We start from the raw sequence: 57671 nt of genomic DNA, 5'->3' as shown, positions 1-57671 counted from the left end.
ATTTATTATATTCTTGTTATCAGGTTCATTCCGGGCAAAGCCGCATCAGAAAAATTTATGAATATTTAACATGGGATGAATGTGCGGATATTAAGGTGACGGATATCTTTTCTTTCGGACCGGATCCAATCGAAGATGCAGATGATTTTATGAAAGAATGGAAGGATTTTCTGATGCATACCCCGGGAAATCGTGCGGCGAAACTGCTTATAGACGCCTGTATTTATCTTGGTGGAGAGGGAGAATTACTTCAAACAGCAGAAGAAAATTGTGAAACACATCCGTTGTTGTACCTGGAATGCTGCGAGAGAAAATATCAAAATTATAATTATGAGGGATGTATCACTGCCGCGGAAAAAGCATTAAAACAAATCGACAGGGAGAAAAGGATCAGGGGAGATATTGCGGATATTGCTGTGAAAGCAATCGAAAATATAAAAGATGAAAGACTGTTGAGTTACTTTTACAGAGAAGCTTTTTTTTCAGATCCTACCAGCAGGCATCTGCTGGCTTTGTTTCGATTGAATGATCATAAAATTACAGACTGGGCGCTGCAGAGAGTTCGCGGTTTAAAGATTGATTCAGATACCTGGAGACGTTATTCTAATTGGTCAGCTCCTGCTGATGAGCAGAAAGAGGCTTCCATAAATAATCAAGAGAAAAAAATAATTTATCGTTTTATGTTGGGAGATTATCGAAGTATTATAGAGAAATGCATGAACGATTCTGTCTATTTAGGCTGGACATCGGACATCAAAGGAGCAATCGTCCCTCTGTTATTACTCTATTTGAAAAAAGATGAAGAGACAAAAACGATTGCGGAACAAAGTGTGCTCAGCGATATGAAGTATAGAATGGGGTTTGCAGGTTCTGAAGGTGAAACGTTTTCTGATTATATTCGTGCATGGCGAATGTCTGAAAATATACCGGAGGAAGAAAAAGAAAAGTATATTCAATGGCTGAAAAAAGAGATAGACAGGCGGACAGAGCACGTTGTTGGCGGTGGATACCGCAAAAGTTATTTTAAAGCAGCAAAGCTGGTCGTTTTGCTGGGAGAGATTCTGGAAGAACGAGGCGAGGCGGACGGAATGAGAAAATTGATTGAATATTATAAGAAAAAGCATACCAGAAAGCGTGCATTCAAGAGTGAAATAGAGGAATTAGCGCAAAGAGGAATTTCCAGTGAGTCATGTTGACACAAGAATCATCCTGAAAGATTGTTATCATTTTCTGTTCATATCTGATAGTTTTTTCATATATTAGTACGCTATAATGATAACTGGAAAACAAAAATCAGGAAGGGGAATTATGATGTTAGCGGATTATCATGTACATACAGAATTTAGTGATGATTCTGTTTATCCAATGGAAGATGTCATTGAGGATGCCATTAAAATGGGACTGGACGAGATTTGCTTCACAGATCATGTGGATTATGGAATCAAACTGGACTGGAATTGTGGAAAAGAGATTCCGTATCGGGATGGAGAGCCTTTTGCCAATGTAGATTATCCGAAATATATGGAGAAAATCGACCGGATGAAGCAGCAGTATGGAGACAGAATCAAGATACGTACAGGACTGGAGTTTGGAATCCAGACCCATACGATTCCGGAATTTCAGGCGCTGTATGATCGTTATACCTATGATTTTATTATCTTATCCATTCATCAGGTGGAAGACAAAGAATTCTGGACCAAGGATTTTCAGAGAGGACGGACACAAAAAGAATACAATGAAAGATACTATGCGGAAATGCTGGAAGTTATCAAGAAATATAAAGATTACAGTGTCCTTGGGCACATGGATCTGATTGCACGTTATGACGAAGCCGGTGTGTATCCATTTGAAAAGATTAAGCCGATGGTGGAAGAAATATTAAAACAGGTCATTGCGGACGGCAAAGGAATCGAAGTGAATACTTCATCTCACCGGTACGGTCTGACTGATACCATGCCGTCAAAACATATTTTGAAGTTATATAGAGAATTGGGCGGTGAAATCATAACCATTGGCAGCGACAGCCATAAACCGGAACATCTGGGAGCCTACATAGAAGAAACAAAAGAAATGCTGAAGGAGCTGGGATATCAGAAATTCTGTACATTCGAAAATATGAAACCGGTATTTCATAAATTATAGTTGACCTCATTCCAGTAAACCAAAGGGGATGAAATATGGACATTCTGGAAGCGAAAGCATTTTTTAAAGAATACAATGGTCTGGAATTTCATATGTGTCATGACGACACCAGAAAGTATCAGGAATATCGGTCACTTCATATTACAGAAATTTCGAAAAATCGCTGGCGCCGTGAGATAATCAAAGAAATCTTTGTGCAGTTGGAGAAAGAGAGCGATCAGACAGAATACGGGGTTTTGATTGGAAATCTGATTGAGGTTCTGCAGAAGATCAGAGATCCGATCGAAGATGATAGTATACATATGATTTCTTGCCTGCAGGGAGCCAGTCATTTGGATGAAAAAAATAAAATCCAGATTTTAGAGCATATGGCCGGGCATGGTCAGGGAACAAACGATGGTGGAATTTATTTGGTGTGTACAAGGAGCAGAAAGGAAGAAGAACTGCGGCAGCTGCTGGAGCCAATGGGCCGGTTTGCGTGTTCTTCGGGAAATCAGGAAAGATATCACCGGGCACTGCAGAAAATAAAAAAGGCTTTTCAGGATGGCAGGCAGAAGAGAACAGATATTTGAAATTCTCCTTTATAATGTTTTCGTTTCGTTGTATAATCTTATCAGACACGGCTTAACTGCGGTGTAAATATAACAATAGGAGTATGTAAAATGAAGATAGCAGTAGCATATGATAATGGAAATATTTTTCAGCATTTTGGAAGAACAGAATCTTTTAAATTGTATGAAATTGAAGATAACACAGTGATTTCCAGTAAAGTGATCGGATCTAACGGTATTGGCCATGGAGCCTTAGCCGGACTTCTGGCAGAACAGGATGTTGATGTACTGATCTGCGGCGGTATTGGTGAGGGCGCTCAGTCTGCTTTGACCAAAGCAGGGGTTGAACTGTGTTCCGGAGCAGAAGGAAATGCAGATGAAGCAGTGGAAGCTTATTTAAAAGGTGAACTGATTTCCACAGGAGCAAATTGTGATCATCATCACGAAGAAGGACACAGCTGCGGAGATCACGGTGAAGGCCATTCCTGCGGCGGCAGCTGCGGAGGCGGATGCGGAGCCCATCAGCCTGCGTTTACCGGACGTAATGTAGGAAAAACCTGCAGGACCCATTACAAAGGTACATTTAATGACGGAACTCAGTTTGATTCTTCTTATGACCGCGGAGAACCATTGGAATTTATCTGCGGAGCAGGACAGATGATTCAGGGATTTGACAAAGCAGTAGCAGATCTGGAAGTGGGACAGGTAGTGAATGTTCATCTGATGCCGGAAGAAGCTTATGGTATGCCGGATCCAAACGCGATCATTCCAATGAAGATCGAACAGCTTCCGGGATCTGAAGATCTGGAAGTGGGACAGCAGGTTTATCTGTATAATCAGTTAGGACAGCCGGTTCCTGTGAAAGTCATCGAAAAGGATGAAACCAATATTACATTTGATGCAAATCATGAGATGGCAGGAAAAGAACTGAACTTCCAGATCGAGCTTGTTGAGGTGAAATAAGCCGGTATGGGATGTGTATATTTTGTTCGTCACGGACAGACCGTGTGGAACGTTGAAAATAAAATCTGCGGCGCCACAGATATTGAGCTGACAGAATATGGTCATCAGCAGGCAGTAGAAACGGGAAAGAAGATCCTTGAAGCAGGAATTCAGGCGGATGAAATCCTGTATTCTCCGCTGGTGCGCGCGGCAGAAACAGCCCGGCATATCTCTGAGATTACCGGAATTCCGGCCCGGGTGGAGCCTCGTCTGAAAGAACAAAACTTCGGAAAATGGGAATCTACCGCCAGAGATGGTGAGGAATTTAAGAAAGCAAAAGAAGACTTCTGCAGCCGGTATGAAGGCGGAGAGTCCATGCTCCATCTTGCCCAGAGAATTTATAATCTGCTGGATGAGATCAAGGAAGAATCTGGGGAGAAAACCTATATTCTGGTTGCTCACAATGGGATTGCCAGAGTGGTGCAATCTTATTTTTACGAGATGACCAATGCGGAATTTGCGGCATTTGGCGTAAAAAACTGCGAAGTTCTTAAATATGAATTTGAATCATGAAACAAAAAGTCAGTGAAGAATTACAGTGGGGAAGATACTGTGCCTTCGCTGGCTTTTCCTATGACACGACATGATATTCCAAATTAACGGAGTATCCATAAAAATGAAAAGTAAAACGATAACATATGAGAAAAGGAGAGATTTCCGTGCAAAATGACATATACACAGCGGAGCTGATGGAGAAAAATTCTATCAGGAAGCTGATTTTCAGGCTGGGGATTCCGGCCATGTTTGGCCAGTTTTTCAATTTGCTTTACAGTATTGTTGACCGGATTTTTGTAGGACAGATTCCGGGGACGGGAGAAACGGCCCTTGCAAGTATTGGAATATGTGCCCCGGCACTGACTGCGGTTACGGCATTCGCGTATATGGTGGGAATTGGCGGTGCGTCCTGCATGAGTATCAGTCTGGGACAGAAAAACCAGGAACGGGCAAAACAAACGCTTGGCAGCGCAGTGACTTTGCTTTTAGGTATATCTGTTCTGCTTACGGTGATTTTGCTGCTGATTAGAAAGCCGCTGCTTTATACTATGGGGTGCAGTGATGCAATGTATCCATATGCCGAAACTTATTTTACAATTTATATTCTGGGTACGATCGCTTCCCTGCTGGGAGTGGGACTGAACCAGTTTCTTTTGGCACAAGGATTTTCAAAACAGGGAATGGTGTCTGTGATGATTGGGGCACTGGTTAATGTGATTCTGGATCCGATCCTGATTTTCGGATGCGGCATGGGAATTGCAGGAGCTGCCGCGGCAACTGTTTTCTCTCAGTGCTGTATGGCAGTGTATGTAATCTGGCAGCTTTGCGGCGATAAGATACCGGTACGCTTGAACTTTGATAACATAAATTTAAAACTCTGGAGGCAGATTATATCTATCGGATCCATGTCCTTTTTAATCACGATTCTGGACAATCTGATTATTATTCTGCTGAATATGGCGCTCCGAAGGTACGGAGGCCCTGTCAGGGGAGATCAGCTGATTACCTGTGCAACCATCATACAAAGCTTTATGACCATTGTATTCTGCCCGGCGCAGGGGATTGCGTCCGGATGCGGTACAATCTTTAGTTATCATTATGGAGCCAGACATTATGAAAAAATTCTGCACGGATTGATTGGTGTATTTCTGCTCTGCGGCGTGTATATCGGACTGCTGCAGATTGCGGTGCAGGCATTTCCGGAAGTGTTTGTCAGAATGTTTCTGAAGAATGACAGTCTGTGCCAGCTGGCGTCTTCCAGCATCCGGATGTATACTATGGCACTTTTGGGAGTTGCGGTACAGTATGCATTGGTAGATGGTTTAACCGCCATGGGAAAGATCCGGTTCGCATTTCCGATGTCTGTTTTCAGGAAAATTGTTTATATTATCTGTATTTTTGCTTTGCCGTATATTGCAGATATCCGTTTTATTTTTTATGCGGGAACCATATCAGATGCGATTGGTGCTCTGTTTAGTATTGTTTCCTTTATTTGCATAGCGAACCCGGGATTAAAAAAGGAACTGAAAGGTTCCGGATGGAAGAAGAGCAGGGAAGATGAGGTTTTGGGTTAATAAAAGACAAGATATAAAAGAATATGGCAGCAGGCGGGAATAAAATTGGGATTTTAGGAACAGCGAAATTTTTAAAGAAGTGCAGCTCATACAACAGTGTTTGTATGGGCTGCAAATGTTTAGATTAGAATTAAATTCAATGGTTTGAGGCCTGCTCTTCTCCTGATAATCTGCGATGGAGAGTAAACGCCATAAATACAGTTACAATAGCAGAAAGGACGTCAGCAGCCGGCTGAGCATATAAGATCCCATTTAATCCGAAAATCCCAGGCAGGAGCAGGATCACAGGAACGAAACAGATTCCCTGGCGGCAGGCGCCGAGAACAAAACCAGCGGTTCCTTTTCCCAAAGCTAAAAACAGAGAAGAATAAACGGTATAAAAACCAAACAGAAAAAATGAAAAACCATTGGCTGCAAGAGACTTCTGACCGAATAAAATCATTTCTTTATTCCCATTGGCAAATTGTGCAATAATCTGAGCAGAAAATATAATCATGAACAAGCCCGCGATGATACAAAAAGCGGTGGACCATAGAATTGATATCTTGGCAGACTGCCGCAGCCTTTGGAAATTTTCTGCGCCGTAACTAAAGCCCGCAATAGGCTGAAAACCTTTTAAAAAGCCAAAAACGATTAAGGTTCCCATGGAGGTGATTCTTGTTACGGCTCCCATTCCGGCGATAATAGAATCTCCATAAGCGGATGAAGCACGATTAATAAGTGCAATCGAGAGGCTGGTGAGAAGCTGAAACACTAAAGTCGGAATCCCTATTTTTAAAACTTCTATATAAATCTGTCCGGATGGAGAGAAGTTTTTTATGGCAAATGTGAAAGCACTCTTCTTTTTCAGAATATATGACAGGTAAATGGCTGTGGAAATAAACTGCGAAATTGCAGTGGCGATTGCCGCACCGGCTACTCCCATGTGAAAAGCATAGATAAAAAGAGGGTCTAAGCCTATGTTGATGACGGCACCTGAAAGCAGTGCAAACATGGTTGTTTTAGCTGCGCCTTCACTTGCTGCAATATTGTTCATTGTGACATTGAATACATTAAAAATGCAGGAAAGTATGTAAATACGGGCATAAACCAGCGCATATGGCATGATGGTTTCCGTAGCGCCCAGCAAGGTTAAAATGGGTTTGAGGAAAATGGCTGCAATCATAATGAAAACTGCTCCAATAAAAACGCTGCTGTAAAGCGCTGTACTGGCTGCTATATCGGCAGCTTTTTTATTTCCACAGCCCAGTAAACGGGAAAGATAGGAAGCTGCTCCATTTCCAAACATTAATCCCAGGCCAACGACTGCCTGTCCAATAGGAAAAACAATAGAGATTGCTCCCATTTGCTGTTCGCCTAAGCCGCCGACAAAATATGCGTCTGCCAGATTATAGAAGGCATTGATCAGCATACCGATCATAATCGGTATACCAAGAGAAACAAGTGCTTTAGAAACAGGTGCGTTCCCAAGCAGTTCTAATTTTGAGTTTTGTTCATTCATTGCATTATGACTCCTTTCATAAATAAAGTAATTTATAGTAGTATAAAATATAGTGAATTGCTCTGAGAATAGTACTATAAAATATAGTATATGTCAAGAGGAGAAGGATATTTCTTGACAGAAAATAGAAAATAAAATACTATAAATTATAATAATTAAGATTTCTTAAATGCTATAATTTATAGCAGTTAAAACTTATGAAGTACGGAAAGGCAGGAAAAATGGCAACGATTGATTTGATTGTGTTAGGGATGCTGAAAAAGGAGCCCATGAGTGCATATGATATTCAAAAATTAGTGGAATATCGGAATATATCAAAGTGGGTGAAAATCAGTACACCTTCAATTTATAAAAAAACAATACAGCTGGAAAAAAAAGGACTGATTCAGGGAACTACTGTGAAAGCAGGGAATATGCCCGAAAAAACAATTTATTCTTTAACGGATGAAGGAAAGCAGGAATTTGAAAATCTTATGATGGAAATATCTGCAAAACCGATTCATATTTTTTTGGACTTTAATGCGGTTGTTGTCAATTTGGACAGCCTGCCTCTGGAAAAGCAGAAAAGGTGTATCTCTTTAATAGAAGAAAATATAAAAGAATTGAAAGGTTATCTGGAACAGAATCTGCGGGAAAAGGAAAATGCTGCCGAAATTCCTGAAACAGGCATGGCTGTTTTACGGCAGCAGTATGTTCTGGCAGAAACGATTGAAAAATGGATTGATTCGGTCAAAAATGGATTTTTGGATTGAAATTTGAAGAGAAAGAAAATGAGAGAGATAAGGAGAAGTGTTAACATGATAAAAATACTATTCATCTGCCACGGCAATATCTCGAAAAGTCCTGAAAAAGCCTGTAAAATCAGTGGTTCTTTGGAGCAGAAGGGCGCTTACTACACCACTACTACACCATTTTTGAAAGAACCTTGATGTGACAAGTTTCGATATATAAGAACGCAAGCGGCGATATTCCAGAATAGGAGTATCGCCGCTTGCTACATGTAGGTAAGTATGTTCCTTGAGCAAATGCTCATGTGCCATAAAGTAACACAAAAAAACAACAGACAGCCGCCACAATTCCGTAATGATTGATGCTTGACAGTCTCCTGAAAGATCGCTATAATAATAGACGTAAAATTTGAGTGGACTTTTCCGGATTCGGTCATCTTTTTGCCACACAACTGTCTTATGATAGTTGTGTGGCTTTTTTGTTGCCTGCATCTCGGAAATGTTGACAGAATGGAGGATGATTTTTTATGGAAAACAACTTCTTATCTCTGATCAAGACGCGCCGTAGTGTACGGGCTTACAAACCGCAACCTGTCCCTTCCGAGGCGTTGGACGCTGTACTGGAAGCCGGGACTTATGCACCTACCGGCGGAGGACGTCAATCCCCTACCATCATTGCAATCACAGACCCCAAATACCGGCAGGAAATCGCCAGGTTAAACGCAGAAGTGATGGGGAACAATACAGACCCTTATTATGGCGCGCCTGTCGTGATTTTGGTTCTGGCAGATGGCTCCGCAAACACCTTTGTAGAGGATGGAAGCTGCGTCCTTGAAAATATGATGCTCGCCGCCCATGCTCTTGGGCTGGGAACCGTATGGGTACATCGGGAACGTGAGATTTTCGACAGTGAAAGCGGTAAGGCTCTCCTGCGGGAGTGGAAGCTGCCGGAAACCTTGCATGGCGTCGGAGCGATTGCATTGGGTTATCCAGCTAAGGAAGCCGGTCAGCCCGCAGCACGCAAACAAAACTATATTGTTCGGATTTAATAACCTGCTGTCCGGCGCAATTTTTTTGCGCCGGACACTTTGTGGAGAGGAGGGAAAGTATGCAGACCAATAATAAAATGGCGGTCGCCCCTGTTGGAAAGCTCATCTGGCAAATGTCGATACCGCCGCTTATTTCCATGTTCCTGCAATATTCCTATAACCTGATAGACAGCGCGTTTGTGGCGCGGCTGAGTGAGAATGCGCTGACCGCTGTTTCTCTGTCATTCCCGATTACAACACTGATGAATGCGGCGTCTATCTGGATCGGTGTGGGCGTGAATGTACTGATTGCAGGGTATCTTGGGCAGAAAAAGCAGGACGAGGCAAATACCACCGTCACGCATGGATTGTTACTGGCCTTTGGAATTGGTGCTTTGCTCAATCTTCTGTCCTTGCTGATTATGAAACCCTATTTTCGGACGTTTACCAATAATGAAGAAATTTATCAGCTGAGCATCGCCTATATGAGTGTGTGTTCGTTCATGCAAATTCCCAATATGGTGCATATCGCCATCCAGAAGATGATACAGGCCACCGGGAACATGATTGCTCCCATGTGGTTTCAGATTGCGGGCGTGGTGGTCAATTTTGTATTCGATCCCATCCTGATTTTTGGTATTGGCATTTTCCCGGCTATGGGAATCCGCGGCGCTGCGGTAGCTACCGTTGCGGGCTATCTGCTGTCCATGATTTTGGCGTTTGCTTTGCTGCTGGGCAAAAAGCAGAAGGTGCAGGTAAAAATCAAAGGCTTTCATTTGCAAAAGCAGATGATCCGCCGTATTTTTGCCTTTGGCCTGCCATCTTTTATTATGAACGCCCTCAGTTCGTTTATGGTGACCTTCGTCAATCTGTTTCTGGTGGCGTATTCCGATACGGCGATCGCTTTCTTCGGTGCATATTTTAAGGTGCAGCAGCTGATCGTTATGACGGTAAACGGCTTGATCCAGGGTTGTTTACCAGTTATGCGGTTTAACTACGGTGCGGGGAACCGCGAAAGGCTGCATTCCGCTTTCCGGTACGGAACCGCTTTGGTCACTGGCATGATGATACTGGGAACGTTGGCTGTCATCCTCTTTCCGGCGCAGATTTTGGGATTGTTCACGGCGTCGGAAGCCATGCGCTCCTTTGGAATCTCCGCTATGCGGATTATGGCGGCAAGCTATCTGTTCTGCGGCCTCTCTACCATGATTTCCACCTATTTTCAGGCCACAGAAAAAGTTGGCTCCAGCATGGCAATCCAATTATGCAGACAGATGTTTTTCCTTGTTCCATCCCTATGGTGTCTGGACAAATTGTTCCATCTGAACGGGATCTGGCTTGCATTTCCGGTTGCTGAAACTGCCACTTTGCTCGTTGCTCTTGTGATAATGGCATGGCATCGCTCAAAAATATCTCATAACATGTTCCAGGGAGGAAAATAATGAACGACACTTTCATGAAAGAGAAACCGATATTACCGCTGATTTTATCCATGTCATTGCCTATGGTATTATCCATGCTGGTTAATTCCCTCTACAATATTGTAGACAGTTTTTTCGTCGCGCAGATCAGCGAGGAAGCGATGACGGCATTATCATTGGTTTACCCGATTCAAAATTTTATCAATGCTGCCGGAATTGGATTTGGCGTTGGGATCAATGCAGTGATCGCTTTCTATCTGGGCGCGGGGGATCATGAAAAAACGGATCAGGCCGCCACGCAGGGACTTGTGCTTGCCGTGATTCATGGCGTTGTTATGACAGTCTGCTGTATCGCCATCATGCCGGTTTTCCTGCGGATGTTCACTTCATCCGAAGCGGTCATTGAACTTGGCGTCCGCTATTCTATCGTTGCGTTCGCCTTTACGCTCATTGTTACCGTCAGCATGGCGTTTGAGAAATTGTTCCAGGCAGTAGGAAACATGAAGACAACCATGATCAGCCTGATGTGCGGGTGCATCACAAACATCGTCTTAGACCCCGTTCTGATTTTTGGCTATGGCCCATTCCCGGAAATGGGAATTGAAGGCGCTGCGCTGGCAACCGGCATCGGACAGGCTCTGACACTGGCGATTTACCTTGTAGTCTATCTTTTGCGGCCAATTCGCGTGCATATCCGCAGGCAGTACATTTTGCCCAGCAAAAAGATGGTCATCAAGCTGTATTCTATCGGCATTCCCGCAACCCTGAATCTTGCACTTCCGTCTCTTTTGATTTCGGCGCTCAATGCGATTTTAGCGGCCTATTCCGAAGTGTATATTCTGGTTTTGGGGATCTATTACAAATTGCAGACCTTCATCTATCTTCCGGCGAATGGCATTGTGCAGGGGATGCGCCCCCTGATCGGCTATAACTACGGTGCAGGGGAGCACAAACGAGTCAGCCAGATTTATCAGATTGTTTTGTGCATGAGCGGTATCATTATGGTGCTTGGAACCGCGATATGTCTGCTGATCCCCGGCCAGCTGATAGGGCTGTTTACCCACACGGAAGCGACGATCCAGGCCGGGGAAACTGCCTTGCGCATCATCGGGGCCGGATTTATCGTCTCGGCGGTTTCTGTTACTTCTTCCGGCGCATTGGAGGGGCTGGGGAAAGGCACGCCCTCCTTACTGATTTCTCTTTGCCGGTATGTACTGGTAATCATCCCGGCTGCGTTTTTACTCAGCAGGTTTCTCGGAGCGGTTGGCGTCTGGAATGCGTTTTGGATCACGGAAGTGATTACTGCGATCATATCCATTTACGTTTACCGCAAGGTAATAGCAAAGCCAGCCGAGCCAGTCAACGGTCAAGATGAACGACGCATACGCGCCGCCGTTGACAGCCCCGCCCGCCTTTGCAGATAGGCAATCAAGGGGCGACAGCAAGGAGTGCTGCCGCCCCACACTATTATTCAGAGAGGGGGAATTTCCATGACCGACTTTGAAGCCTATCAGGAGTACATCCAGCGCAAGCACAACGCCTTTTGTAAGGCAGTAATCCGCTATGCTGCCCGCGATAAGATTTTGCAGCTTCGCCGGAAATGGGAGCGGCAAATTTCCCTTGACTATCTGATGGACGAGAAGTTTGTCCAGTTTGCCGGGCCGGAGCCGGACGAGGAATACCCCTTTACCGTCTGCGGCCAGACCGTCCTGCTCTGTAACGCCGCTCTTGCCGCCGCGCTCTCCGCCCAGCCAAAGCAGACACAGGAAGTGATTTTGCGCTACTACTTCCTGCGCCAGCCGCAGCGAGTGATCGGCGCACATATCGGCCGGACGCGCAGCACAGCGGGGCGGCATATCCAGCTTGCCTTGCGGCGGCTGCGCGAGGAAATGGAGGCGTGCCGGTATGAGTAAGTTGCTCCCTTATGAAACAATCGTCAAAGCCCATGAGGGCGACCCGGAAGCCGTGAACGCCGTCCTGCGCCACTACGCCGGATATATCCGCTATTTCTCCAAAGTGAACGGACAGGTCAATGCCGAGGTGGAGGACTATGTGAAACAGCGACTAATTGACTGCCAATTCAAGTTCCGGTTTGACTATCCGCCGGACGAGCCATAAAAACTGAATACCTGCCGCCTACTGGCGGCCAGCGAAAGCAGTAAGTCTTGAAAAAGATTTGCTGCTTTTTTTGTTTGACCGGTTCTGTTTTCGGCCATTTTGACCCTTTCAAGTTGGAGTAGTAAGTGAGGGAGAAATTTTTGCCCCGGCGTTTGGCATTCTTGATTATTGTCCGTGGTAGAGGGCAAAGAGAAATTTTGAAAAATCCCCGTCCAGCGGGTAGCTGGCAGCCTTTCAAAAGTATCTTTGGCGAAAGGAAAAAAGACCGTCCGCAGCGGGCCGGAAGCCCCGCCCTGTCCGTTCTATGTGCGAAAGAACCAGACAGGGGCAGTCTGCGGCAGTTACAGAGCAAGTTTCTACCACGGTGCCAAAATCCGCAATTCTGCGGTTTTGCCCCTCGCGGGAAACTTGTTGGGGAGTGCCTTCCCCAAACCCTGCTATGGCGGCTTACGCCGCAAAAATATTTCCGCAACAGCTACCAAGTTTTTGGGGAAATTTGTCCGTTGTAAAGTGAGAGGATGTTTAGAGCCAGCCCGCCCACACAGAAAAAATTTCAAGCGTTCCCGGACAAACGCCGAGAAAATGTCCGTTGTAAAGTGAAGGGAGATTTACAGCCTATGACAAAGCGATATAACACGCCCCATCGCATCCGCGTTGTGAAAACCCGGCTGTCCGAAGATGAATACGCCGACTTCACAGCGCGGCTTGCGCCCTATGGTATCAGCCAGTCCGAATTTCTCCGGCAGGCGATACGGCGCACCACCATACGCCCCATTATCCATGTGTCGGCGGTCAATGACGAGCTGCTTTCCGCTGTCGGGAAACTCACAGCCGAGTATGGCAGGATCGGCGGCAACCTCAACCAGATAGCCCGGTATCTGAACGAGTACGGCGCACCCTACAATGCGTTGTCCGGCGAGGTACGCGCCGCCATAGCCGACCTTGCCGCCCTCAAGTATGAAGTCCTGGGGAAAGTAGGTGATGCGGTTGGCAACACTCAAGCATATCAACTCTAAAAATGCCGACTACGGAGCCGCCGAACAATACTTACTCTTTGAGCATGACGAGTTTACCATGAAGCCCGTCCTTGATGAAACCGGCAGGCTTATCCCCCGCGAGGACTACCGGCTGTCCACGCTGAACTGCGGCGGGGAGGATTTTGCCGTTGCGTGTATGCGGGCAAATCTCCGCTACGGGAAAAACCAGCGGCGGGAAGATGTGAAAAGCCACCACTATATCATCAGCTTTGACCCACGGGCCGGGCCGGACAACGGCTTGACCGTAGACCGGGCGCAGGAATTGGGGGAGCAATTCTGTAAAGAGCATTTCCCCGGCCACCAGGCCCTTGTATGCACTCACCCGGACGGCCATAACCACAGCGGCAATATCCATGTGCATATCGTTATCAATTCACTGCGGATAGAGGAAGTGCCGTTCCTGCCCTACATGGACAGGCCAGCCGACACGAAAGCCGGCTGCAAGCACCGCTGTACCGATGCGGCCTTGCGCTACTTCAAGTCCGAAGTCATGGAGATGTGCCACCGGGAGGGGCTTTACCAAATCGACCTCCTGAACGGCAGTAAGAACCGCGTGACCGACCGGGAGTATTGGGCGCAGAAAAAAGGACAGGCCGCGCTGGACAGGCAGAACGCCCCCATGATTGCAGGCGGTATCACGCCCCGGCAGACCAAGTTTGAAACGAACAAGGAAAAACTGCGGCAGACCATACGGAAAGCCCTTGCCACCGCCACCGGCTTTGACGAGTTTTCCTCTCTGCTGCTGCGGGAGGGCGTGGCCGTCAAGGAGAGCCGTGGTCGGCTGTCCTACCTCACGCCGGACAGGACAAAGCCCATTACCGCCCGGAAACTGGGCGACGATTTTGACCGCGCCGCTGTCCTTGCCGTTTTGGAGCGGAACGCCGCCAGAGCCACAGAAAAGGCCGCAGCCATACCCGAATATCCCCGGCATGGGAAAACCGGCATACAGCCCACAAAAGCCCCACAAACCGCCCCGAAACAGGACGGTGTGCAGCGGCTTGTGGACATTGAGCAGAAAAAGGCCGAGGGCAAGGGCAAAGGCTACGAGCATTGGGCGAAGATACACAACATCAAGCAGATGGCCAAGACGCTGAATGTGTACCAGCAGTACGGCTTCACTTCCCCGGAGCAGTTGGAAGCTGCTTTTGATACCGCCTATGAGGAAATGCGCCAGACCAGCGGCGAACTGAAAACGCTGGAAACGAAGCTGCAAGGGAAAAAGGAGTTGCAGCGACAGGTACTTGCCTACGCCAAGACCAAGCCCGCCCGCGACGGCCTGAAAGCGCAGAAATCCCCCAAAGCCCGCGAAGCATACCGGCAGGCGCATGAGAGCGATTTTATCATAGCCGATGCAGCCGCCCGGTATTTCAAGGCACATGGCATTACCAGGCTGCCCGCCCGGAAAGCGTTGCAGGACGAGATCGAGCAGCTTGTTTCCAAGAAATCCGGCCTGTATAACACCTACCACGAACAGAAACAGCGGTACACGGAGTTGCAGACCGTCAAGCGGAATATCGACCAGATTTTACGCCGGGAGGAACCCCGCCGCAGAAAGGAGCAGAGCCATGAGCGATAAGCTGCCCCGCATGGACTACCGCCAGCACCGGCGGGCGCGGCGGCTGGTGCATGAGTGCTGTAACTATGACGAGGGAAACTGCCTGCTGTTGGACGACGGGGAGCCTTGCGTGTGCGTCCAGAGCATTTCCCTTTCCCTCATGTGCCGCTGGTTCCGTGTGGCTGTCCTGCCCTTTGACGGGGAGCTGGCCGCAGCCCTCCTGTACCGGGGGAGCCAGAAACGGTGCGCCGTCTGCGGCGCGGCCTTTGTCCCCAAATCCAACCGGGGAAAATACTGCCCCGACTGCGCCGGACGCATGAAGAAAATCAAAGCCGCCGAGAGAAAGCGGAAACAAAGGCATAAATGTCACGCTTTAGAGCCTTTCAAACCCGCATAAATCAAGGCTTTTTTCGTGGGTGTCAAAGGGTGCGCGATACATTTATCCTTTTCCCCCGGAAACGCCGTCCTAATGCGTGACAAACTGCCAAAATCAACCCGAACACAGGGAGGTGATACTATCGCTGATTATATCATGACAGACACGCCGCTGCCTCTCTTTCTGCCTTATCCTCGTTTCCTGCTGAAAATGGAGATTTCCCAGACCGCCAAGCTGCTGTATTCGCTGCTGTTAGACCGCTCCACCCTCTCCCAGAAGAACAAGTGGCAGGACGACAAGGGCAGGATTTATATTATCTATCCCATCGCGGAGATAGCCGAAATACTGGATAAAGGCAGCACCACTATAAAGGGGGCGCTGAATGAACTGGACATGGCGGGGCTTTTGGAACGGGAACGGGGCGGCTTCTCCGCACCGAACCGGCTATATGTGAAAGTGCCGCGTGTGCCACAGGTACAGTTTTCCGACCAACTGATGGCCGGAAAACCGACCCTCATAGAGCCGGAAAACCGACCTACTGATGGTCAGAAAACCGACCTTATGATGGTCGGAAAACCGTCCCCTAACCAAACTACTATAAACAACCTTACAGAGAACCAAACAAAGGGAGTGAGTGGGGAGCCGCCCGCACCCTATGGCCGATATGGAAATATTTTTCTGTCACAGGCCGAATACGACGAGTTGCAGGCAGAGTACCCCGACCGGCTGGAACGGTTCATCGAGGAAATGAGCCGCTACCTTGCCGCCAGCGGGAAAAGCTACCAGAATTATGCCGCCGCCCTGCGAATATGGGCGGGGAACGACAAAAAGGGCGCCCCGAAAAAGGGCATCCCTGACTACTCATGCAAGGAGGGCGAGAGTTTATGAAGAACGAAATCAACGCTGTTTTGGAGAATATGACGGCTGCCACCCCGGAGCCGGAGGACTACACCGGCGAGGACGGTTTACTCTACTGCGGCAAGTGCCGCAAGCCGAAAGAAGCCTATTTTGCGCCGGACAAGGCCGCTATCTTTGGGCGCGACCGCCACCCGGCAGAGTGCGACTGCCAGAGAGCCGCCCGCGAGGAACGGGAGACCGCCGAGAAGCGGCGCAGGCACCTTGACACCGTAGAGGAACTGAAACGCCGGGGCTTTACCGACCCCACCATGCGGGACTGGACTTTTGAGAACGACAACGGCAGGAACCCGCAGACAGGGATTGCCCGCCGGTATGTGGAACACTGGGAGGATATGCGAACCGACAATATCGGCTGCCTGTTCTGGGGCGGCGTGGGAACCGGGAAAAGCTACCTTGCGGGCTGTATCGCAAACGCCCTCATGGAGAAAGAAATCCCCGTCCGCATGACAAACTTTGCCCTTATCCTCAATGACCTTGCCGCCAGCTTTGAGGGGCGCAACGAATACATTTCCCGCCTTTGCCGCTATCCGCTGCTTATCCTTGACGACTTCGGCATGGAGCGCGGCACCGAGTACGGTTTGGAGCAGGTTTTCAATGTGATTGACAGCCGTTACCGCAGCGGCAAGCCGCTGATCGTCACGACCAACCTCACGCTGGACGACCTGCGAAACCCGGAGGACACCGCCCATTCCCGGATTTATGACCGCCTGCTTTCCATGTGCGTCCCGGTGCGCTTCACCGGCGAGAATTTCCGGCAGGAAACCGCGCAGCGGAAAATGAAGAGCATGAAGAAACTGATTGCTGACTGAAAGGAGTATTGCCTATGAAGGAAGTCCCGATTTGGGAAAAGAGTAATTTGACCTTAGAAGAAGCGGCTGCGTATTCAGGAATTGGTATCAACAAGCTGCGCGACCTTACCAGTGAACAGAATTGCCAATTTGTTTTGTGGGTGGGGAGCAAGCGCCTGATAAAACGCCGTCTATTTGATAAATTCATTGAGCAGGAGTATTCCATTTGAAATTTGTGATGTGAAAGCAGAACTTGATATGATACAATAGTTATGTCATATCAAGGCTCTTTCCATCACGGAAAGGAGTTTGACAATGTCCGAGAAACGCAAAGACCATAAAGGAAGAATCCTGCGGACAGGAGAGAGCCAGAGAAAAGACCTGATTTATCAGTACCGCTATACAGACGTTCAAGGCAAACGGCAGACCATCTATTCCTCTGATTTGAAGGAATTGCGGGAAAAGGAAAAAGAAATCCAGAAGCAGCTTGACGAAGGGATTGACTATGCCGCTGGAAAAGCAACCGTGATTGCCCTTGTGGAACGCTATATCAGCTTGAAACAGGGTGTGCGCTACAATACCAAAATCGGGTACAATTTTGTTCTGAACCTGATTAAAAAAGAAGATTTTGGCTACCGGAAGATAAGGGATATTAAGGTATCAGACGCGCAACAGTGGATTATGAAGCTCCATAGCGACGGGAAAGGGTACAGCACCATCACCAGTGTCAGGGGCGTTGTGAAACCCGCTTTTCAGATGGCATACAACGAGGATATTATCCGCCGCAATCCTTTTGACTTCAAATTAGTGGACGTGGTTCCCAATGACTCACAGAAGCGGATTGCCATGACGGAGGAACAGCAGGAGATTTGGATGGGCTTTATCCGGGAGGACAAAACCTACACCAAGTATTATGATGAATTTGTCGTGCTGCTGGGAACGGGTATGCGTGTCAGTGAATTTTGCGGCCTTACAAAAAGTGATTTGGATTTTGAAAACCGGCGAATCCGGGTAGACCACCAGCTTGTCCGGGAACGGGGCGGAAAGTATTATGTCGAGAAAACCAAGACGGAGTGCGGCTGCCGCTTTATTCCCATGACAGAGGAAGTCTATCAAAGTCTGAAGAATATTCTTGAACGCCGCAGGAAGATAAAGACGGAAATCATTGTAGACGGATACAGCGGATTTCTGCTGCTGGATAAGGACGACAAACCCAAGGTGGCGTTGCATATTGAAAATGAAATGCGCTGGGCGATGAAAAAGTATAAGAAGCTGTACCCGGACAAGCCGCTGCCGCATATCACACCCCATGTGTTCCGCCATACTTTCTGTACCAATATGGCAAACGCCGGTATGGATATAAAGACCTTGCAGTATGTGATGGGACACTCTGACGTTGGAGTAACGCTGAATGTCTACACCCACGCCAGCTATGACCGGGCAGCAGAGCAGATGGCAAAAATTATAGATTTCAAGGGAACTGTCATGCCGGAAAAGCAGAGAAAATCAGGTTGAAAATGCACCAAGTTACTACACCAATTACTACACCATTTGCCCGTGAATTTGCGTAGATTTACAAAGAAGAGCGTGAATTTAAGGCAAAACACAAAAATTGAAAAGAGCGCCGGAAAGCCCGTAATATCAAGGTTTGAAGGCTTTTGAAGGGATATAAGAGATATGATAAAAATACTATTCGTGTGCCACGGCAATATTTAAAGTATGGCGAGAAAGCCTTGATTTTGTAGGATTTCTGAGATGGAGACGAACAATTTACACCTTATTTATACCTTTGGAAGATCGAATCGGTAATTAAAATGTAGGGAACTACAAAAGATATGTTTTGAAAATTAGAAAATGTTAAATGCAAGCATAATTTCAAAAAAATAGGAAGTTGCTGATTTTTTACAAAAGAAATCTTGACAGCAACATCGGAAATTGTATAATAATATTAACAGAAACCACCACGCCTCTGATTTTTCATGCGCAACCCGGTGGGATTTTTTTATTTATGGGGTGTTTTATGTATCAGTATCCAAAACAAATATTAACAATAGAACAACAAGTGCAATCTTATGCAGATGCAGGAATGGAGATTACATCTCGTGAAGATGTAGAGAAAGTATTAAAAACAATTGGGGTTTATCGTTTGAGAGGCTACTCGTTTCATCTATATGATAATACTGATAAGAAGTATTCAGATGTTAGAGTGTATTATGAGTAAGGATATTAAGACCGCTCTTGAATGTTATAAAATGTGGACGAGCGTATCAATGGGAAACATACTTGATGTTTTGAGAGATTGTGAGACATGGCAATCTATTGCACTATTGTGAAATTAGAAGATGGGATAGACACTATTGAAAACTAAAAGATATTGGAAAATAAGAAAGATACTATTAAATTGGATTTTTAAACTTAAAAAGATACGCTTTACTTTGGAAAGTCGAAGACAGTCATCTAAGGAATATTGGTCGTTTAACAGACTTCTTTTGGAGAGATTTGTTTCTGGTGTTATTAAGGGAATAATATTAGCAACAATTCTTGGTTTGTTGGATAAGCTGTTACTTAGCATTGGCGTGATACTGGTTATAAATAGTAATATTTTGTCAGATGTACTTATTGGAGAATTAGGCGTTGCAGGTGTTATTTTAGGATTGTATTGCTCTAATATTTCAAGTATATATTCTACAAGATATGCTAATGCTCCAGAAAAAATAGCTATTGCCTTTCAATATGATAGGTTGACGGTAAAGTGTTTAAATGCCATTAGTAGTTGTATAATATATGGAACAATTATACTTGTTGAATTATTAATGGGATATGACGTTGGTTGGGTATCTGCCGGTACATTAATTATATGGTCAATAGTGGTCGTTATTTCTTTTGGAATAACTGGAAATAGAACATACCAGTTGTCAGATGTATTTAGAGTATCAGATGATGCTTATATTGCATTAGGAAGAGTGATTACCAAAAGTCTTAATCGAGAACTGTATGCATCAGATGCAAATTATCAAAATCACTTTTGTAAGATTGCATCAGATAGAATTGAATTACTAAAAGTTATTCAAAAATATGGATGTAATCCTGATTCGGCAGATAGCTCATCTATTCTTAATTTTATGTGTACGAATCTAGACCTTATTGAACAGTATTGGCTTATTAAGAGGCATATTTCGAGAGATTCATTGTGGTTTAGGAGAAAAGGAGTATATCAGAAGTGGCATTTTGCTAATGACACGGAAACCTCAATGGCGTTAAGAACAGGAACCTCATTAAGACCAAAGGAAAAACCTGATTTTTATTGGTTCGAAGATGAATTAATGTCAATAAATCATGCATGTGTAAATTATTTGATTAAAAGGAATGACTGGGGGACTTTATATAGTTATTTTTCAGTCTTTGAGTCAGTTTGTAAATCCGCAATAGAACAAAAAGAGGCAAATTACTATGTAGGACAAATTGATTGGCTAAAAAGTGTTATTCAAAGTTTTGTAGATAACACTAAAATAGAAGAAAATGTTGCCTTTGCAGGAATTGTCGAACATATTTCTCTTTTATATTTGGATATAATATTGGAGTCAAGTAAGTATTTTAGTAATCTTGATATTAATGCAATAAGTAAATCGGTTATAAAAGGAATTGACACCGGAAAGAGATACAACTCTATAAAGGCAATTAGGGGAAGAAATTATATAGAAATATATAAGAAGATGATAACTGAGGTTTATGCAGAAGGACATCGGATCACTCCTGATTGGTTAATTAAGCAGTATGTGGCAAAAGAGGAGTTTGTTTATGTAAATACCTTATTTGATATGGTTAAAGAAGGGGTCGAACAGGCATATTCATTGAGTAGTTTTTTTGTTGAAAAAAATATGTATTATGAAGCGTGCATTATGCTTACGAGATTCTATGAATATGAGTCTAAGTTGTCAAATTTCTTTAAGTTTGCAAATCAGGTAGAAAAGAATTTAAATAAATATCATTTGGATTCTGCAGATAAATGGGATGACAGTAGATTAGCAGGAGTAGAAGAAAAATTTTTGGAATGTAAAATAGAACTTCCAGAAATGTTGCTAAAATGTTCAAGTGCTTTTGCAATTAAAAATTGGGATAGAAGAGAAGAATATCCTGACTTTTTAGGTGAGTGCTATAACCATATTGCAGAAGATACGGTTGAGGCTATTGTCAACTCAGATAAAAAGCAATTTGAAAAAGATTTTGAGATTTTAACAAAGATAATGCTTTTATATCAGGAGTATATCAGAACGGATTTTATAAAGAACAAAGATTTATATAGAGTAGAATATGCATATTATATGTTTACGTCTCCGATTGTTGAATGGGCACAAATTGGTGGACTTGGAATATTGTGGGGCGAATTTTTTAAAGATGTAGAATGGTGTAGTATCGTAAAAGAAGCTTCAAAAATTGTACTTAATGTAAAAGAGGATGAGGAGAAGTCAACAGAGCTTGCAGCTCAATTAATCGAATTTGCATCACGGAGAAATAAATTCCTTTTTGGTATAGGGGCAAGAGATATCCTTGAAACAAAGTGGAATCAATTTGTCGCAAATGCAATAAGAGAGTCTGCTACTATTGAAACGGAATATGTTATGTTCAGACAAGAGATAAAGACTGATAGTAAAATTATTAAAGCATTTTGCTCAAATTTTTTAGATATGGGATTTACGACAGATCCATCCGAAGTATTTTGGGTTATATGTATTAATCCGCTACTCCCTAAGGAAAAGAGATTTCACACTAGATTTTCGTGGGAGGATGATTTGAATGAATAATATATTAAGAATAAAAAGGAAGATGGAAAAAGTATATAAACGTCCCATTGATAACATTTATTCGCATAGTTTTTACAGTGAGTTGTTTTCAGGTTATGAGTATTCGTTAAGCGAAGAAAAAATTAATAGAAGAGATTTCTATATAATCATTCCAGATGATAAAGAGATTGTAGAATTATTTGGAAACGGTAGGCATTATGATTTTTCATATGAGTTTAGTCAATCTATTGATAGAGTCCTTTATAGCATGGCTGTTTATGGAAAGGCATATATTTTCGTAAAGCCAGATTATATTAACGAATCTGATGCGAATGGAAAAGAAATTAAAAAACTAAGCGCTATTCATATAGGAGAAGTAAAAGGAATTCCAAAGAAAGGTAAGTTTTACTCAAAGACTTATTCAAATGGAATCTCTGAATTCAATATTGAAGAAGGTAAATTAATTATTTTTGACTTAAAGGAATTTGGATATAAAAGAAATTACTTTAAAAACCTTGTAAAACATTTGGGAAAATATGATATTACATCTAATTCTCTAGAATTAATAAACACTGAGCCTGCATATGATTTTAGCGTACATGCAGATAAAAACAGAAAAAGGTTCTTAAAAAAGGTGAGAAACATTGGTTGGAGTTTTGGAACGGATGGTTTGTCGGATAGTTATATTTTGTATAAGGAAATCCAAATGAAGTTATTTAAAATGCAGATGCTTCAAAATGTTCTTATGAAAATTAATCAAGTGATAGCAACAGAATATATTCCTAATAAAGAATTTGAAATAAAAGCGTTAACCAGTAATGTTGACTATGTAGGAGCGTGGACTAAATTCCAATCTGGAGAATTAACAGTTTCGGAATTGAATAATATAGTATGGAAAGGACTTACTGATTAAGTGAATATGTTTACTGTAGAATGCAGGCTCCTCTTGCGGAAGTATCCTAATTGCAAATCTTACCTCACTAAAACAGGGCCTTCCATTAATGACTTTAGGTACAAGCTAAAATGAGAAATTCCAAATGCACATAAGCATGATGTGAGAGAATTTGCCATAAGTTTCCTTGGTTACCTTACAGCGAACCACTCTGGAAATGTCAATGTCTGGAACGACTTAACATTTCTAGAGTGGTTCGTTTCTTTTATATATTTAGGCAAGTGATAGTATGAAAATGATGAGAAAAATGTTGATAATATTCGCGGGTGAGATTATAATAAAGAAGATTTGATATATAAGGAGATTATACTTATGGATTATTTGTCTATACAAGATGTTTCAAATAAATGGAATATTAGTAAACGAAGAGTGCAAATCTTGTGCCATGAAGGAAGGATTAATGGCGCAAAAATGATAGGAAATATGTGGGTGGTTCCTGAAAATGCTGTAAGACCAGCGGATGCACGAAAAAAGAACCCAATAATGGAGAAAAAAAAGTCATACTCACTTGTGAGAACTGATTTAAAAAAAGTATTAAAATGCATGTATAAAAAGGCAGAGCAATATGAATTTATAGAATCTGATAAAAAGATATATGTTTTGTCAATTCTTTCAGGTGTTCTATGTTCAACTTATATCGGAACAAATGAAAGTGAATTAGAGATTATCAATCAAATTTTTTTTGATATTTCAGGTAAGGTTAATCCATATGAGATTGACAAAGAAATTCTAGATATGGCAGTTGAATTTATCAAATTATATAAAAATAACAAGGAAGTGGAGAGTGTTGTTTCGTGGGCTTATCAATATTCAAATAGAATTATTGATAATAGTGATTATAGTAATACACAGTTTTTTACAGAAAAATATATGATAGATTTTATTGTTCACCATATAGAAGAATTGTCTTTAGCAAAAAAAATACTTGATCCGTGTTTGGGCGGAGGCAATTTTCTTGTTGAATGTTTAGAATTTTTGTGTGCTGGATGTACAGAAGTTGATGTTGAGAATACAGTCATATCTCAAGCAAAAAAGCTATATGGGTATGATATTGATGATATTATTGCCAAAATTGCTGTGGTGAATATTAGAATAAAAGCACTTTCTATAATTCGAGAGAAAGGTGGTAAAGCATCTTTTGATGTATGGAAAAAGATAATTCCTAATATTTTTTGTGCAATGGAAAAAGATGTCACTGTTGGTTCTTTGGCAAAAGATAATAGGATAGTGTGTAATATTTTGAGTGGAGATATTGTGGAACATGATAAAGCATTAGGTAACGCTAAAGTAATAGTAACAAATCCTCCATTTGCGTCAATAAAAGGTATGTCTAAGGAACAAAAGAATTTTTTGAAGATGAATTATCCCTTAGCAAATTGTGATACTTGTGTTGCGTTTATGGAAGCCATAGGTAATCTTTTATGTGCGGATGGTGTTTGCGGAATTGTATCACAAAATGCATGGATGTATTTGAAATCATTTTCAGAAGCTAGAGAAAAATATGTGAGTGAATATTATTTTCGATATATTGCGAATTTGGGTTCAGGCGCATTTATAGATTTAAGTGGAGAAAAATCAAATGTCTCTTTGATTGTATTTGAAAAGAAAAATCAAAAAAGAGTTCCATGTGTTAAAATTATAAATCTTTCTGTGGAGTCATTGTCGGATAAGATAAAAAAATTAATAACAAAAGAAGGTTTATTTGAAATTAATCAAGACAAATTAAATGGGGTGAATGGTTTTGTCCTTTCTGATAACAATGCATTAGATATGAATTATAAGGATAAGGAACAATATAGTTCTTCAGCGGTTCCAATGCAAGGGACATCGACCGGAAATGCTAAAGAATTAGTAGGGTATTTTTGGGAACATTTTGGTGAAAAAGAATGGATTCCAGTAAGTAAGGGGGGAGGATATTGTCGCTGGGAAGGATTAAATAACAGCGTTGTAAAGTGGGGAGAAAATGGAGAATATATCAAGAAACAGAAAGGGTCTGCATTAAGAAATATAAAATATTTTGGAAAAACGCAGTTAGTGTTTAGTGATACAGGAACTGCAGGATTAAATGTAAGATTATTGCTAAACAATCAAATTTTTATTGCTTCAGGACCAGGAATAAGAATACTACAAGGTAATGAATATGCACATATGGCATTTCTTAATTCAAGGTTAGCTGCCAATTATGTAAGGACTATATCTCCTAAATTAACCATTGCAGCAGGGTATATAGGACGCATTCCTGTAGAGCCGACTCTTTTGTGCTCGACAGTATTAGAAAGGAAGGCAAGGTTGTGTGTGGATTTGAAATGTAAACACTTACAATCTAGACCAAATAACCTTGAATATATTGATGTTACACAGGTGGGAAATGAAATTGATTTGAATCAACAAGCATGGGAGTTATTTAAAAGTGATATACTGAATGAATTACTTAAATTGGAAGTAGAAAGTCAATGTGATGAAATAATTTTGTCTGAGTTTTCTTTGAATAAAGTTGAAAGAAATGCTTTGTCTAAAGCAGTTGGAGAATGCGCTTTTAGAATAAAGACAGTTCAGGAGGTTGATATTACTAAATTTGATAAATATCTTGCAAAACTTCTTGATGATGCCTGCATGTTAAAACGATCACGAACATCAAAAGCTTCTTTGGGGTGTGATGGTATGCTAGAATATGTGGCTAAAGATTTGAAAATAAGTCCAACAAGTTTGGTAGAACAAATATGTCAATCTTTTTTTATGATGCAACATACATTGGAAAAATATAAAGATTTAATTATTCATAACTACTTATTGCATGAAATGGGATATTCAGTGACAACAGGTGTTGTTAAAGAGAAGATAAACAGCGATGAACTGATTGAATCGTTTGAAAGTGTTTATGGAAAACAACTAGATATTGATCAGTGGTTAAAAAGTAAGTTCAATTTGATTCATTGTGGTGTTTTTAAGGATAAACCGTTTATTATTTACGAGGATGGTGAATTAAAGAAGTATGGTAAATCAGTTTAGACAAGTAGTGTCTGCATATATTAATCAGAACAGTGAAGAAAAAAACTGGGAAGAAATAAGAGAGTTGTTTACGGTATATTCATATGTGGCATTTCTTTTAGTGGCGATAAAGAATACAACTGGAAAAGTTGATAGGGTAAAAGAACGAGCGATAAGTTTAGGATTGGAATCAAAAGATAATTTGAATTTACTTTTTAGTTATCCTGCAACCGAAAATATCGCTGAAGAAATTGCAAGGATTATAGATGATGAAACTCAAATTGATATTAATGCGGTATATCAAGCATATTTATCGGTTGATTATCGTATGTGTAATAATCTTGTTGAATTTTCAGGAGGAAAGAATAGTAGAGATACGTTGGGCTCTTATTATACACAGGAAGAATTTGCTTATGAAATTACTAAAAAAGCTATAGATGAATACTTGGTGAATTGTATAACTAATCCGAATATTATTAGCGTAGCAGATTTCTCTTGTGGCGGAGGAGCATTTTTGATTGCAGCATATAAAGTATGTAAAGATTATGGTATTAAAGTGAAACTGGTTGGAGTGGATGTTGATCCGATTGCAATTATGATTACAAGGTCTAGGTTAATAGAAGAACATGTAGGAAATAATGCGCAACATATTATTTTAGGAAATCCATTGCTAACTGTGAGTAATTCCCAGAAATCTACGAAAGCGTTTTCTATGGCTTTAAGTGGAAGGTATTATAACTCTGATTTAGCTATTGATATTAGTGAGTCGTATGACGTTGTAATTGGTAATCCACCTTGGGAAAAAATTCGCTTTGAAGAAAAAAAATTCCTTTCTCACTACATGGATATACATTTGATAGCTTCTAAGAAAAATCGAGAGAATGTTGTAAATAATGCTCTTGAGACAAATCAAAAATTTTATCGGTCAATTCTAGAAGACTATAAGATTGCAAAGGAAGATATAAAAAAGCAGGAGGTATTTATTGATACAAGGGTGGGTGAACTTAATACATACGCTTTGTTTACAGAGTATGCATTAAAACATATATCAAAAAAAGGTATTGTAGGAATGATTGTAAAAAGCTCATTATTGAAAATGCCGGTCTATAGTGAATTTATGAAACATAGTATGGCTTCTAAAAAAATCTATGAAATTTATATGTTTATGAATCGAAAAAAGATTTTTAATATTGATTCGAGAGAGGAATTTTCTGTTGTATATTATAGCAATGATAATAAAAAAGATTTACAAATAGCAGTAGATATAGATGATTATAGAGAATTCTATGTTAAAGATAAAATAACAATATCAAATGAAATGCTTAGGGTGTTAAATCCTGAAACTGGTATGTTACCGAATATAACAAGTAATGAAGAATTAGATTTTTTATGTAGTGTTTATAATAATAATCCTACCTTTGGAAATGAATATACTGGTTGTCGTTTCGGAAGGTTAGTACATCTTACTAATCACTCACAGCATATATTACGTGAGAAAAAAATGGGCTATTTACCTATTTATGAAGGAAAGTTTATTGAACTTTATACGGGAAATTATGCTACATTCAAGGGTATGAATGAAAACGAAAAATATAAGAATAAGGCTACAGCAATACCAATCGACGATGTTACAGGCACGGAATATCCTGAAGCGAGATTTTATATTAAAAGTGAAATTTGGGATAATCTTTCAAAAAACTTTCATGAGGGCTATATTATTGCATGGAGAAGCTTGACTTCTGCAACAAATCGAAGAACTATGCTGGCAACATTGTTACCTTTAATACCTACATGCCAGTCAATACAAATACTTCAGTTAGACAATATTGATGATATGCTACAAATACTTGTCTTGTTTAATTCAATAATATTTGATTATATAGTCAGATTGAAGATGGCAGGATTAGACTTAACTCAAACTATAATTAAACAAATACCTGTACCAAAGAAAGAAATATATGAATCAGTAATTGTATTTCAGGATAAAGAGGATACAATACGAAATCATGTATATGCGAGAATTAAGTACTTATATGCCAAAGATAAAAGAGTGAGTGCTTTATTTGAGAATAACGATATTTGTGACAGCACAAAAAAAAGTCGAAAACAGATTATTTCAGAGTTGGATTGCTTAGTAGGAGCTATGTATGGTCTATCTACAGAGCAAATAAAAGAGATCGCAAGTACTTTTGATAAATATTATACGAAAAAAGAAGTGGAACAGTGGTTTTAATCACTGTTCCATAAAAATATTATAACATTCCGTATGCTTTAGAGGCAGCACCACTTCCGTTTTTTCCCCATACGCGACTGAGTGATTTAATATTATCTAATTCACTATTGTCTAGGAGTGAGAGAACATAGTAGTCAGGGGTAATTTTTTCAAAAACAAGAATTTTGAAGACAAAATCTCCACGGTTTCCAAATTTTGATAATTCATCAGTACCATCTGTTGGTTTGCCCTTTAATTGAATTCTCCAACTACCATTATTAGGAGCAAATTTAATTGTGGAAGGAAAGTAGTCTTTTCCCAAGTAATTGATGGTAATATCTTTTTCTCTGGTAGTATCTTCTGGATCAATTTCAAAGAATTTAACTCCTCCATACATACGATGGGGATCTGTATATTCATATGGAGTTCCTATAACGGAGCCTTCTACAATTTGTCCAAGCTTTGATAAATCAAGAATATTTCTCGACCCACCAGTGGATTTACGCATCTCAAACCAAAACTGTTCATTTGTAAATGCTGGTGTAGTAGTTGGCAAATCAACAATAAAATCGACATCTGTAGTTGTTTTTGCCTTAGAGAACAATTTCCTTGGTCGTTCTTTAGTTATGCTAATAGGAATAGATACTTTTTCAGAACCAAATAGATGATTCTTTTTTTGATTTGCTTTTTCTATTGTTCTTTTTTTGATTGTTGTGATTTTTTGTGAAACCTCTTTGTTTATGTAATTGGAATCTAGCAAAGTATTAATGTCGTTTATTGATTCGATTTTAGTAGAACAAATATATGAATCATCAGAATATTTATTAATTATTGAATAAATATTGTCTAGTTCACTTTTTTGTGTAGGTAATGAGTATTCCTGGATTGAAGTACTTTCAAAATTTGTCCATAATCCCCCTCCGGTTAGATTGTTTGATCCGATGGCACACCATGCACAAGTAGCATTTTCTAATAGATAGATTTTACTGTGATATGTGGTTGATATATTTTCGGAGTGAATAACGTACAATTCATCGCATAGAGAAAATAGGTTCAAAAGTGCTTCGTAGGAAGTACCATCTAGATCTATTCCTATAAATGCTTTGATGTGCCCAGTTGATTTCTTGAACTTTTCCAATGAGGATTTTAATCTGAGTACACCACTGTTTTTGGCGAAGGCAGAAAAAATAGTAAGGCTAGAATAATCATAGTTTTCAATTTTGTCTATAAGAACATTACCTAATTGTCCTTGAAATGGTTGATTTAATATCGGCATAAAAACACCTCCTAAATCTAGTATATATTAAAATGTGCGAAAGTGACAAATAAAAATGTGATTTCTAATAATAAATTTGGATCAGTTATTTGTCTGTGTCAAGAAGATAAATAAATATAGCAAATCTATACCGGCCCCAATAAAATCAATTCTATGATAAAAACATACAGTTTGGACAGTTACTTTTTACTCTTTTATCCGAAAGACTTACAATATATAGGCCCAAATGGTGAAAGAGCCCATTTGGGCCTATTATTGTATGAATTCATACGTTATAACCAGAGCAAGATCCACCCGTGTAATACAGTATTGTCATTTTGACAATTTTGTATTACTTACGAGTAGCAGATCTTGATGGGGATTACGTCCCCATACCCACGTGAAAATATAATTGCTGGCAATTACATTTTAGCAGATACGCAAGCATATCTGAGCAAGCGTCACAGACAACAAAATAAGGAAATTTTGATAAGGCATTCACCTGGAATAGGTGAGTGTTTTTTGTTTTTAAGTATTCAATTAACCGAAAAAATAAAAAAATTTCCTCAGGGGGCTGTAAAAATGCCTCTCAGCGTTTCGTATTAATGAAAGGGTATTTCTTGCAGGAAAAATAAAAATTTTTCATTAAGAGGCTGTATTTATGCCCTTCATCTTTTGTATATGTGTAAGAACATTTTTTAGCCGGCATAAAAATGATTTTTACAACAATTAGAAACAGAAATGAGGCGAGAAAAGAATGAAATATGAATACATGAAGGAGTCAGAGCAGATGCTTCAGTACTTCCAGTTTCCGAAGTTTTTGCTAAAGCTGCGAATTTCTCAAACTGCAAAATTTCTTTATATGATTTTGTATGACCGGGCACGGATATCGAGAAAGAATAGATGGATAGATAAGTATGGAAATGTTTATCTGATTTTTCCGATAGAGGAATTGTCTGTTCAAATCGACAAATGCAAATCTTCTGTAAAAACAGCATTGAAGGAATTGGATGATGTGGGACTATTGGTTCGCAGATCCGGTGGATTTTCAAAACCCAATCATTTATATGTAAAAATTCCATCGGATGAGATAGGTTTACAGACGGTTGATGATAAGGCGGTTGAAAAGATGGCTGTAATAGAGTCGGAAAAGCACCCATCATCTGGTCGTAAAAATGGCTGTGCAGGAGTCGGAAATGTGGCACCTAGTAAAGTAACTGAGAAATATAAAAGTAATAAATATCATGAAGTAAATTATTGCTATGGGGAAGGAGAGAGTTTGTGATGCGAGAAGAAGATACCGTATGTGTAGGCAGTGATGGTTTGCAATACTGCAAAGTCTGTGGGGAAGCGAAAGAAGCTTTTTTTCCTGAGGGTGGCTTTATGGAGATGAAGAAACATTCCAGACAATGTGCCTGTGACAGAAAAACGTATGAAGAAGAACAAAAATATTTTAAAGACAAAGAGTACCAGGAATTAGTCAGCAGAAATACAAGTATCTGTTTTGACGAGAGCAGAATGGAAGAGTGGACATTTGAGAATGCAGATATGTCAGACGCGGTAATGCATAAGGCAAAAAGCTATGTTGATAACTGGGAGGAAATGAAAAGAAATCATATTGGGTGTTTGTTCTGGGGACCGGTTGGTACCGGGAAAAGTTATATTGCCGGGTGTATTGCCAATGAACTTTTAAAGCAGGAAGTAACGGTAAAGATGACAAATTTCAATACCATTATCGATGATATATTTCCACTGGCAGACAAAATGGAATATATCAATGCATTGGCTTTATATCAGCTTTTGATTATTGATGATCTTGGTGTGGAACGAAATTCAGAATATGCGTTAGGAATTATTTTTAGCGTCATAGACCGCAGGATCCGTTCGGGACGACCTTTGATCATCACGACCAATCTTCCACTGAAAGAAATAAAAAGCGAGACCATGTTAGATAAAAGACGTATCTATGATCGTATTTTGGAAATGTGTACACCCATGTATGTTGGAGGCACAAGCAAACGAGAAGCGATTGCAAGTATGAAAATGGGAAAGCGAAAACCTTGTTGAATACAAACCGAGGGAAGGAGGAATGCGAATGAATTATACAGAAAAAACAATACCTGTTTGGAAGAAATATTCTTTAAATGTTTCCGAAGCAGCAGAATATTACGGAATTGGAGAAAAGAGATTGAGACAAATCGCAGGTGAAAATGAAGGAGCAGATTTTATTTTGGAAGTAGGTTCTCATATTCGATTCAAAAGGAAATTGTTTGAAGATTATCTGGATACAGCCAGTACAGTTTAAGTAACAGAATAGAAGAAATAGTAATGAAAATAATGTTCATTTTATCTTAGCGAAGAGAAGGTCTTGTGGTATAATGAATAAACCGAGACGGTCTTCCAAGTTAAATGAACATTTAATGAAGGAGACGAAATATTATGAGTGAAAAAAGGAGAGATCATAGAGGACGTATATTACACAATGGAGAAATACAGTTATCTGATGGCAGATATCGATTTAAGTATGTCGATGAGATGGGAAAGGAGCGCTGCGTATATAGCTGGCGCTTAGACCATAACGATGCAGCTCCGAAAGGAAAGCGCCGTACTTTGTCGCTTCGAGAGATGGAGAAGAAAATCCAGGCGGATCATTTTGAGCAGATTGCAACAAATGGCGGAAATATGACGGTACTGGAACTGGTTGAAAAATATACATCAACAAAAACCGGTGTCAGACCTACTACAGTTGCAGGATACGGAACAATTATCAATTTATTGAAGAAAGATCCATTTGGAAAAAGAAGGATTGATACGGTTCGGATTTCGGATGCAAAATGTTGGCTGATACATCTTCAGCAGGTAGAAAAGAAAAGCTATAGTTCCATCCATTCGATCCGAGGAGTTCTTCGTCCGGCATTTCAGTTGGCAGTGGATGATGACCTAATCAGGAAAAATCCATTTCAGTTTCAGCTAATGGAAGTGGTTGTGAATGACAGTGTGACAAGAGAGGCAATCAGCAGGGCTGAGGAACGAAAGTTCCTACGGTTTGTGAAGGAGGATCCTCATTTTTGCAGGTATTATGAGGGAATTTACATATTATTTAAAACCGGCCTTCGCATCTCGGAATTTTGTGGTTTGACGATTTCTGATATTGATTTTAAGGAGCATACGATCAACATCGATCACCAATTGCAGAAAAAATCAAAAATCGGATATTATATTCAAGAGACTAAAACAACCAGTGGAACGCGAAAGATACCTATGAGTGCGGATGTAGAGGAATGTTTTCGGAAAATAATAGAAAAACGAAACCCGCCCAAAGCAGAACCTATGGTAGATGGAAAAAGTGGATTCTTATACTTTGATAAAAATGGAAGTATCTGTTATTCCCTGCACTGGGAGCATTATTTTCAACACATCATTCAGAAGTATAATAATACTTATAAAGTACAGATGCCTGTCATCACCCCGCATGTATGCCGGCACACCTATTGCTCAAATATGGCAAAATCCGGAATGAATCCAAAAGCATTGCAATATTTGATGGGCCACTCAGAGATCAGCGTAACGCTGAATACATATACGCATGTAAATCTTGAGGATGCAAGGGCAGAAGTTGCCCGGATTCAGGTTGTGTAATTACGATTTTTAATTAAAAATAGCAAGGTGTAAAATAGAAAAACATACACCTTATTTTACACCTTTTGCGGACAATATTATGCGAAAATAAACCAGATTATGCCAGGAAGCAAAAATTTACAAAGGCTTACAAAGCCCGAAAAACTAAGAAAAACTAAGAAATGCGAGGTTATGCAACAATGATTAAAGTACTTTTCATCTGTCACGGCAATATCTGCCGCAGCACGATGGCTCAGTTTGTTTTTCAGGATATGGTGAACAAACGCGGATTGAAAGATAAGTTTTATATTAATTCTGCTGCGACCAGCAGAGAAGAAATTGGAAATGGGCCGCACTATGGAACCGTGAGCAAGCTTCGTCAGGTTGGCGTTCCGGTTTTAAAGCATCATGCGGTGCAGATGACGAGACAGGACTATGAAGATTATGATTTCCTGATTGGAATGGAACATTTTAATCTTCGGAATATGAAAAGAATTACCGGCGGAGATCCGGATGGAAAGATGCATCTGCTTCTGGATTTTTCCGAGCATCCCAGAGATATAGCAGATCCGTGGTATACAGGAAACTTTGACGAGACGTATCGGGATGTAGTGGAAGGATGCGAAGCATTGCTTTCCTATCTTCAGGAGAACTCTTACATATAGGTGAAGTCAGTGAAATTCCGGCATATGTTTCCGGTACCACAGAGGAAGCATATTACGCTGGCATTTCGGATTTCGGCGTTCTTTTATGCCGATATTTTCAAAAAAGCCTTTCCATAATTCTACAAATGGATCGTTTGTCTTTTGAGACAGGCGGTCCATTTCCTTTTGAGAGAGATCCGTCAGATAGTAATCACAGTCAGCCGGATGGACAATGGCAAGGTTTCTGGTGTCATCAATGATCATCCAGTTTTCAGAAGGCAGCCGGTCGGCAAAATGAGGAGCAACCAGCGTCAGAACATTGGCTTTTGGCTCGATATGGCTTACCAGAATCCGGTGTTCCATATTGGCAAACCGGATGAATTCCCTATGGTAGTGTGCTTCATTGGCCACCTTTCGGCTAAGTTCAAAAATCCGCATGACAACAGGTTCCTGAAGATAGTCAGTGACAGAAGCTCCATAGTGGAAGCCGGCGACGACAAAACGGTAAATGGCATCCAGTTTATCTTCCTGATCTGACATGGCAGCTTTATAAATCATAGAATAAGCATAAGGTGAAATCTTTTTCTGGATAGATCGGATAACACTGGCGGTTTTCTCAGGATCAGAGTCCACATGCCGGTATTCACAGAATAATTCCAGATTTCCTACCGGTTCTGCTTTCAGACGGATGTTGGAGTGTCCCAGTCTGGAAGCCCAGGCGTCATAAATACATGTCATCATATCATCAAATTGGTCTTTGCAGGTAAAGATAGTAGTCATGTCTTAAAATCCTTTCTCAATTATAGCTGCCCAAGAATTGATTTATGGGAGTCTTCCATAGTAATTTCCGACTGAAAATGAAAGTCATCGAATAATGATAACTGGCGGTAGGTCTGGGGATGTTCAATTTCCCAGTTCTTTTTGGAATCCGTACGGATCAGCTGTCGTGTGATAAAATCTTCTTTGATTGGAATCCGGTGCATCATTTTCCCATTGCAGGTAATAAAATATTTGGCTCTTTTTAATACAACGCCGATTTTTTTCAGATGCTGAAAATCCAGCAGTCCGCCTCTTCTGCTTTTGACGATTCGTCCTGCGGATTTGGTTCCGATGCCGGGTACCCGGAGAAGGTCAGCGTAAGAAGCACGGTTAATCTCCACCGGAAAGTATTCCAGATGGCGGAGAGCCCAGTCACATTTTGGATCCAGAAGAATATTAAAGTTCGGACGTTCCGGACTTAACAGTTCTTCCGCATGGAATCCGTAGTAACGGAGAAGCCAGTCCGCCTGGTACAATCGGTGTTCTCTGAGAAGAGGCGGAGCAGTGCCAATGGCAGGCAGCAGGGCATCTTCGTTCAGCGGCACATAGGCAGAAAAGAAAACCCGTTTCAGATCATACATTTGATAAAGCTTCTGCGTTGTTGACAGAAGCTGCAGGTCATTTTCGCCGGTGGCTCCAATGATCATCTGTGTGCTTTGCCCTGCAGGTACAAAATGTGCCTGGCACCGGGCAGAAGCAGGCAGATGTACAGAGACAGGATCGGAACCGGACGGCAGACGCCGGTAAGGATTTTCACGGAAAATCGTGTGAGGCAGATACTTGCTGCTGTTGGATCGTTCCATCTGAGGGTCTTTTCCGATGGCAAGACGGTGGCTGGTAATGCCGTCCTGAATCTGGCGAAGCGGTTTTACCAGGTTTTCCGGCTTTTTATGCGGAGCAAGCTTGGAAAGTCCTTCTGTAGTGGGAAGTTCTATGTTGACACTCATGCGGTCTGCCAGATATCCCATCCGGGCAATCAGTTCTTCCGGCGCTCCGGGAATTGCTTTTACATGAATGTAGCCATTGAATTTGTATTTGGTCCGCAGCAGATAGACAGCCTGATACATCTGTTCCATCGTGTAAGTGGGACTTTTCATGATGCCGGAACTTAAAAATAAGCCTTCAATGTAATTGCGGCGGTAAAATTCTGTGACAAGAGTGCATACTTCTTCTGGTGTAAAAGTGGCTCTTGGCTGGTCATTGCTGGACCGGTTCAGGCAGTATTTGCAGTCGAAAATACACTCATTGGTGAATAAAATCTTCAACAGAGAGATGCAGCGTCCGTCCGAGGAAAAACTGTGGCAGATACCGGAAGAGACAGCATTTCCAAGATATCCCTTCTTCCCCCGGCGGCTGGAACCGCTGGATGTGCAGGCCACATCATACTTGGCTGCATCAGCCAGAATATTCAATTTTTCTTGCAGAGTCATTTTACAGGCAGCAGTTTCCATAGGACAAAACCTCCGAACGTATGTTTTGGTTATATGATATCACAAATCGAACATATGTACAACACAAAACCGAACAAAAGTTCTGTAAAATGAAAAGAGGATAAGATATGAAAAAACGGCTCCTGTTCAGAAGGAGAATCTTCTCCTTTCGAAAGGAACCGCTGGTATCATTTTTAGAATTATAAATTTTCCCTCGGTTTGCTGCAGGAATTACGAATAACCAGAGAGCATGGAAGTGTCAGCCGCACTGGCGTCTGGTATTCCAGGGAGGTATCTTTGGACAGAAGAGTGATAAAGTGTGCCGCGTATTCTCCCATGAATTCTGCCGGGGCATGGACGGTAGTAAGCGGCGGATTGGAAAAACCTGCCACATTTATGTCGTCAAATCCCACGACAGATACATCCTCCGGAACTCTGTATCCGTTTTCATGAAGTGCCCGCATGGCTCCAAGTGCAATGGGATCACTTGCCGCAAACACAGCGGTGGGAAGAGTGCCGGAATGAATCAGCTCCAGCATCATCTGGTAGCCGGATTCAGCAGAAAATTCAGCTTCTCTGATATAAGGCTCGAAGATAAGTTGATGTTCCTGGCAGTAGCGGAGAAAGGTTTCCTTCCGCTCTTCAAAATAGTAGGTGTCATCTTCCAGACGTTCTCTGCCGCCAAGATATCCAATGTTTTTGTGGCCAAGACCGGTCAGGTAATCCATGATATCCGTAACAGCCTGGGTAAAATCCAGGGAAATGGTATTGCATCGAATCCGGGATGTTTTCATATCCAGGAAAATAATATTTTTCGTAATCGTTTCAAATTGATCCATCATCTCTTGATCAAATTTTCCAATACAGATCAGAGACTGGACTCCTTTGAGCGCTTCCAGATAATTGGAATCACTGCGGAATGTCCGGACAACTTCAATCTGGCGGCTGGCGCAGTATGTCTCAATACCGATTCGGATTGCCTGATAGTACGGATCTTCCAGTTCCTGAAACATGGAGTACCACTGGAAAATACCCAGAGCAGACTGGGAGGCGGAGGATTTTTTTTTCATGTAATGCAGTTCCTGTGCGATTCTAAGAATCCGGTCCCGGGTTTTAGTGGTGACACTCAAAGTGTCATCGTGATTCAGAACGCGGGAGACGGTTGCGGCAGAAACGTTTGCTTTTTCTGCAATCTCTTTTATTGTTGCCATAAGGTTTTTCTCTCTTTCTTTCCAGAGTCAAAATTGTTTTGGAATCATTATAACAAAGAAGCAGAAGAAAAGGAAGATAAACTCATTCCTGTTTACTAAAAAATGCAGTAAAAAATTTAGTAAAATATCTTGAAATATTTACTAAACGGTGTTACGATAAGTTTAAGAAATCAAGAACGTCTTAGAAAGGAGATACAGGCATGGCAAAAACTACTGCGGAGTTAAAGGATGCATTTAGAGATGGGGCATATGAGGAATTATTAAAAGATATTTATGTGGATAAAAATATGCTGGAATATCAGAAGGAGCGTTATATCAAAGCCCTGGAAGCGTTTGAAGCGTTATACGGAGAAAAAGAAGTTGAAATCTACAGCGCTCCGGGAAGAAGTGAAGTAGGAGGCAATCACACGGATCATCAGTATGGCAAAGTACTGGCAGCTTCTATTAATCTGGATGCTATAGCGGTTGTTGCGAAAACAGAAGATGAGCAGATCAGGATCAAATCAGAGGGGTATGAACCATTTGAAGTGAATCTCAATGATCTTAATTTGTCAGAAGAAGAAAAGGGAACATCCAAGGCTCTGACCAAAGGGGTAGCGTCTAAATTAAAGGAAAAAGGATATGAGATTGGAGGATTTCAGGCTTATATAACCAGTGATGTATTAAATGGGGCAGGAATGTCTTCTTCTGCGGCATTTGAAGTTCTGCTCGGAAATATTTTCTCCGGACTGTACAATGACATGAAAGTCGATCCGATTTTGATTGCTCAGATTGGACAGTATGCAGAAAATGTATATTTCGGCAAGCCATGCGGTCTGATGGATCAGATGGCGTCTTCCGTAGGCGGTCTGATTAACATTGATTTCAAAGATCCGGAAAATCCGATCGTAAAGCAGGTGAATGTTGATTTCGAGGAATATGGTCACAGTCTCTGTATTGTAGATACCAAAGGGTCTCATGCGGATCTGACAGACGATTATGCGGCAATTCCGGAAGAGATGAAAAAGGTGGCAAATTTCTTTGATGAAGATGTATTAAGAAGAGTGGATAAGAACGAATTCTATCTGAATCTGCCGAAGATCCGTGAAATCCTGGGAGACCGTGCAGTACTGCGTGCCATGCATCTGTTTGAAGAGAATAAGAGAGTGGATGAAGAAGTAGCGGCTTTGGAACAGGGAGATTTTGAGGCATTTAAAAAACTGGTAAAGGCATCCGGAGATTCTTCTTTCAAATATCTTCAGAATGTATACTCCGGTCATGATCTTCAGAATCAGAGTGTTTCTATCGGACTTGCGGTCAGTGATGTGGCATTGGGAGACCGGGGAGTCAGCAGAGTCCACGGAGGCGGATTCGCCGGAACCATACAGGCTTTTGTACCAAACGATATTGTAGGAATGTATAAAGAAACCATAGAGCATGTATTCGGAAAAGGTTCCTGTCATGTACTTAAAGTGCGCAAATACGGAGGAAAGAAGGTTTTATAAGATGGATCTGCAAAAAGAGATTACAAAGCTGGTACAGTATGGACTGGATCATGAACTGATCCAGCCGGAAGATAAGATTTATACGATCAATCAGTATCTGGAGATTTTTCATCTGGATGAGTATGAAGAACCGGATATATCCGGAGAAGAGATCGTTTTGGAAGATATTTTAAAGAATCTGCTGGATGCGGCATATGACCGCTACATTATAAAAAGCAACGATGTCGTGACAAGAGATCTGTTTGATACCAGACTGATGGGAGTTCTGGTAGCAAAGCCAAGTCAGATCATAAAAGAATTCTGGGAGCATTATGAAGAAAGTCCGGAGGCAGCAACCAATTTCTTCTATAAATTCAGCCAGGATACCGATTATATCAGAAGATACCGAATCAAAAAGGATATGAGATGGAAGGTTGACAGCCCTTATGGTGAGATTGACATTACCATCAACCTTTCCAAGCCGGAGAAAGATCCGAAAGCCATTGCAGCAGCGAAAAATGCCAAACAGAGCGCCTATCCGAAGTGTCAGCTGTGTATGGAAAATGAGGGATATGCAGGACGAATGAACCATCCGGCAAGACAGAATCATCGTATCATTCCGCTGACGATCAACGGAAGTAAGTGGGGATTTCAGTATTCTCCGTATGTTTACTATAATGAACACTGTATTGTATTCAATGGAGAGCATGTTCCGATGAAGATTGACCGGAATGCATTCCGCAAACTGTTTGATTTTGTAAAACAGTTCCCGCACTATTTTCTTGGATCCAATGCAGATCTTCCAATTGTGGGGGGATCTATACTGACGCATGATCATTTCCAGGGAGGACATTACGAGTTCGCAATGGAACGGGCGCAAATAGAAAAAGAAATTCAGATTCCGGGATATGAAGATGTGGAAGCAGGAATTGTACACTGGCCGTTGTCGGTCATCCGGATTCGCTGCAAAGATGAGAACCGCCTGATCGATCTGGCAGATTATATTTTAACAAAATGGCGCGGCTATACCGATGAAGAAGCATACATTTTTGCAGAGACAGATGGCGAACCGCATAATACGATCACACCGATCGCAAGAAAAAAAGGCGATGTCTATGAACTGGATCTGACACTCAGAAACAATATTACAACCGAGGAGTGTCCTCTGGGGCTGTATCATCCTCACAGTGAATACCATCATATCAAAAAAGAAAATATTGGTTTGATTGAAGTCATGGGACTGGCAGTTCTTCCATCCAGACTGAAAAAGGAGATGGAACTGCTGGCAGAATGTCTGGTGGAAAATAAACCGATGGAAAACTATGAAGAATTGCAGAAACATATTGACTGGGTTCATGATTTTATGCCAAAATATAATAAGATAAACCAGGATAACGTGATGGATATTCTGAAAGAGGAGATCGGACAGGTATTTGTTAAGGTTCTGGAAGATGCAGGTGTCTATAAATGTACAGAGGAAGGAAGAAAAGCTTTCCAGAGATTTATAGAAATTTTATAGAAAGGCGGAGTAAGGATGAAGATTTTAGTGTTAGGAGGAGCCGGATATATTGGTTCTCACACAGTGTATGAATTGATTGATGCAGGAGAAGAGGTTGTCATCATTGATAATCTTGAGACAGGACATATTGAAGCAGTGCATCCAAAGGCTAAATTTTATCAGGGAGATTTAAGAAACAGGGAGTTTGTTGACAGCGTGCTGGATCAGGAAAAAGATATTGATGCGGTCATCCACTTTGCGGCAAATTCACTGGTTGGAGAGAGTATGGTAAAACCTCTCAAATATTATGACAATAACCTTTGTGGAACAAAAACGATGCTGGAATCTCTGGTTGCGCATGGAATTGATAAGATTGTCTTTTCTTCTACTGCTGCAACGTATGGAGAGCCGGAAAAAGTGCCGATCGTAGAGACGGATAAGACAGAGCCGACCAACACATATGGAGAAACAAAACTGTCCATGGAAAAGATGTTTAAATGGGTAGGAAAGGCTCATGGACTTCGTTATGTATCCCTTCGCTATTTTAATGCCTGCGGCGCTCATGTAAGTGGAGAGATTGGAGAAGCGCATAATCCGGAAACTCATCTGATTCCATTGATTTTACAGGTCCCGAACGGACAGCGGGAGGCCATCAGCATCTTCGGAACTGATTATGATACAAAAGACGGCACATGTGTGAGAGATTATATTCATGTAACAGATCTTGCCCAGGCACATATTCTGGCAGTGAAATATCTGATGGACGGAAATGAAAGCAGCATCTTCAACCTTGGAAATGGTGTTGGATTTACGGTAAAAGAAGTCATCGAGACTGCAAGAAAAGTAACAGGAAAGCCAATCAAAGCAATCGAAGAAGGACGCCGTGCCGGAGATCCGGCAACACTGATTGCATCCAGTGAAAAAGCAAAGACAGTTCTTGGATGGAAACCAGAACATGCAGATCTGGAAGAGATTATTGCGACTGCATGGAAATGGCACAGCACACATCCAAACGGATACAGCAAATAATCAGAAAATGGGATATAATTTCTGCTTTGCGGAAATTAGGAACCAGGAATTTAAGAGAAAGACAGGGAAGCACGGGTTTTCCTGTCTTTCTTTTGTGAAAAAAGAAAAAGAATGTAACTGAAGATACTTTTTTTGTTGTATAATAGTAACGTATAAAAAATAGGAGGAAAAGTTTATGAAAAAGTCGAAAAAGAGAGTCTGTAAACATTGCAATGCAGAACTGCCGGAAGGCGCTAAGGTATGCCCGGAGTGTGGAAAGAAAGTAAGTCATAAATTGGTCTGGGGAATTGTCATCGCCGTTGTGGTTGTAATTGCCGCAGTTTTGATTTTGGTGAGTGGTAATTCTAATAAGCCGCCGAAAGAAAAAGAATATGTAAAAGAAGATCAGATTGGCAGTGTATTTACGAATCCGGATAAGTACAAGGATAAGTATATCAAGATCAAAGGACAGGTGTTTAATGTAGAAGAAGATAACGGAACTTATGTTCTTCAGGTTTGGTATGACATAAAGGATTACGATAAAAACTTTATTGTAGTAACAGATAAAAAATTTGAAAACGAAGATTATATTTCTGTTGATGGCTGGATTACCGGAGAATTTACCGGAGAGAATGTCGTGGGAGGAAAGGTTTCCTGTCCTCAGATCCAGGCAGTATCTGTGGAGAAGACAACATATCAGGATGTTGCGGCTCCAACGGTGAAAGAAATCACGGTGAATAAGACCTCTGCCCAGCATGGTGTGAAGGTAACCGTGGAGAAAGTTGAATTTGCGGAAGAAGAAACCAGGATATATGTAAAAGCAGAAAATGATTCCAGCGATACGGTAAATATTTACGCATATGCCGCAGAAGCAATCCAGGATGGGAAGCAGATCGGACTGAGTGATGAGTCCTATATGGCTGGGTATGATGAGCTGGAAGATACGATTTCAGCCGGATCTTCCGATACAGGAATTATTTTGTTCAAGAAGATGGATCCGGATAAATCATTTAAACTGCAGCTTGGCGCATACAGCGATAACTTTGACATTACACTGAATGATTTTACATTTGAGATTCAGTAACAGATAAAAAAATCAGGCAGACTTTTTAGTCCTGCCTGATTTTTGTTTTCTATTTCTACTCTTCTTCTTCGTCTTCATCTGGAGCTGCTTCCGGCTCTGCGATATTTACAACGATTGTATCCGGAGAAGTAATCAGAGATATTTTCTCGTTTTTTGCAATATCCAGATCTTCTACATGGATCAGGTCGCCGGCTTTGTAATTTGCCAGATCGATTTCTACGGATTCTACCAGATCAGCCGGATATGCCTCGTATTCGATTTCAGATAAGGACTGTTCTACAATACCATTCTGAACAGAACCTTCGTTTAACAGGACAACCGGAGCTGCGGCATTGATTTTTTCATTGGCTACCAGCTGCTGGAAGTTAATAAATTCAATATCTTTTTTCAGTGCGTTATAGTTGATTTCTTTGATCATAGCTTCTGTATTGTTTCCGTCGATGTTCAGGGTGATGTGCGCTCCCTTTTTATGATCTTTCAGAAACATGGTCGTGTCATGGGAATCCAATTTCAGTGGAATGGAGTTTTCAATATCTTTACCAAACAGATTTCCGATGATATAGCCTTCTCGCCTTAGTTTTTTTGCCTTTACTTTCATATCTCTTTTTTCTGCGTTTAATGTGTTCATTTGATATACCTCCTTGAATCAACGTTAGTCAAAATGCATAGCTGCATCTTCCTGCGTCCTCACGGGGCATCGCCGTTATAATGAAAAAGAGCCTCCAGTGTAGTGGAAGCTCTTGTTTGTATGCAGGGTTTCTATGCACCTATTATCATTATAGCATAATGTGTCAAGTCCCTTTAAGAATCTGTACGCCATTGAAAGTTTTCAGTACCTGCACCTATCTCAAAATGATATTTGACAATGCCCAGATCTGTTTTGCTGTAAAAACCAATGCCGGATTTTGCGGAAACAGTCTGATCTTCATTCAAAGTGAAATAAAATTTCTGCTGATTCATTGCTGTAGGAGCCAGAAGCGCGGCTTCTACACCGTTTCGGAACCATTCAGGAGAAGCATCAGAAAGATTGGACACATCCTGAGCCGATTTGCTCTTATGAGGAGTTCCCTGGTGTTTTCCGTAGCCAATGGCAATGACCATATAGATTTTTTCGTCTTTTTCCAGTTTATACGCTGTCTTGATTTTATTGTAAGTCATTGCAGCCCAGCAGGTATTCAGACCCAGATGCTGAGCTTTTAAAACAACTTTTTCACCATAATATCCGCAAAGTTCTTCTGCGCTGTTGTCTTTTTTACCGGCAATGGCAATATAACTGCTGACACCGGAAAATTTTCCAAAACGAGCCATAAAACTGCTGAATGCCTTTGGTTCATTGAGAACAAGCTGCATATGGAGACCACTGGCCTGATTGCATTCCTGGAGAAAGGATGACAATTCGTCTTTTACTGTTCCTTCTATTTTCTGGTCGGTATAGGAGCGTACAGAATGGCGTGTTTGTATAGCGTCTAAAAGATTCATGTTCATTCTCCCTTCTGTTACGTATCGTACAAATTGATTTCATTATACCATACTCAGGGATGAACAAGAAGAAGAATTGCAACATATATTAATGAAGAATACGAGAAAGACAGGAATGGGAAATGCAGTATGATTTTGCGGTAATCGGCGGGGACCGCCGTCAGGTATATCTGGCCAATGAATTAAAGAACCGTAGATATCGGGTCATTGTATATGGTATCAGAGAAAAAGATCTGGATCCGGGCTGCAGGCGTGGAGAAAGTCTGCAGGAAGCAGTGTCTGGCGCAGACAGTATTATCGGGCCGGTGGTGTTTTCAAAAGATGAAAAAAAGATCACCTCTGATTTGGAAAACGGCGGTCTTTGGGTAAAAGAACTGATGGATGAACTGCGTCCGGGACAGAGTTTATTTGGAGGGTGTATTTCAGATAAGATCCGAAAAGTCTGCCGGGAAAAAGACGTGGAAGTCTATGATTTTATGAAAATGGATGATGTTGCGATCTATAATGCGATTGCGACAGCGGAAGGAGCCATTGTAAAGGCAATGGAATTAAAACCGGTCAATCTTCATGGAAGCCGGTGTCTGGTACTTGGGTATGGGCGCTGTGGAAAGGTGCTGGCGCAGAAACTAAAGGGCATGGATGCAGAAGTGTCAGTATGTGCCAGAAGCGACAGGGCAAGAAGTGAGAGCGAAGCAGTGGGATTTTCCAGTATGGATTTTGGAGAACTGTCCAGACATATCCTGAGATTTGATTATATTTTCAATACGGTTCCGGCTGTAGTATTAAAGTATCCGGAATTAAAGCGTCTGTCCAGGGATGCCTGTATTATAGACATTGCGTCTGCTCCAGGAGGCGTTGATCAGGAAGCTGCCGGAAAACTTCAGGTGCAAAGTTATCTCTGCCCCAGTCTTCCGGGAATTTATGCTCCAAAGTCTTCCGGGATCCGGCTGGCGGAAAAAGTGATAAAACTGAAAGGAAAAACAGAATATGAAGCTGGAAAATAAAAGGATTGGCGTTGCCATGACAGGGTCTTTTTGTACTTTTGCAAAAGCCATCAAAGGGATAAAAATACTGGTGGAAGAGGGGGCAAAAGTACAGACGATTTTTTCTGATTCTGCTCAGACGATTAACAGCCGGTTTGGAAGAGCGAAGGATTTTATCCATGAAGTAACAGAAATAACAGGACAGGAACCGATGCTGACCATAGAGCAGGCGGAGGTAATTGGGCCGACAGGGTGTTTTGATCTTTTGCTGATGCTTCCCTGCACAGGAAATACTATGGCAAAGCTGGTAAACGGTATTACAGATACCCCGGCTTTGATGGCGGCCAAGGCTCATTTAAGAAATGGGAAACCGCTGCTGATTTCCATGGCAACCAATGATGCACTGGGAATGAATTTTAAAAATATCGGGTATCTTTTAAACAGTAAGAATGTATATTTTGTCCCGTTTGGACAGGACGACCCGGTAAAAAAGCCAAATTCTATGACGGCAGATACCGGGCTGATCATTCCGGCAATGCTGGAGGCGCTGAAGGGAAGACAGTACCAGCCTGTTCTTTGCAGCCGGTAAATGGAAAAGAAAAGAGGTAGAGATATATGTGTGGAATTGCAGGATTTTCAAATCCCGGGGAACAGTATCACAGAAAAAAAGAATCCTGGATTAAAGTATTGGATGATATGAACCGGATCCAAAAGCACAGGGGCCCGGATGATGAAGGCACCTATCTGGATGACGAATGCGGTCTGGCACATGTGAGACTTTCCATCATTGATCTGAAAAACGGACATCAGCCGATGATTCGCCAAAAAGACCGGAAAGACTGTGCGGTTATTTTTAATGGAGAAATTTATAATATGAAATCTCTTCGAAATGAACTGGAGAGAAAAGGTGCGAAATTTCAGACGACCAGCGACACAGAAGTCATTTTAGTCGGGTATATGCGCTATGGAGCAGCTTTTGTGGAAAAATTGAATGGGATTTTCTCTATTGCCATATGGGACGGAGCCTTAAAAAAGCTGTATCTGTTTCGGGACCGCCTTGGTGTAAAACCATTGTTTTATACAATGAAAAGGAATACGCTGGTGTTTTCTTCTGAACTAAAAGGGTTATTTCAATACCCGGGAGTGGAACCGGTCATTGACAGAGAAGGGCTGGGAGAAGTGTTTGGCCTTGGACCGGCAAAATCCTATGGGAAAGGTGTCTTTCAGGGAATCCGCGAGGTGCTTCCGGGGCATCTGATTGAATATGGAAAAGAAGGATGGAAAGACCATGCTTACTGGAAACTGGAGGCAAAGCCTCATGAGGATTCTGTTAAGGAAACCATAGAGAAAACATCCTGGCTGGTTCATGATGCCGTTCGGATGCAGATGCTTTCGGATATTCCAATCTGTACGTTTCTTTCAGGAGGGGTGGACAGCAGTTTGGTAACTTCGATCTGCGCGAAAACTCTGAAAAAAGAAGGGAAACAGCTGGATACCTTTTCTTTTGATTTTCAGAACAATCATCAGTATTTTCAGGCCAACTCGTTTCAGCCATCGGAAGATCGTCCATGGGTAGAGAAAATGGTAACGTATTCCGGAACGAATCATACATTTTTGGAGTGCGGGAATATGGATCTGATTTCTGATCTTTACCGGGCAGTGGATGCCAGAGATCTGCCGTGTATGGCGGATGTAGAATCTTCCATGCTGTATTTTTGCTCTTTGGTAGCCAAAAGCCATAAGGTAACTTTGACAGGAGAGTGCGCAGATGAAATTTTTGGAGGATACCCATGGTTTCATAAGAAAGAATGTTTTGAGGCCGACAATTTTCCGTGGTCTATGGATATGGAACCAAGAAAAATGCTTTTGAGAGATGATATCCTGAAAATGATTGATCTGGAATCATATTCCAGGGAAGCTTATCAAAAGACCATTGATGAGACGCCGAAATTATATGGAGAAGATTCCACTGAGTCCCGCAGAAGGGAAATTTCCTATTTAAATCTCAGATGGTTTATGGTAACATTATTAGACCGTATGGACCGGACCAGTATGTACTCCGGACTGGAGGCCAGAGTGCCGTTTGCAGATCACAGGATTGTGGAATACCTTTATAATGTTCCGTGGAAGATCAAGTGCCTCAATGGCGAGGCAAAAGGACTTCTGAGGGTAGCAGGAAAGGAAGATCTTCCGCCAGAAGTTTTGTACCGGAGAAAAAGTCCTTATCCGAAAACCTATGATCCTGATTATGAGAGGATGCTCTCTGAGGAACTGAGAAGGGTCATGGCAAAAGGCGAGGCTCCGATCAATCAGCTGACGGATAAGAAAAAGGTAGAAAAATTCCTGGAAAGTCCGAAAGATTACGGAAAACCGTGGTATGGACAATTGATGGCAGGGCCGCAGATGACGGCTTATCTGCTGCAGGTCAATTACTGGCTGGAACATTATAAGATCCGGTTGAACCTGTAAAGAAGAAAAGTGCAAGATTCCACGGAATTTCCGATCCATATGTGGTATAATAGAAAAAACAAGAGAGAAGGAGGCGAATACAATGGATTACAGACAAACCATTGCCAACAAATATTCAGTGCGTGATTATAAAGACAAGACGATCGACGCAAAGACAGCAAAGGAGATACGGGACTATGCGAGAACCTGTCCGAAACTTGTGGAGGACATTGCGGTAGATATCCGTTTCATGGATTATGATATGGTCTATCGTCAGTTAGATGGGTTTGCAGGATACAAAGGAATCATGATCAACGCCCCTCATTATGCGATTCTTCTTTCAGAAAAGAAAGATCATTATATTGAAAATGCAGGATATGTAGGAGAGGGAATCTGCCTGAAAGCAAATGAACTGGGAGTTGCCTCCTGCTGGATTACATTTGAAGACAGTAAGACCGTGATCCATAAATTAAATCTTGTAACAGACAAAGAGGTTGTGGGAATCATTGCATTAGGATATGGAAAGAAAGCAAGAAAGATCACAACGGGAGCAGTGGCGACCGGTGGAAATTATACGCAGGCTGATATGAAGAAGAAATCAGCAGGCGGAGCAGGAAGACTTCCGCTGCAGAAGATCGTTTATATTGATCAGTGGGGACAGGAAGCCGATGTAGATACTCTGACAGAGCGGGCTCTTTATGATCCGATGGATTATGCCAGAAGGGCGCCGTCTACATTAAACCGCCAGCCATGGAGATTCCTGATCGATGGTTCTAAAATCATTCTGACAGTGAGGGATGATGAAGAGACAAATGAATACGAAGAGCAGATTGACGCGGGAATCGCGATGCTGTATTTTGAAGGAGTCATTGAACAGTCACTGTGCCAGATTCAGTGGAAACTGGAACCGGTGGAAAAAGATTACGGCATTCCGGAAGAATATAAAGTCGTTGCTTCCTGTGAAGTTTAAAAGAGGATGTGTATACCTTCTTAAATATCAGAAAAGGTTCGATGAATATGTCATCGGACCTTTTCTAATGTTACCCGGAAAGAGATCTGCCGGGGTGTATTCATACGGTCAAACTGGATTAGATAAGCTTGTTTCGATGAATCAATCTGAAGGATGGTCCCGAGACCGAAAATTTTATGACGGATTTTATCACCAATCTCAAATATTTCCTTTTCCGGCTGATATCCGTCCAGATACCGGCTGCTGTAACGGATGTAAGCTCTGGTATCAGAAATCAATGGATCCGAAGGCTTCCGCTCGTATTCCAGAAGAGATTCGTCAATATCCAGGAGAAAACGGGACGGATACCGCATGGAGCCGTCAAAATTCCGCCCTTCACTTTCAGACAGATACAGTCGTTTCTGCGCTCTTGTCATGGCTACGAAAGCGAGACGCCGTTCTTCTTCCATACCGTCTATGGTGGAAGTTTTCTTGGAAGGAAAGATTCCTTCATTCATGGCGCACAGAAAAACATAAGGAAATTCCAGTCCTTTGGCGGCATGAACCGTCATCAGTTTCACTTTGCCTTTGGAATCCTGGGCGTCACTGTTGGAAAACAAGGCGACGTGGGCCAGATAATGTTCCAGAGTGCTTTCTTCTCCGCAGGAAATTTCATATTCATAAACTGACTGCTTCAATTCTGCCAGATTGTCCAGACGTTCCTGGCTGCCGGCGGTCCGGTGCATTTCTTCATATCCGCTCTGATCCAGGACTTCGGACAGAAGTTCGGAAATGGTCTGTTCTTCATAGGTATCCGAAAATGACTCAATCAAATCGATAAAAGAAGCCGCCTTTGTCCCCTTAAAAATCGGATGATGAATGGTTTCTTTCAAGGCGTCATACAGAGATACGTGGTTTTGCTGTGCGTATTCCTGCAGGAAACGGATGCGCCGTTCTCCAATATTGCGCTTCGGCACATTGACAATCCGGAGGAAAGACAGGTCATCTTTAAAAGCAATCATGCGCAGATAAGACAGAGCGTCTTTGATCTCCATCCGGCCGAAAAACTGCACGCCGCTGTATATCGTGTAAGGAATCTCTTCCTTCTGCAGTACTTCCTCAATAGTGCGGGTGATATAATGGGCCCGGTATAAAATAGTCATATCATCATAAGAAATACCGGATTTCTGAAGTTTCTTTATCTGAGAAATGATCCACTGTGCTTCCTTCAGAGAACTGTCTCCATGATAACAAAGAACGGACGGTCCATCAGGAAGTATTGGAATCAGGTCTTTTTTTATTCGATGTTCATTCTTATCAATCAGAGAATTTACCGCGGCAAGAATCTGAGGCGTAGAGCGGTAATTCTTTGTCATCATAATCGTCTCAGTTCCAGGAAATACCTTATCAAAGTGAAACAGGTATTTTACATTGGCGCCCCTCCAGGTGTAAATGGTCTGATCCGGGTCTCCTACGATAAACAGATTTTTGTGATGTCCGCATAAGACCTCCATCAGCTTATATTGGAGCGCATCAATATCCTGAAATTCATCAATCATAATATATTCCAGCCGCTGCTGCCATTTCAGGCGGATTTCCTCATTCTGTTCAAAAATATATAAAGAAAATTTGATCAGGTCATTGTAATCCAGGCCGAAACATTTTTTTTCCTGGTACAGATAACCGTAAAAAATAATATCAGAAGGATCTGAGGCATGCAGATATTTGTGCTGCAGAGTGTCCAGCGACATGGTGATCATATCCAGATAATAGTCCGGATTCTTAAATAACTTGCGGATTTCAATCATATCTCTGGCTTTGGCAAACGTCATATGACGCAGAGTCAGTCCACGCTCTTCATAGATGATCTTCAGCATGGAATCAATATCGGAATTATCCAGCACAAGAAAATTTTTCGGATACTGTACCACATGGCTGTCTTCCTGAAGGATGGATACACAGAATCCATGGAAGGTATTGATATATCCGGTATCATTGTCGCCGGTCAGCTGGTGGATTCTCTGACGCATTTCATTGGCAGATTTATTGGTAAATGTGACACAGAGAATATTCCCCGGCAGGATGCCGACATCGTTGACCAGATAAGCGAAACGGTGGGAAAGCGCACGGGTTTTCCCGGAGCCGGCGCCTGCGATGACACGCACGAATCCTTCTGTGGACGTGACTGCCTGGAGCTGTTCTTCATTCAGTTGTTCTAATGAATATTCCAATGGTGTACCCTCCCTGATAAAAATGAACGTATGTTCTGATATCATTCTAGCAGAAACCAGGCTGCGGCGCAATGGGAAGAGAATAAATTAAGGAAAATATATTGATGGATCACGATTGATAATATATACTGATAAAAACATAGATGAACAAAGTGGGGGATGGATTTTGAAAAAATTAATGATTATCCTGGCAGCTGCCGGGCTGCTGTACGGATGCTGCAGAATCGTGATTTCGCAGGACACTGCGGAAAAATCTCAGGAAATTACAGTATCAGAAGGTGGGGACTGGATGCTCACAGATGATTATGACAGCAGAGACAGCAGTTTCGAAGACTTTCTAAAGCAAAAAGATGCTTATGATACTTTAAAGGAAACTTACGAAATGCTGAACAATGCTTTTGGCGGCGATTATTATGACGTCGGCCGGCAGGATATTGAGTATCTGGGGAAATTTCCCAGAGATGAAGCATATGTTTCCGGGGGAAAAGACGCGATGAATCAGAAAATCAACGGACAGATTCTGTCACCCCTTGAATCTCTGCAGGTATCTTACAATTTTGTCTGCCAGAAGAAAATGAATGAGTTGATTGGGACAGGGGAGATGTTTGGAAAAGAAGATTATCAAAGAGGAGCGGAGCAGATCATTCCAGTGCTGGCAGGGGCCTCTTATCAGAAGATGTTCAAAGCCGGAGATACATTCCAGGGGAAGTATCTGGGGGAAAAAGATCTGAAATTCCAGATCAGGGGATTTTTTAAAAAGGATGCAGGCATTTCACTGGACAATGAAGAAATACTGCTGGACCGGATGCTTGTCTTTCCGTCTCTCAGTCTGAAAGAGAACGATTCCGGGGAGTTTCAAAAGATTTTATTATCAGTGAAATGTCAGGGATATCTTCATTATGATGGAAAAAGCGATCTGGAGAAGAAGCTGAAACAATTAGAAAAAATAAAAAAAGAAACCGGATTTCGATATACCATTCCGAAGATCAGATAGAGGGAGAAGGATTATGATAGTTTCTAAATTATTAATCGGCATGTCATATTTGTCAAAAGCCTGCTGGATCGGGCTTCTTTTGACACTGATGCTCTATGGGTTCCACAAAATATGTTTAAAAAAGTCTGCCGGACAGGGAAAGGATTATATTTTATACTATATCGCCCTGGTGTATCTGGTGACGCTTCTGATGATTACAGGGATTGCAGCGCCCTGGTCGATTCATAATGCACATAATGATCAAATGATTCCCTTTCAGGATTTTGACGCCAGTTACTTCTTATTAAATGTACTCTTATTTCTTCCGGCCGGTGTTTTTCCGCCGCTGATCTCTCAGAAGGATACAAAATGGCATTGGAAATATATTGGCTTTGGGATAATTCTGTCTCTTGGAATTGAGATCATTCAGTTTTTATTCACAGGAAGACTGGCAGATATAGACGACGTGACTGCCAATGCCATTGGATGTCTGGCAGGCTATCTGGTTTTCTGGAGTTTGAAAAAATGCTGGAAAGCCAGCGGAGCAAAACCGGCAGGTTATGGAACTTACGGCTTTTGTCTGTCACTGCTTGGATGGCTGTTCGGGTTTCCTTATCGGATGGGGATGTGCCTGGGGGATATGTTTCTGGTATCCTGGGGTGTTCCCATATGGTCCGGAAATCAGGGAGGGGCGCTGTCCTTTCAGGGAATCCATTACACGCTGATCATATATTTTGTCATTCAGCTGGCGGCTGCCTGGGTGACAGGGAAGTATAATCAGGATCTGGGAGCAAAAATAGGAAAGATTCTGTCAGGCCTCGGAATGATATTTTTTGCGGTGTTTATAATTGGAAATATAGTATAAAACAGGAATTAATTCTATTATATAGAAACATAAGGTATTGATTGTAATCGCATCAATCTTAAGCTATAATTATTTAAAAGCACTGATGAGAAGAGAGGAGAAAAATGCAGATAGGGATATGCGATGACGATAAAATCTGGCAGAAGAATGCCGGAAATATAATAGAAGACTATGGAAAAAAGACGGGAACGGAGATAAGAGTACACTGTTTCACCTCGTCGGAGGAACTGACTTCATGGCCGGGTCCTTCTTTGGATGTAATTTTTATGGATATTGTCCTGGAAGAGGAGAAAGAAAAAGATGTGACTGGAATTGATCTGGCAGCACAGATCAATCAAAAGTGGAAAGACTGTCAGATTGTTTATTTAACCAACTATCTTTATTACGCGACGGAGATTTATCACACAGATCATGTGTTTTTTGCGTTAAAAGAGCAGTTCGGAGAAAGAATTGGCGAAATTTTCGGGAAAGTACTTCATGAACTTGCACAGAGCCGTGAGAAATTGGTCTTTTCTGTTATTAAGGGAAAAGAAATCAGTCTTGCCCCGGCAGATATTATCTGCTTTGAGAGAAGCGGAAGAAAGACCAATATCATAACAGTATATGGTACATATGAGATTAAAGAAAAATTAGCGGAACTAATGAAACAGCTGCCGGAGATCGATTTTGTGCGATGCCATAACAGTTATATTGTATACCTGCCGGCGGTAAGGGAAATGCTTTCAGATTTGTTCATATTGAATGATGACAGAAGAATTATGATCAGCCGAAGTTATCGAAAATCGACAAAAGAAGCTTTCATGCGGTGGGCATTGACACAGATATCTTAGAAAATAGATATGAAGGGGGAATAGATAGATGTGGATACCGATTGTTTTATGTATTGCGCTGCTTGTATGCTTTATTCTTGCTGCTGGTGTTATGAAGACACGTGAGATGGAGCAGGAAAATCGTCTGATGCAGTCGTATATGTTTTCCATGGAAGAATTTTACGCCGGAATACAAAGCAGAATTGACGCCACAAGAAAATACAGGCATGATCTGGCAAAACATATCCAGACATTGGAAGAACTTATGGGGAGACAATCCGATTCCGGTGAAATACAGGAATATATGGATAATCTGAAGCAGAGATATGACTTGTTGAAGCATCAGGAATTTTGCAGAGATGAATTGGTCAACTCCATTTTAACGATTAAGAAGGAACAGTGCGCGGAACGAGGCATACTATTTGATGTAAAAGTAGAGGACTGTATTTATAATGGAATAGAAGAAATAGATATTGTAGGGCTTCTCCATAATCTTTTGGATAATGCTGTTGAAGCACAGGATCGAATCACAGATGGTGATGAAAAAGGAGTCTGGTTTTCTATGCGCCGGGATGAGAAAAATATATGGATTCATGTCAGAAATCGAGTTCAGAAAGGGGAGAAAGTAACTTTTGAGACCAGTAAGGCCAGGAAAGAGGAGCATGGAATCGGAACAAAGATTATTGAAAATCTTGTAGAAAAATATTCCGGCACGATGAAAATCAGAGTAGATGAAAAAGAAGGGATCTTCGAAGAGGAGATTATCTTATGCTGCAAAGAGTAGGAACGAGGAAAGAAATATGCAGATGGCAGAAACATGTCTGAGGATTCTGATTTTGGGGATGACATATGTTTTAATTAACATAACCTTTTTAGATACAGTTCTGATTAAGAAAAAAAGAACCATCCTGTTTGTGTTTATGCTCACCATATTGTGGATGACCAAAACGCTTGTGCTGGAATATGTTATGGGTTCATTCTGGGGAGACCAGCTGTGGTTCCAATGTTTGAAATTATCTTATATAACGATCCATTCCACTTTAGTATATATCATCCTGGCGGGCTGTATGTATTCCAGCAGTGTCTTAAAAACCGGATTAGCACAGATTGTGTGTGAAGTAAATTATTGCATCATTATAGGTGCGGTTTTGATTATTTTTAATTATTTGGAGAACAGAGAAGAACTGATGGGATATATGCTTCCGTTTATGCTGCCGGATCTTTTGCTGTTTCCGGTTACGTATGGCGTGGTAAAAATAGAAATACATTTTTTAAAACCTTTATTATCATGGATTCGGGTTCGTGAAGTGAAATATAGAAAAATTGGATGGGTCATTGTAGGAGGATATTTTATCTCAGGAATTATTTCAAGTTTTTGGGGACTTGACAATGGAAATGTTTTTATTGACTGGACGGTGTTTCCGGTATTTATCGTATCCGTTGCAGGGAGTATCGTGGGATTTCTGGTTTTCATGCGGTATCGCAAGAAGACAGAGCAGGCAAATACTTTTTTATATTCCCAGACGGCATTTATGAAAAACTATTTTCAATTGTTAAGGCAGCAGATACAGACAGCAGAGTCGGATCAGAAAAGTTCGCAGATAACCCGGATGAATCGAATTGCAGGACAGATAGAAAATGAAGAAATGAAAGGATTCAGCCGGGAGAAATTATGGAACTATATGGAGAATCTGAAAGAAAAATATGAAGCTATACAGGCAGGAATCTACTGTAATGACTGGCTGGTGGATGGAGTCCTTTATCATATGGCAGAATTTTGCAGAGAAAATGGAATTGCAGCATCTTTTTATTTTCAAAAATATGACAGGGGATACATTTCAGAAGAAGATATTTCAGAAATTATATATCAGCTGCTTGCATATGGCGTGAGGGAAAGTCTGCGTTGCAGAGAAGAAAAGAGAGATTCCCGTTCCCTATTCCTGCAGGCAGAGGCAGTGAGAAATCAGCTGATTTTGAATGCTTCATTTTGTTCTGTGAAATCAATAAAAAAATTGAAAAGAGACTTGAAAAGAAGTCTTTCGATAAAAATAGTTCCTTATCATGGGGAAATCATCGCGTCAGAAATCAAAGGGGAGAAGAAACAGATTAGTATTCAAATGCAGAGGGAGAAGTAATCATGTGGGGACAAATCTGGGCGAACCTGGCCGGGCAAAAGGTGATTATAATGAATCTCATAATCTTTGGAACCATTCATTCTGCCATTGCGATACTGGTCCAGGATGAGTTATTAAGAAGAGTACATTCTGTAAAGTGGATCGCCCTTTGCTGTGCGGTAAAAATAATCATAATAGACTGTGTTTTTCAAATGGGACTAAGTGCAGATATAGAACACTATTTGGCGGCGCAGTGGCTCCTTATGTTTATAAAAACAGTACATATTATCTTATATTTATTTGCGTTTTGGTATACATATGAAGACAGCATAATAAAAAGTGTTCTCATCAGTATCAGCGGAGAATTGCTGGCTCTGACAATCAGCAGAGGCAGCATCATATTGCTTCAAAATCCGGGGTCTGGAATAGAAGATATGTATTCCAGACCATTTGGATGGAGAACCGTTTTACTCTGCCTGCTTTGTTTCGCTACGTTCTTTTGCATTCGGTTTCTGGTCCGGACATTTTGCGGAAAAAAGATCTCCAGATTTAGAAATCAGGAATTAAAGCATAAAAAATTTTGGACAGTTATCTTTTTTCTTTATATTGGAGTTGGATTTTATCAGAGTACACTAAACAGCCTGGAAAGAATCTTCAGAACATACAAAATGGGAATCTTAATTGTGGCTCTGGTATTGATTGCAGCTTTTTGCCTTACTGCCTGGAGTTACAGAAAATATCAGCAGCAGATTTTTCAGGAACATGAATTTCTGAACATAAAGCAAAATCTGATGATGCTGCATATGAAGGCGGTCAGACAGCAAATCCAGAATATGGAAATGGAACAGCAAATCATAGATAAACAAATGGAGAAGATAAAACAGATAGGAGTTTTTGAGGGAACAGTTCAGATAGAAAACTATATAAAGGCAATACAAAACCAGTATCAGAAAATACAGGCGGGAGTGTACAGTGATGATATGTTTGTAGATTCTGTTTTGTATTATTACGCAGATATTTTTAAAAGACAAAATCTGATTTTGGAAATATCATTTGCCAGATACAGGAAGGGCAGTCTGGATGAGATGTGCGCGGGAAAGGTTCTGATGTGTCTGCTGGAAACTGCTCTGACAAAAAACAGAGAGGATGGACAGAGAGAAAGTACAATAAAGTTGTACGGCGGAACGGTAAAGAATCAGGTTATTTTCCGATTGGAATATAAAGTGCCGGAAGATAGAAGGGCAAAGGAGAGAACATTGCTGCAGAGATTGAGGCATCATTCTCAGAGCAGAAAACCTATTAAGACGTTAAGACGCTGCGTAAAACAATTTGGCGGAAATATGCAGACTGTAGAAGAAGAAAATCAGCTGAAAATAGAAACTATTTTGGCGGGCAGGGATAATAATGCGGAAACGAATGTATCTCACCTGGAAATACAGTCGTAACATGGAGAAAACTATGGAAATTGCAGGTACATGTCTGAGAATTCTGATTTTTGGAATTGAATATATTTTGACTTCTATTATTTTTTTAAACAGTATTTTGGTCACAAAGAGACAAACGGCGGTGCCCTGGGTGATACGAGGACTGTTATGGGCAGGAAAAACCATCATTTTGGAATATGTTCTTGGAGTATTTTGGGGAGAGGAAATATGGTTTCGTGTTTTGAAATTATCGTATTTAATTGTCTATTCGACACTGGTTTATATAATCCTTTGGAGCTGTATGTATTTAGGCAGTGTATTGAAAATAGGACTGGCGCAGATAGTATGTGAGGTAAATTATGCTGTCATTTTTGGAATCGTTTTAGCAGCCATTAACTCATTGGAGGGGCGAGGAGACCCAATGGGGTATGCGCTTCCGTTCATGATGGTTGATTTTCTGACGTTACCATTGATGTATTTTTTGGTAAAAATTGAAATATGGTTTTTGAAACCTTTGTTGTCGTGGCTCCAGACATACGAACCGAAACATAGAAAAACTGGATGGACAATCATAGGACTTTATTTTATTTCCGGGATTGCTACAAGTTTTCGGGGGCTTATAAATGGTGATGTTTTTAACGGATGGATTATGCTGCCAATACTTATGGTGTCAGTTGTGGGAAGCATTGCGTGCTTTTGCCTTTTTGTACAGTACCGCAGTAAAACAGAGAATGCAAATGCTTTTCTGTACACTCAAACATCTTTTATGGACAACTATTTGCAGGTATTAAAACAGCAGATTATGAAAATGGAATCGAGTCGGGAAGATTTACGGATTGATCAGATCAACATGATTGCGGACCAGATTAGGCATGGAGAAATTTCCAAAGCAAATCAGAAAAAACTCTGGAAATACATGAGAGATTTGAAAAAGAAATATGAAGCAGTACAGACAGGAATTTACTGCAATGACTGGCTTGTGGACGGGATTCTTTTTTATATGTCCAAGTTCTGCAGGGAGAATGAAATGGAAATCGTTATTTCGTTTCAGACATATGACAGAGGAGAGATTGCAGAAGAGGATATTGTAGAAATCATATATCAGCTTCTTACATATAACGCAAGGGAAAGCCTGCTTTGCAGAAAAAGAGCGAGTGAGAGAGAAGATTCTCGGCTGAAATTATCTCTGCAGGCTGCGG

General features: G+C 41.5%; 52 protein-coding genes and 1 pseudogene (1 of these 53 running past the window's edge). 45 read left to right on the top strand and 8 right to left on the bottom strand.

Annotated features, from left to right (window positions below):
- From JMF81_RS02555 to JMF81_RS02530, 6 genes are all read left to right on the top strand, one after another.
- On the top strand, positions 1–1196 hold the 3' portion of the coding sequence (locus JMF81_RS02555) for a hypothetical protein (protein ID WP_201309897.1). It extends 517 nt beyond the left edge of the window; 1196 of the gene's 1713 nt are visible here — the last part of the coding sequence; its start codon lies beyond the left edge, outside the window; it ends in the stop codon at positions 1194–1196.
- 112 nt (positions 1197–1308) lie between these two features.
- Complete coding sequence (locus JMF81_RS02550; protein WP_330611439.1) at positions 1309–2142, top strand: histidinol-phosphatase HisJ family protein; 834 nt, start codon at positions 1309–1311, stop codon at positions 2140–2142.
- 35 nt (positions 2143–2177) lie between these two features.
- A complete protein-coding gene (locus JMF81_RS02545; protein WP_201309896.1) occupies positions 2178–2714 on the top strand; it encodes a hypothetical protein in 537 nt (178 codons plus the stop codon).
- A gap of 90 nt (positions 2715–2804) precedes the next feature.
- Complete coding sequence (locus tag JMF81_RS02540; RefSeq protein WP_201309895.1) at positions 2805–3656, top strand: NifB/NifX family molybdenum-iron cluster-binding protein; 852 nt, start codon at positions 2805–2807, stop codon at positions 3654–3656.
- Positions 3657–3662: 6 nt separating this feature from the next.
- Entirely contained in the window at positions 3663–4208 is a 546-nt protein-coding gene (locus tag JMF81_RS02535; RefSeq protein WP_201309894.1) for a histidine phosphatase family protein, read from the top strand.
- A 146-nt stretch (positions 4209–4354) separates the two neighbouring features.
- Entirely contained in the window at positions 4355–5764 is a 1410-nt protein-coding gene (locus JMF81_RS02530; RefSeq protein ID WP_201309893.1) for an MATE family efflux transporter, read from the top strand.
- A 136-nt stretch (positions 5765–5900) separates the two neighbouring features.
- Here the strand turns inward: JMF81_RS02530 and JMF81_RS02525 are convergent, their stop codons facing one another.
- Positions 5901–7265 (bottom strand): MATE family efflux transporter, encoded by a 1365-nt coding sequence (locus JMF81_RS02525; RefSeq protein WP_201309892.1) that lies wholly within the window; start codon positions 7263–7265, stop codon positions 5901–5903.
- Positions 7266–7486: 221 nt separating this feature from the next.
- Between JMF81_RS02525 and JMF81_RS02520 the strand changes: the two genes are divergently transcribed.
- From JMF81_RS02520 to JMF81_RS02430, 19 genes are all read left to right on the top strand, one after another.
- A complete protein-coding gene (locus JMF81_RS02520; RefSeq protein ID WP_201309974.1) occupies positions 7487–8017 on the top strand; it encodes a PadR family transcriptional regulator in 531 nt (176 codons plus the stop codon).
- Positions 8018–8035: 18 nt separating this feature from the next.
- Positions 8036–8194: a hypothetical protein gene (locus JMF81_RS02515; RefSeq protein ID WP_201309983.1), complete on the top strand. Its 159-nt coding sequence runs from the start codon at positions 8036–8038 to the stop codon at positions 8192–8194.
- Between the two features lie 326 nt (positions 8195–8520).
- Positions 8521–9042 carry a nitroreductase gene (locus JMF81_RS02510; RefSeq protein ID WP_201309891.1) on the top strand — a complete coding sequence of 174 codons (522 nt, stop codon included), beginning with the start codon at positions 8521–8523 and terminating at the stop codon, positions 9040–9042.
- Positions 9043–9101: 59 nt separating this feature from the next.
- Positions 9102–10463, top strand: coding sequence for an MATE family efflux transporter (locus JMF81_RS02505; RefSeq protein WP_201309890.1), 1362 nt, complete (start codon positions 9102–9104; stop codon positions 10461–10463).
- Positions 10463–11866: an MATE family efflux transporter gene (locus JMF81_RS02500; RefSeq protein WP_201309889.1), complete on the top strand. Its 1404-nt coding sequence runs from the start codon at positions 10463–10465 to the stop codon at positions 11864–11866. The genes JMF81_RS02505 and JMF81_RS02500 overlap by 1 nt, the downstream gene beginning before the upstream one ends.
- Before the next feature lie 66 nt (positions 11867–11932).
- Positions 11933–12355 (top strand): sigma-70 RNA polymerase sigma factor region 4 domain-containing protein, encoded by a 423-nt coding sequence (locus JMF81_RS02495; RefSeq protein WP_015573789.1) that lies wholly within the window; start codon positions 11933–11935, stop codon positions 12353–12355.
- The gene (locus JMF81_RS02490; RefSeq protein ID WP_183776472.1) at positions 12348–12560 is read left to right on the top strand and encodes a helix-turn-helix domain-containing protein; all 213 of its coding nucleotides are present in this window, start codon (positions 12348–12350) and stop codon (positions 12558–12560) included. Before JMF81_RS02495 ends, JMF81_RS02490 begins: the two co-directional genes overlap by 8 nt.
- A gap of 617 nt (positions 12561–13177) precedes the next feature.
- Complete coding sequence (locus JMF81_RS02485; protein ID WP_201309888.1) at positions 13178–13576, top strand: plasmid mobilization protein; 399 nt, start codon at positions 13178–13180, stop codon at positions 13574–13576.
- Complete coding sequence (locus JMF81_RS02480) at positions 13548–15173, top strand: relaxase/mobilization nuclease domain-containing protein (protein ID WP_201309887.1); 1626 nt, start codon at positions 13548–13550, stop codon at positions 15171–15173. Before JMF81_RS02485 ends, JMF81_RS02480 begins: the two co-directional genes overlap by 29 nt.
- Positions 15163–15549, top strand: a complete 387-nt coding sequence (locus JMF81_RS02475) for a cysteine-rich VLP domain-containing protein (protein ID WP_201309886.1) — start codon at positions 15163–15165, stop codon at positions 15547–15549. The genes JMF81_RS02480 and JMF81_RS02475 overlap by 11 nt, the downstream gene beginning before the upstream one ends.
- A 132-nt stretch (positions 15550–15681) precedes the next feature.
- Entirely contained in the window at positions 15682–16416 is a 735-nt protein-coding gene (locus JMF81_RS02470; RefSeq protein ID WP_456298319.1) for a replication initiator protein A, read from the top strand.
- Positions 16413–17255, top strand: coding sequence for an ATP-binding protein (locus JMF81_RS02465; RefSeq protein ID WP_201309884.1), 843 nt, complete (start codon positions 16413–16415; stop codon positions 17253–17255). Before JMF81_RS02470 ends, JMF81_RS02465 begins: the two co-directional genes overlap by 4 nt.
- Before the next feature lie 14 nt (positions 17256–17269).
- Positions 17270–17464: an excisionase gene (locus JMF81_RS02460; RefSeq protein ID WP_150310285.1), complete on the top strand. Its 195-nt coding sequence runs from the start codon at positions 17270–17272 to the stop codon at positions 17462–17464.
- Between the two features lie 85 nt (positions 17465–17549).
- A complete protein-coding gene (locus tag JMF81_RS02455; RefSeq protein ID WP_150310248.1) occupies positions 17550–18749 on the top strand; it encodes a tyrosine-type recombinase/integrase in 1200 nt (399 codons plus the stop codon).
- Positions 18750–19125: 376 nt separating this feature from the next.
- On the top strand, positions 19126–19455 hold the full coding sequence (locus JMF81_RS16330; RefSeq protein WP_243104455.1) for a hypothetical protein: 330 nt from the start codon (positions 19126–19128) through the stop codon (positions 19453–19455).
- A 136-nt stretch (positions 19456–19591) separates the two neighbouring features.
- Positions 19592–22036, top strand: coding sequence for a type II restriction endonuclease subunit M (locus JMF81_RS02445; protein ID WP_201309883.1), 2445 nt, complete (start codon positions 19592–19594; stop codon positions 22034–22036).
- On the top strand, positions 22029–22928 hold the full coding sequence (locus JMF81_RS02440) for a hypothetical protein (RefSeq protein WP_119963420.1): 900 nt from the start codon (positions 22029–22031) through the stop codon (positions 22926–22928). The genes JMF81_RS02445 and JMF81_RS02440 overlap by 8 nt, the downstream gene beginning before the upstream one ends.
- A gap of 351 nt (positions 22929–23279) precedes the next feature.
- Positions 23280–25976 carry an Eco57I restriction-modification methylase domain-containing protein gene (locus tag JMF81_RS02435; protein WP_201309882.1) on the top strand — a complete coding sequence of 899 codons (2697 nt, stop codon included), beginning with the start codon at positions 23280–23282 and terminating at the stop codon, positions 25974–25976.
- Positions 25960–28188: an Eco57I restriction-modification methylase domain-containing protein gene (locus JMF81_RS02430; protein WP_119963418.1), complete on the top strand. Its 2229-nt coding sequence runs from the start codon at positions 25960–25962 to the stop codon at positions 28186–28188. Before JMF81_RS02435 ends, JMF81_RS02430 begins: the two co-directional genes overlap by 17 nt.
- Positions 28189–28207: 19 nt before the next feature.
- On the opposite strand, the gene JMF81_RS02425 is transcribed toward JMF81_RS02430, so the two are convergent.
- On the bottom strand, positions 28208–29443 hold the full coding sequence (locus JMF81_RS02425) for a phospholipase D family protein (RefSeq protein ID WP_119963417.1): 1236 nt from the start codon (positions 29441–29443) through the stop codon (positions 28208–28210).
- A gap of 736 nt (positions 29444–30179) precedes the next feature.
- Between JMF81_RS02425 and JMF81_RS02420 the strand changes: the two genes are divergently transcribed.
- The 5 genes and pseudogenes from JMF81_RS02420 to JMF81_RS02400 all read left to right on the top strand — a co-directional run bounded on the left by JMF81_RS02420 (position 30180) and on the right by JMF81_RS02400 (position 33705).
- Complete coding sequence (locus JMF81_RS02420; RefSeq protein ID WP_201309881.1) at positions 30180–30707, top strand: replication initiator protein A; 528 nt, start codon at positions 30180–30182, stop codon at positions 30705–30707.
- Positions 30707–31521 (top strand): annotated as a pseudogene (locus JMF81_RS02415) (ATP-binding protein). The gene JMF81_RS02420 and the pseudogene JMF81_RS02415 overlap by 1 nt, the downstream one beginning before the upstream one ends.
- On the top strand, positions 31518–31727 hold the full coding sequence (locus JMF81_RS02410) for a MerR family transcriptional regulator (protein ID WP_005330981.1): 210 nt from the start codon (positions 31518–31520) through the stop codon (positions 31725–31727). The pseudogene JMF81_RS02415 and the gene JMF81_RS02410 overlap by 4 nt, the downstream one beginning before the upstream one ends.
- Before the next feature lie 134 nt (positions 31728–31861).
- A complete protein-coding gene (locus JMF81_RS02405; RefSeq protein WP_201309880.1) occupies positions 31862–33061 on the top strand; it encodes a tyrosine-type recombinase/integrase in 1200 nt (399 codons plus the stop codon).
- 179 nt (positions 33062–33240) lie between these two features.
- Positions 33241–33705 carry a low molecular weight protein-tyrosine-phosphatase gene (locus JMF81_RS02400; RefSeq protein WP_201309879.1) on the top strand — a complete coding sequence of 155 codons (465 nt, stop codon included), beginning with the start codon at positions 33241–33243 and terminating at the stop codon, positions 33703–33705.
- 6 nt (positions 33706–33711) lie between these two features.
- Here the strand turns inward: JMF81_RS02400 and JMF81_RS02395 are convergent, their stop codons facing one another.
- From JMF81_RS02395 to JMF81_RS02385, 3 genes are all read right to left on the bottom strand, one after another.
- A complete protein-coding gene (locus JMF81_RS02395) occupies positions 33712–34464 on the bottom strand; it encodes a TIGR03915 family putative DNA repair protein (protein ID WP_201309878.1) in 753 nt (250 codons plus the stop codon).
- Positions 34465–34484: 20 nt separating this feature from the next.
- On the bottom strand, positions 34485–35954 hold the full coding sequence (locus JMF81_RS02390; RefSeq protein ID WP_201309877.1) for a putative DNA modification/repair radical SAM protein: 1470 nt from the start codon (positions 35952–35954) through the stop codon (positions 34485–34487).
- Positions 35955–36133: 179 nt separating this feature from the next.
- Entirely contained in the window at positions 36134–37144 is a 1011-nt protein-coding gene (locus JMF81_RS02385) for a LacI family DNA-binding transcriptional regulator (RefSeq protein WP_201309876.1), read from the bottom strand.
- A gap of 200 nt (positions 37145–37344) precedes the next feature.
- On the opposite strand from JMF81_RS02385, the gene JMF81_RS02380 reads away from it, so the two are divergent.
- The 4 genes from JMF81_RS02380 to JMF81_RS02365 all read left to right on the top strand — a co-directional run bounded on the left by JMF81_RS02380 (position 37345) and on the right by JMF81_RS02365 (position 42197).
- On the top strand, positions 37345–38628 hold the full coding sequence (locus JMF81_RS02380) for a galactokinase (protein ID WP_201309875.1): 1284 nt from the start codon (positions 37345–37347) through the stop codon (positions 38626–38628).
- Between the two features lies 1 nt (position 38629).
- Positions 38630–40126 (top strand): UDP-glucose--hexose-1-phosphate uridylyltransferase, encoded by a 1497-nt coding sequence (galT, locus tag JMF81_RS02375; protein WP_201309874.1) that lies wholly within the window; start codon positions 38630–38632, stop codon positions 40124–40126.
- A gap of 15 nt (positions 40127–40141) precedes the next feature.
- Positions 40142–41134 carry a UDP-glucose 4-epimerase GalE gene (gene galE, locus JMF81_RS02370; RefSeq protein WP_201309873.1) on the top strand — a complete coding sequence of 331 codons (993 nt, stop codon included), beginning with the start codon at positions 40142–40144 and terminating at the stop codon, positions 41132–41134.
- A 175-nt stretch (positions 41135–41309) separates the two neighbouring features.
- Positions 41310–42197 (top strand): zinc ribbon domain-containing protein, encoded by an 888-nt coding sequence (locus tag JMF81_RS02365; protein WP_201309872.1) that lies wholly within the window; start codon positions 41310–41312, stop codon positions 42195–42197.
- 55 nt (positions 42198–42252) lie between these two features.
- Here JMF81_RS02365 and JMF81_RS02360 read toward each other — a convergent pair whose 3' ends face one another.
- Positions 42253–42825, bottom strand: a complete 573-nt coding sequence (locus JMF81_RS02360) for a 50S ribosomal protein L25 (protein ID WP_201309871.1) — start codon at positions 42823–42825, stop codon at positions 42253–42255.
- A 173-nt stretch (positions 42826–42998) separates the two neighbouring features.
- Positions 42999–43676 (bottom strand): nitroreductase family protein, encoded by a 678-nt coding sequence (locus JMF81_RS02355; protein WP_201309870.1) that lies wholly within the window; start codon positions 43674–43676, stop codon positions 42999–43001.
- A gap of 122 nt (positions 43677–43798) precedes the next feature.
- On the opposite strand from JMF81_RS02355, the gene dpsA reads away from it, so the two are divergent.
- The 4 genes from dpsA to JMF81_RS02335 all read left to right on the top strand — a co-directional run bounded on the left by dpsA (position 43799) and on the right by JMF81_RS02335 (position 48077).
- Positions 43799–44680 (top strand): dipicolinate synthase subunit DpsA, encoded by an 882-nt coding sequence (gene dpsA / locus JMF81_RS02350; RefSeq protein WP_201309869.1) that lies wholly within the window; start codon positions 43799–43801, stop codon positions 44678–44680.
- Entirely contained in the window at positions 44664–45248 is a 585-nt protein-coding gene (locus JMF81_RS02345) for a dipicolinate synthase subunit B (RefSeq protein ID WP_201309868.1), read from the top strand. The genes dpsA and JMF81_RS02345 overlap by 17 nt, the downstream gene beginning before the upstream one ends.
- Before the next feature lie 26 nt (positions 45249–45274).
- Complete coding sequence (asnB, locus tag JMF81_RS02340) at positions 45275–47128, top strand: asparagine synthase (glutamine-hydrolyzing) (protein WP_201309867.1); 1854 nt, start codon at positions 45275–45277, stop codon at positions 47126–47128.
- 82 nt (positions 47129–47210) lie between these two features.
- Positions 47211–48077 (top strand): nitroreductase family protein, encoded by an 867-nt coding sequence (locus tag JMF81_RS02335; RefSeq protein ID WP_201309866.1) that lies wholly within the window; start codon positions 47211–47213, stop codon positions 48075–48077.
- Positions 48078–48127: 50 nt separating this feature from the next.
- Here JMF81_RS02335 and JMF81_RS02330 read toward each other — a convergent pair whose 3' ends face one another.
- Positions 48128–50287, bottom strand: coding sequence for an ATP-dependent helicase (locus JMF81_RS02330; RefSeq protein WP_243282520.1), 2160 nt, complete (start codon positions 50285–50287; stop codon positions 48128–48130).
- Between the two features lie 166 nt (positions 50288–50453).
- Here JMF81_RS02330 and JMF81_RS02325 point away from each other — a divergent pair, with 166 nt between their 5' ends.
- The 7 genes from JMF81_RS02325 to JMF81_RS02295 form a co-directional block, all read left to right on the top strand.
- Positions 50454–51281 (top strand): hypothetical protein, encoded by an 828-nt coding sequence (locus tag JMF81_RS02325; protein WP_201309864.1) that lies wholly within the window; start codon positions 50454–50456, stop codon positions 51279–51281.
- 13 nt (positions 51282–51294) lie between these two features.
- Entirely contained in the window at positions 51295–52125 is an 831-nt protein-coding gene (locus JMF81_RS02320) for a VanZ family protein (RefSeq protein WP_201309863.1), read from the top strand.
- Between the two features lie 104 nt (positions 52126–52229).
- On the top strand, positions 52230–52955 hold the full coding sequence (locus JMF81_RS02315; RefSeq protein WP_201309862.1) for a LytR/AlgR family response regulator transcription factor: 726 nt from the start codon (positions 52230–52232) through the stop codon (positions 52953–52955).
- A 28-nt stretch (positions 52956–52983) separates the two neighbouring features.
- Positions 52984–53718, top strand: coding sequence for a sensor histidine kinase (locus JMF81_RS02310; RefSeq protein ID WP_201309861.1), 735 nt, complete (start codon positions 52984–52986; stop codon positions 53716–53718).
- Positions 53719–53734: 16 nt separating this feature from the next.
- The gene (locus JMF81_RS02305) at positions 53735–55069 is read left to right on the top strand and encodes a hypothetical protein (protein WP_201309860.1); all 1335 of its coding nucleotides are present in this window, start codon (positions 53735–53737) and stop codon (positions 55067–55069) included.
- A gap of 50 nt (positions 55070–55119) precedes the next feature.
- Complete coding sequence (locus JMF81_RS02300) at positions 55120–56493, top strand: hypothetical protein (RefSeq protein WP_201309859.1); 1374 nt, start codon at positions 55120–55122, stop codon at positions 56491–56493.
- 13 nt (positions 56494–56506) lie between these two features.
- On the top strand, positions 56507–57671 hold a 1165-nt coding region (locus JMF81_RS02295), incomplete at its 3' end, for a hypothetical protein (protein ID WP_201309858.1).

Source organism: Anaerostipes butyraticus, assembly GCF_016586355.1.
Lineage (GTDB): Bacteria > Bacillota > Clostridia > Lachnospirales > Lachnospiraceae > Anaerostipes > Anaerostipes butyraticus.
Note: the sequence above shows the minus strand (reverse complement) of the source record. Positions and strands in the feature narration are given on the sequence as shown.

Coding starts and splice junctions, on each gene's coding strand:
- JMF81_RS02490 (WP_183776472.1), top strand. CDS start 12,348: ATGAGTAAGTTGCTCCCTTATGAAACAATCGTCAAAGCCCATGAGGGC.
- JMF81_RS02335 (WP_201309866.1), top strand. CDS start 47,211: ATGGATTACAGACAAACCATTGCCAACAAATATTCAGTGCGTGATTAT.
- JMF81_RS02525 (WP_201309892.1), bottom strand. CDS start 7,265: ATGAATGAACAAAACTCAAAATTAGAACTGCTTGGGAACGCACCTGTT.
- JMF81_RS02345 (WP_201309868.1), top strand. CDS start 44,664: ATGAAGCTGGAAAATAAAAGGATTGGCGTTGCCATGACAGGGTCTTTT.
- JMF81_RS02405 (WP_201309880.1), top strand. CDS start 31,862: ATGAGTGAAAAAAGGAGAGATCATAGAGGACGTATATTACACAATGGA.
- JMF81_RS02390 (WP_201309877.1), bottom strand. CDS start 35,954: ATGGAAACTGCTGCCTGTAAAATGACTCTGCAAGAAAAATTGAATATT.
- JMF81_RS02385 (WP_201309876.1), bottom strand. CDS start 37,144: ATGGCAACAATAAAAGAGATTGCAGAAAAAGCAAACGTTTCTGCCGCA.
- JMF81_RS02355 (WP_201309870.1), bottom strand. CDS start 43,676: ATGAATCTTTTAGACGCTATACAAACACGCCATTCTGTACGCTCCTAT.
- JMF81_RS02505 (WP_201309890.1), top strand. CDS start 9,102: ATGCAGACCAATAATAAAATGGCGGTCGCCCCTGTTGGAAAGCTCATC.
- JMF81_RS02485 (WP_201309888.1), top strand. CDS start 13,178: ATGACAAAGCGATATAACACGCCCCATCGCATCCGCGTTGTGAAAACC.
- JMF81_RS02540 (WP_201309895.1), top strand. CDS start 2,805: ATGAAGATAGCAGTAGCATATGATAATGGAAATATTTTTCAGCATTTT.
- JMF81_RS02440 (WP_119963420.1), top strand. CDS start 22,029: ATGAATAATATATTAAGAATAAAAAGGAAGATGGAAAAAGTATATAAA.
- JMF81_RS02300 (WP_201309859.1), top strand. CDS start 55,120: ATGAATCTCATAATCTTTGGAACCATTCATTCTGCCATTGCGATACTG.
- JMF81_RS02400 (WP_201309879.1), top strand. CDS start 33,241: ATGATTAAAGTACTTTTCATCTGTCACGGCAATATCTGCCGCAGCACG.
- JMF81_RS02475 (WP_201309886.1), top strand. CDS start 15,163: ATGAGCGATAAGCTGCCCCGCATGGACTACCGCCAGCACCGGCGGGCG.
- JMF81_RS02430 (WP_119963418.1), top strand. CDS start 25,960: ATGGTAAATCAGTTTAGACAAGTAGTGTCTGCATATATTAATCAGAAC.
- JMF81_RS02380 (WP_201309875.1), top strand. CDS start 37,345: ATGGCAAAAACTACTGCGGAGTTAAAGGATGCATTTAGAGATGGGGCA.
- galE (WP_201309873.1), top strand. CDS start 40,142: ATGAAGATTTTAGTGTTAGGAGGAGCCGGATATATTGGTTCTCACACA.
- JMF81_RS02425 (WP_119963417.1), bottom strand. CDS start 29,443: ATGCCGATATTAAATCAACCATTTCAAGGACAATTAGGTAATGTTCTT.
- JMF81_RS02510 (WP_201309891.1), top strand. CDS start 8,521: ATGGAAAACAACTTCTTATCTCTGATCAAGACGCGCCGTAGTGTACGG.
- JMF81_RS02410 (WP_005330981.1), top strand. CDS start 31,518: ATGAATTATACAGAAAAAACAATACCTGTTTGGAAGAAATATTCTTTA.
- JMF81_RS02500 (WP_201309889.1), top strand. CDS start 10,463: ATGAACGACACTTTCATGAAAGAGAAACCGATATTACCGCTGATTTTA.
- JMF81_RS02460 (WP_150310285.1), top strand. CDS start 17,270: ATGAAGGAAGTCCCGATTTGGGAAAAGAGTAATTTGACCTTAGAAGAA.
- JMF81_RS02520 (WP_201309974.1), top strand. CDS start 7,487: ATGGCAACGATTGATTTGATTGTGTTAGGGATGCTGAAAAAGGAGCCC.
- JMF81_RS02495 (WP_015573789.1), top strand. CDS start 11,933: ATGACCGACTTTGAAGCCTATCAGGAGTACATCCAGCGCAAGCACAAC.
- galT (WP_201309874.1), top strand. CDS start 38,630: ATGGATCTGCAAAAAGAGATTACAAAGCTGGTACAGTATGGACTGGAT.
- dpsA (WP_201309869.1), top strand. CDS start 43,799: ATGCAGTATGATTTTGCGGTAATCGGCGGGGACCGCCGTCAGGTATAT.
- JMF81_RS02320 (WP_201309863.1), top strand. CDS start 51,295: ATGATAGTTTCTAAATTATTAATCGGCATGTCATATTTGTCAAAAGCC.
- JMF81_RS02365 (WP_201309872.1), top strand. CDS start 41,310: ATGAAAAAGTCGAAAAAGAGAGTCTGTAAACATTGCAATGCAGAACTG.
- JMF81_RS02545 (WP_201309896.1), top strand. CDS start 2,178: ATGGACATTCTGGAAGCGAAAGCATTTTTTAAAGAATACAATGGTCTG.
- JMF81_RS02515 (WP_201309983.1), top strand. CDS start 8,036: ATGAGAGAGATAAGGAGAAGTGTTAACATGATAAAAATACTATTCATC.
- JMF81_RS02305 (WP_201309860.1), top strand. CDS start 53,735: ATGCAGATGGCAGAAACATGTCTGAGGATTCTGATTTTGGGGATGACA.
- asnB (WP_201309867.1), top strand. CDS start 45,275: ATGTGTGGAATTGCAGGATTTTCAAATCCCGGGGAACAGTATCACAGA.
- JMF81_RS02395 (WP_201309878.1), bottom strand. CDS start 34,464: ATGACTACTATCTTTACCTGCAAAGACCAATTTGATGATATGATGACA.
- JMF81_RS02550 (WP_330611439.1), top strand. CDS start 1,309: ATGATGTTAGCGGATTATCATGTACATACAGAATTTAGTGATGATTCT.
- JMF81_RS02315 (WP_201309862.1), top strand. CDS start 52,230: ATGCAGATAGGGATATGCGATGACGATAAAATCTGGCAGAAGAATGCC.
- JMF81_RS02455 (WP_150310248.1), top strand. CDS start 17,550: ATGTCCGAGAAACGCAAAGACCATAAAGGAAGAATCCTGCGGACAGGA.
- JMF81_RS02420 (WP_201309881.1), top strand. CDS start 30,180: ATGAAATATGAATACATGAAGGAGTCAGAGCAGATGCTTCAGTACTTC.
- JMF81_RS02465 (WP_201309884.1), top strand. CDS start 16,413: ATGAAGAACGAAATCAACGCTGTTTTGGAGAATATGACGGCTGCCACC.
- JMF81_RS02435 (WP_201309882.1), top strand. CDS start 23,280: ATGGATTATTTGTCTATACAAGATGTTTCAAATAAATGGAATATTAGT.
- JMF81_RS02310 (WP_201309861.1), top strand. CDS start 52,984: ATGTGGATACCGATTGTTTTATGTATTGCGCTGCTTGTATGCTTTATT.
- JMF81_RS02360 (WP_201309871.1), bottom strand. CDS start 42,825: ATGAACACATTAAACGCAGAAAAAAGAGATATGAAAGTAAAGGCAAAA.
- JMF81_RS02535 (WP_201309894.1), top strand. CDS start 3,663: ATGGGATGTGTATATTTTGTTCGTCACGGACAGACCGTGTGGAACGTT.